The following is a 55952-nucleotide window of genomic DNA, read 5'->3' on the forward strand; positions in this document are numbered from 1 at the left end:
TTGGCCTTCTGTACGGCGTCGTACAGCGTGGGGTTTCCGGCCAAATCGCCGCCACCTTGGCGGGCCGCGACCTCGATGTTCTTGATGAGCTTGGCGAACAGCTTGCCTCGCTTGGCGTCAATGGCCGCCTTCTTGTGCTTGGTGGTCGCCCATTTGGAGTGGCCGGACACGAGGCGCTCCTTCGCTATTTCGATGACAGGTTGCCGCACAGAACCCTACCCGTGGTTGGCCGCTCGCCTCTCGCGCACCATGTCAACGAACAGTCCGTGCACGCGATAGTCGCTGCCAACCTCAGGATGAAACGCGGTAGCAAGCAGGTCTCCCTGTCGCACCGCGACGGCGCGCAACTCCCCAGCCTGCACGCGTACCTGCGCCAAAACCCCTACGCCTGGCCCGGCCGACTCGACCCAGGGCGCACGAATGAAGATGCCGCGCGTCGGACCGCCTTCCACCCCCTGAACCTCAACTTCACCTTCAAATGAATCCACTTGTCGCCCAAAGGCATTGCGCCGGACCGTCATATCGATGCCGCCAACGGTGGCCTGTCCTTCTTGCCCATCGAGGAGACGGTCAGCGAGCAGGATCATTCCGGCACAGGAACCGTAGGCGGGTAGTCCCGCGGCGATCGCAGCGCGCAACGGCTCTAGCAGATCGAAGGTGCGTAGCAGTCGGATCATGGTCGTCGACTCACCACCGGGGAGGACGATGCCGTCAACAGCAGCCAACTCGACAGGACGTCGAACGGGGATGGCATCGGCACCGGCGGCCGTGAGAGCAGTGAGGTGTTCGCGTACATCACCCTGCACAGCGAGCACGCCGATCGTCACTGGCTGGCCGCTCTCTACGCTGTGGCTGTGTCCCATGATCTCTCCATTCGCAGGCGCCGCTCGACCGACATGGCGCCTCTTGTCGCCTTGCTCGCCCGGCAGCAGCCAAGCACACGGTATCCACTGCGGTGGCCGCTGCCATTTCCGGCAGAGAACTTCGTTGCCCGTGCGAACGAGGAGCAGTCCTGGGTGGCCGAACGGGAGGGCGAGATCGTGGGCCACGTCGCGCTGACCAGCGTCCCCGAGGGACAACTCGCTGAGATCTGGTCCGCGGGCGCCCAGCGGCCACCCCATGAATTGGCCTGCGTCTCAGTGCTCTTCGTCGACGACCGGCTTGCCGGGACCGGCATCGGGGGCGCTCTGCTCGATACCGCGGTGACCGCTGCCCGCGGTGCTGGCCGTACGCCCGTGCTCGACGTGGTGCAAGCACACGGACCGGCGGTTGCGGTGTATCGCCACCGTGGCTGGGTGGAGGTCGGCACGGCCCGACCGTCCTGGCTGCCCGATGACGAACCGTCGATCCTGCTCATGATGTTGCCGAATGACCGGGCCGCCGCGGTCAGCGGAGAGTGACTCCCACATCGGCAGCCACAGCCTCAACCATCCGCGTGAGGCGACGGGTCCGATCCGGCATCGACGTCCGATAGTTCGCCAACGTCAGTAGTCCTGGGCCTGCGAACGCCCAGGCGCGGGCCCGGCGCCACGTGGCGCCGTCGACACCGGACGCCTCCCGGAAGAGGTCGCGAGCTGACTCGTCGAACAAACTCCAGGCATAGAGCAAGTCGACCGATCGGTCCCCCACGCCGAGTCCGCCGAAGTCGATCACACCCGCCAGACGCCCGCCGTCCTCGACAAGCACGTTCTCCGCCGACAGGTCGGTATGAACCCAGCAAGGCAGTTCGGACGCGGGTGGGACGTCGCGAATCAGAGTCCACGCGTGACGCGCCCGGACCGGGTCGAACATGTCGGCCAGTGCATCCGTGGCCTCCTCGACCCATCGGTCGCTGGTAGGCGTAACCGGCTCACCTGCGCGATAGCCCCACTGCCGTTCGCCTGTCTCCTGACCCCAGGTGTCGACAGCATGCAATGCCCGCACGAATTCCCCGAGTCCCCTTGCAAACGTAGCTTGTTCGCTCGCGCTCAGATTCTCCGGGAGTCTCCCTGAGACCCAGGACACGACAGTCCAGGGACGGGAGAACTCTGCGCACGGAGACCCACGAAATCGCACACTGGGAACCCCCACGGGCAATTCGGGCGCGAGCCGTGGCAACCAGATAACCTCCTTGTCGAGGTCCGCGACATAGCCGTCCTCACGCGGCAGCCGCACCGCGTAGTGGTCACCGACTCGGAACACCCAGTTACTGCTCCCTGGTGCGGCACTCGGGCGCACGTATTCGTCGGCCAAATCTGGATACTGACGACCCAAGAGACGTCGTACCAGTGGGGCGTCCGGCTCGCGCACCTCGCCTGGCATCAGTTCGGAGCGTCCAGGTCCGACTGCGTCAGGACCGACCGGACATCCATCTCGAGGTCGCGTAGCGCCTCGCCTGGCTCGAGTGAGCGATCGATGGCGCACACGACAGTGTCGACAATTGCGCCCCGTGGGCGCAGTGCCTTGACGGCATCACGAACAGCGCCACCACTGGTGATCACGTCTTCCACAATGGTGACCCGTTTGCCAGAGAAATCCGGACCTTCGGCCAATTTTGCGGTGCCATACGCCTTGGCGGCCTTCCGCACGAAGATTGCCGGCAGACCTGTCTTCGCCGACAGGATCGTCACGATGGGTATGCCTCCCAACTCGAGCCCGCCGAGCACTTCGGTCTCGACCGGAAGGAGGTCGACCATCTGCGCGACGACCCGATCCAACAACGCTGGATCAGCCTCGAAGAGGTATTTGTCGAAGTACGTGTCGCTCACCTGCCCCGAACGCAACGTGAACTCGCCCTGCAGCCGGCAGGCCGTATTGATCTCGGCTGCCAAGGCGGTGTCGGGGGTCACGGCCTCAGTGAATGCGACCGGCTTGCCCGCAGCCCGGGCATAAGCAATTTCGCGGCTGGCCGACTGGCCGACGTAGCCACCGGGGTTCACGACCAAAACTCGGTCCGCTAGGTCGATCTTGCGCAGGTGCAGGTTGCCCAGGGCGACCTTCTGTTCAGTGGAGATATCGCCGCTGACCTCCCCCGGCGCCAGCACGATGACACCAGCCATGGTGAGTTCGCGGTGCACACGTTTCATTTCGTCCATGAATCGAGCAGAGCCGCAGACACACACGATCTCTGGGCGGAGCGTCACAGGTCCACCACCCGCCGCAGTCCCTGGTCGACCGCGTCCATCAGGCTGTCCGGCAGTCCAACGCCGGTGACATCGAGGTCGGAGCGGTCGACAGTCATCGGCTGCGACACATTGACGACTGAGTCCTTCGCCAAGCCGGATGTCAACGCTGGAATGAACACATTGCCAGGGTGGCGTGCAAGCACAGTGTTGGACGTGATCGGCAGAACAACGACCGTCGAGATTCTCGAGGAGTTGTAGCGGTCCGACTGCACGATGACGGCTGGTCGCCGCTTCGCTGGAGCGCTGCCCTTGGGTTCACCGAAGTCGACCCAACAGAGCTCACCGCGCCGGATCACCACTCGTCCAGTGCCTCGACCTGCCGGATATTCGCTGTACGCCGCAGCCCGGCCGTCTCCTCGCCGGGTTGCCCCACTGCGTCGATCGCGCCGTCAATCTGTGCCGTCAGGTCCGCATCGGCCAGGTTGTCGGCGTACTGCTCGGCAGCTCGCCGGTAGAACTCCGAACGTGTCATCCCATGCCTTTGCGCAATGCGGTCGAAACGCTGTGCAGCTGAGTCGGGAAGGCTGATCGCGGTCTTCATGAATCAGACGGTATAACTTTTTCGACCCTCGATCCAGGTAGGCCGAGTTCACTCGACGAGCGTTGCGTCACCAACCGCGCTCGGCGAGCCGGTGCGGAACGGGCAGGTCGGCCACGTTGATCCCCACCATGGCCTCACCCAGACCGCGTGACACCTTCGCGAGCATGTCGGGGTCGTCGTAGAACGTCGTGGCTTTCACGATCGCAGCGGCACGCTCCGCGGGATTGCCGCTCTTGAAGATGCCCGACCCAACGAAGACGCCTTCGGCGCCCAACTGCATCATCATCGCGGCATCGGCCGGCGTCGCGATGCCGCCTGCGGTGAATAGCACCACGGGGAGCTTGCCGAGCTCGGCTACCTCGGCAACGAGTTCATACGGTGCGCGCAATTCCTTTGCAGCCGCGAACAATTCATCTTTCGGCAGGCCCGCCAACCGGGCAATCTCCGCGCGGATCGTACGCATGTGGAAGGTGGCGTTGGAGACATCGCCCGTGCCGGCCTCACCCTTCGAGCGAATCATCGCCGCGCCCTCGGAGACACGCCGCAACGCCTCGCCCAAGTTGGTCGCGCCACACACAAACGGCACGGTGAACTTCCACTTATCAATGTGGTGAGCCTCGTCGGCCGGAGTCAGCACCTCGGATTCATCGACGTAATCCACGCCCAGGCTTTGCAGCACCTGCGCCTCGACGAAGTGTCCGATTCGGGCTTTAGCCATGACCGGAATGGACACCGCCTCGACGATGCCGTCGATAAGGTCCGGGTCGCTCATGCGCGCTACCCCACCCTGCGCGCGAATGTCGGCCGGCACGCGCTCCAATGCCATGACCGCGACCGCACCAGCGTCCTCCGCAATCTTGGCCTGGTCTGCCGTGACGACATCCATGATGACCCCACCTTTGAGCATCTCGGCCATCCCACGCTTGACGGCTCCAGTGCCGGTTGCTGGTCGGTCAGTACGGCTGTCGATAGTCACGTGCGCTCCTCAAAGACGGGTTGTCTCCACCACGCTAGCCCGTCGAGCAGGCAGGTAAGTGCCACGCGGAGCCGTATGGCACTTTGTTGCCATGGCGGGAAAGTGTACGCAGCGCTGGTCAGCCGAGTGCGTCGGGCAAGCCGTCGTCGAATTCGATCGTGCGCGGCAACTCGGTGTGCCCGGCCAACCGGAACCATCGCACTAGTCGCTTGCTGCGCACCTTGCGCACGTCGCGAGCGGCGTCGTTGTAGAACCGCCGGGACAGCTGGACTCTGGTGCTTGCGTTGCGCACGATGCCGAGGCATTCAGCGCCGATGGCATCGCGAGTGCGCAATTCTGACACGACCTCACGGGACAGGACGTGCCGTAATGCCTCAGTCAATTGGTTCTCGGCGTCTTCGCGCTCAGGAGCGATGCCATGCTCTCGAACCTCGGTCGCGACGGCTTCCTCGTCGGCCAACTCCAGCGATGCGGTCGCAGCGCCACCAAGCACCAGCGCCGACACGTTGTCCAACTCCTCGCATCGCGCCAACTCCAGTGCGGCCTCCGCGCGGCGCACGAGTTGGGCATCCAGCGCCGCCACGGTTCCTTCCACTCGCCCGTGCAGGCGATCCAACCGTGCGGCGGCGTACGTCAGGCGCCACGCAATCAAGGACAGCACGGCGACGATCAGCGCGACCCAGCCAATGACCCCCATCAGTGGGCCCCTCGTCGCCGACGCGACCAGCCACCCGAGGGCGGCGCATAGCCCGCGATGGCCGTCTCGTAGACGGCCAGGATGTCTTGAGAGAGAACGCCCCAGTCAAACGTCCACGCCCGCTCGAGCGCTGCAGCACTGAGCTCAGACCGCTTGGGCTCATCGCGAATCAACCGAATCGCCTGTGCGGCAAGGTCGTTCGGGTCTTCGTTTCGGAACAACTGTCCGACCCGCCCCTCATCAAGTACTCGGCTGAAGGCACCCAGATCGCTGGCGAGAACTGGGGAGCCAGCGCTCATCGCTTCGATCAAGATGATGCCGAACGACTCGCCCCCGGTGTTCGGTGCGCAGTACACATCGACCGAGCTAAGCAGCCGAGCCTTGTCCTCATCGCTGACCGATCCCAGAACCTCCACAGCATTGCGCACGACCGCAGGCTGGCCGCGCAGCACATCGTGCGGGTCTCCCGGCCCGGCCGCAAGCAGCCGCAGCCCGGGAAACTCCTGCAGCAGTCGGGGCATCGCTTTCAACAGAACGGGTAGGCCCTTGCGCGGCTCTCCCATGCGGCCCAGGAAAGCAAGCGTCGGACGGTCCGGTGTTCCCTGCCACTCGGGTCTGGCGCTGGCCTGATGAAAGCGCTCGACAAAGACACCGTTGGGGATGATCACCGCATCGCCACCCAAGTGGGTGGTCACCGTGCGGCGGGCATCCTCGGATACCGCGATGCGGGCGCTGAGCTTCTCCAGGCTCGGCTGCAGCAAACCGCCCAGTGTCACCAGAAGTCGGGAGCGCAGTTGGGAGGTATGGAATGTCGCGACGACCGGACCCTCCACGGCAAACAACGCCAGCATCGAGACGCTTGTCGTGATCGGCTCATGCACGTGCACCACGTCGAACTGACCTTGCTCGATCCACCGGCTCACCCGCGCAGCCGTGACCGGACCGAACGTCAATCTGGACACCGAACCGTTGTAGGGCACCGGCACTGCTCGACCGGCGGACGTCACGTAGTCCGCTAGCGGGGTGTCGTCGTCCGCCGGTGCGAGTACTCCGACGTCATGGCCTTGGGCAATCAGGCTCTCGGCCAGGTCAAGGACATGCAGATTGACCCCGCCGGGCACATCGAAGGAGTAGGGGCTCACGATGCCAATCCGCATCAGCGACCCCCCGCGGTGTCGAGATCCTTCTCGAAGACACGCTGCATCATGTGCCAGTCCTCGGTGTAGGCGTGAATCTGCTCGCCTAGGTGATCCATGCACCGCTGGGTCATGTCCTGAATCTGGTCGGTACGCGTGCCCTCCCCCGGCTCAATGAGGTCTGAGAAGGTCGCCACCACATCGAAGCCCGAACCGTCCGCGCGGCGTTCGTAGCGCACACCAAGGGCATACAGCGCTGCCCCGCTGGCGAGCGCCACTGCAGCCGGACCCGCGGCCACCCGCGCGTTGTGCCCCAGAAGTTGAACAGTCACTCCGCGACTCGTCAGATCGCGGTCCGCAAGGAGCGGAATGAAGGCGCCTTGCCGTGCTGCCCGGACCAACGTGCCAAATGGGTTCTCGCCGCCGGTCAGCGGGATGATTCGCATCCCGAGCGACTCGCGAAAGGTCAAGAATTCCTCGAAGAGTTCCTCGGGCTTCAGCCGCTCCGCCACGGTGGTGACCGGCGCGAAGTACGTGGTGGCCCAGGCCCCGCATAGATCCCAGTTGCCCATATGGCCGAGGAAAACGACCAGCGAACGTCCCTCCTTGAGCACCTCTCGGGCGCCCGCATCCCCCACCAGGCGCACCCGCGGCTCAAGATCCTGCGCGGAGTAACGACTCAGGCGGAAGGCATCGCACCAATAGCGAAAGTAGGAGCGCAGCCCGTCGCCGACGAGTGCCTCCAATTCTTCGGCGTCGAGCTCTGGTCGCACCAGGGCATAGTTGCTGCGCATCCGGTCGACGCCTTTGCCACCGCGCCGGTGCACCAGCGCGGCCAGCCCATCGAACGCGGTGTATGCCGCCCGCTCCGGGAGACGCCGCACCAACGTCCAGCCCACCCGGTAGGCGGCGACGGTGACCTGATCGGCGAACTCGCTCATGATTCGGACGCCAACGCCTGCTTGCGCACGGTGAGGATGCGTTGGAACACGGTGATCAGGGACGCTACGGCCAACAACGCGAGCACCACGGTGAGCACCACCTCAGGTAAGCCGAGACCCACCAGACCAGTAGCCAGCAGGACAGCGACGAGCCGGTCAGCACGCTCGGCGATGCCCACATTGGCGGTCATTCCCAGCCCCTCGGCTCGCGCCTTGGAGTAACTCACCACACTTCCGAGGATCAGGCAGGCCAGTGAGAGCGCCGCCATCAAGGTGTTGGCACCGTCACCGGCGTAGTAGAGCACTAACCCGCCGAAGATCGCGGCGTCGCCCACTCGATCCAAGGTGGAGTCCAGATAGGCACCCCACCGGCTGGATCGGCCCGAGGCGCGCGCCATCGTGCCGTCGATCGTGTCGGAGAACACGAACACGGTGATCACCAACGTGCCGACGAGGAACTCGCCCCGCGGGTAGAAGGCCAGCGCACCGACACTGACACCGATAGTCCCCACAAGGGTCACGACATCCGGACTAATGCCCAGTTTGAGAAAGAGCCTCGCCAAGGGGGTAAAAATCCGGGTTGCCAGGGCCCGCGCGAATCGGTTCAGCATGATGCGGACAAGACTACTGAGCCGGGCCCATCAATCCGACCAGGCGGCCGCGAGCGCCTGTCGGGTGTCTTCGAGCAGCGCCGGAAGCGCCTTAGTTTGAGCGACGATCGGGAGGAAGTTTGCGTCGCCGCCCCATCGTGGGATGACATGCTGGTGCAGGTGCGCCGCCACTCCCGCGCCCGCGACCTCACCCTGGTTCATCCCGAGGTTGAATCCGTGGGGTTCCGAAGCACGCTCGATGGCGCCGATGGCCGCCTTCGTGAGCGCGGTGAACTCGGTCGTTTCCTCGTCGGTGAGGTCGACGTACAGCGACACGTGGCGGTAGGGGCAGATCAGCAGGTGGCCCGGGTTGTAGGGGAACAGGTTGAGCACCGCGTAGCAGGTCTGGCCACGGTGGACAACGAGGCCATCGGCGTCCGATTTCGCCGTAGCGGAGCAGAACGGACACCCAGCGCCCGCTTCATTGGTGGGTCGTTCGCCCTTGATGTACGCCATCCGGTGCGGGGTCCACAGCCGCTCGAAGCCGTCGTTGACGCGGGCGAAGTCTCCTTCGGGCTGGATCTGCTCACTCACCACTTGATCCTAGGGCCACCCTGTTTGGGCGATGGAGGTCCTCTTCAACTCCTGCAAGAGTCCGGCTTGCGCATCCTCTCCACTGAGATCCAGCGCAGCCTGAAACGCAAGGCTTGCGGCCTGGTGCTCACCGAGCGTACGCAACAGATGACCGCGGATGACATGAAACTGTCGGTGGCTAGCCAGCGCTTCGGCCAGGTCATCAATCCGCTCTAACGCCGTCTGCGCGCCGTCGCACTCAGCGATGGCCACGGCTTGTCCAAGCCGAACAATGGGCGTCGGCCAATGGCCTAACAACAGGTCGTACAGCTCCACGACCTCCGCCCAGTCCACCTGATCGTGACTGCGTGGATAGGCGACGGTGGTGCTGATCGCCCCATGGATGAGGTACGGCCCGCGCCCGCCCTGTGCCAGAGCCTGGCGTAGGAGAAGGTCTGCCCGCTCGATCATGGTCCAGTTCCATGCGGACCGGTCCTGTTCGGCGAGTGGCACCGGCCAGCCGCGATGATCACGGCGGGTGCCCCCTCGCGCGGACAGCACCAAAGCCTGCGCAAGAAGTCCCTGCGGTTCGGTGTGTCCTGGCAAAAGGTCGACCAGCGCCTCGAGCATCCGCAGGGCGACATCGATGAGTTCCGGCCCGGCCTTCGCCTCGGGTGATGACCTGGGATCGGGGCCCTTCTGCCCCGCGGCGAGGAGTACCGAAATCACATCGAGGACGACGTCCAGGCGGTCGCCAAGGTCCGCGTCGCCAGGAACCCGACACGGCATACGGCTGATCGCAATGCGCTTCTTGGCACGCGTCAGGCGAGCCGCCATCGTCGACTCAGATACCAGAAACGCCTCGGCGATCTGTGCCGTCGTCAGGCCACCCACCAACCGGAGGGTCAATGCGACCCGTGCGGTGGGCGCCAGTGCCGGGTGCGCGGCCAGAAAGATGAGCCGCAACTGCTCATCGAGCACGACGGGGGCGGCCTCATCGTCGATCTGTTGGTCCTGTCGGGATGCCTTGCGGTGTTCCTCCGGATCGCTATCCCACACCAGCAGCGGGAGTTTTCGACGCAGGTTGCCTTCCCGGCGCACGACATCGAGCGCTCGCCGCCTGGCCGCCGTCGCCAACCACCCGCCGGGGTTGGTTGGCACACCGTCCTGGCCCCACGCGGTGAGGGCCTGTGTGTAGGCGTCCTGGACGGCGTCTTCCGCGAGGCTGAGGTCCCGCGTCACGCCGACCGTCGCCGCCAACACCGTGCACCAGTGGGCCCGGTGCGCGGCGGCGACAGCCTGAGCAGCAGCGCTCACGGCGTGGTGGCGACCGTGTCGAGGTCGATCATCGGACGCACCTCGACCCCGCCGCCCTGCTGCACGATCGGATTGCGCCGAGCAACGGCGATCGCCGCGTCGAGATCGGACACCTCGATGACGTAGAAGCCGACGACGACCTCGTTAACCTCGACAAATGGTCCGTCGACGATGCTGTCTGCTCGGATCGAGGTCGTCGCAACGTGGTCGGCCAACGGGCTCCCGAAGACCATCACGCCTTCCTCATGCAGTTCTTGGGCATGCGACTCGTGCTCGGCCATCTCCTGGGCCAACACCTCAGAGTCAGTCGTCCAGGAGTCACTGGGGTAATACATCAACACCGTGTATCGAGCCATCGCTTCACTCCGCCTTGTTGAGTAGTCCGACTTCGACCCCTTCGGGGTCGGAAAACGGCACGAAATGCAGATTCTCGAATCCCTGGACGGCCCAGCCAGATCCGGGCGCGAGGCCCGCGTCTGCGACACGCCGGACCTCAGCATCCAGACTATCGACCGCGAAGGCGAAACTCTGACTCCCCGAGCGTGCGGGATCCAGGATCACCTGGAAGATGACGCCACCAGGCTGGTACCACTCCCGGCAGTTCGGGACCGGGGAGGCGTCCGGCTCCCGGCCAAACAGCGCGGCGTACCAATCAACGGCGGGTTGGTGCTCTGCGACATAGCGGGTGATGAAGGTGCTGTGGATGTTCATGGCTTCTCCTGATCGTTTCGGGCAGCTCGTTGTGCCGCCTCTACCAAGATGTCGAACGCGTAAGTCAAAATCGACAGCCTCATCTGTGGCACGCTCGGCGCGAAGCCGTCGGCCGAAGGGAGCACGCCGTGTCTGCCTTGTCATTCCTGGACCGAGAACACACCATCGCCCCGCCGGGATATAGCCGTTGGCTCATCCCTCCGGCCGCGTTGGCCGTACACCTCTGCATCGGTCAGGCGTACGCCACGAGCGTCTACAAGGCCCAGCTCGAGGAACATTTCGCTGCGTCCAAGACTGCGATTGGGCTGATCTTTTCGATCGCCATCGTGATGCTGGGCCTGTCTGCGGCCGTTTTTGGCACCTGGGTGGATCGGGTCGGCCCGCGCCGCACGATGTTCACCGCCGCGTGTTGTTGGGGTGCCGGGTTCCTCGTCGCCGGATGCGGTGTTGCGATCGAGCAACTGTGGGTGGTCTACCTCGGGTATGGCGTCATCGGCGGAATCGGCCTCGGTCTGGGCTATATCTCGCCGGTCTCCACCTTGATCAAATGGTTCCCGGACCGACCCGGGCTCGCGACCGGCATGGCGATCATGGGCTTCGGCGGCGGCGCGATGGTCGCCTCGCCTTTATCGACGCAACTTCTGACCTGGTTCGGCGCCGACGTCGACCCGGGCAGCGCGGTCATGAAGCTGTTCTTCACCCTGGGTGTCGGCTATTTCTGCTTCATGATGATCGGAGTCTTCCTGGTACGCGTTCCAGCGCCCGATTGGCACCCCGCCGGGTGGGATCCAGCCGAGCACCGGCCTAAGGCGTTGCAGACAACCGCCAGTGTGTCGGCGGCGAACGCCATTAAGACCCCCCAGTTCTGGTTGCTGTGGGTGGTGCTGCTGTGCAACGTGACGGCCGGCATCGGCATCCTGGAAAACGCCAAACCCATGCTGCAGGACTACTTCCGCGACAGCAGCGGAGTCAGCACGGTAAGCGTAGCGGCAGCCGGTGGATTCGTCGGGCTGCTCTCGCTCGGCAATATGGCCGGGCGATTCGTCTGGTCCAGCGTGTCGGATTATATCGGCCGCAAGATGACCTACGTCATGTACCTCGGAGTCGGCATGGTGCTTTATGCCGGAGTGGCCACGATTGCCTCCAGCTCCACCGCCCTATTCGTGACGCTGGTGTTCATTATCGTCAGTTTTTATGGCGGCGGCTTCGCCACCGTTCCGGCGTACCTGCGCGACCTATTCGGCACCTTCCAGGTCGGCGCCATCCATGGGCGGCTGCTCACCGCGTGGTCCACGGCAGGCGTCCTTGGCCCCCTGATCATCAACGGGATCCTGGACGGCACCGGCAAAAAGCCAGGCACGATGCAAGCCAGCGACTACCGCCTCGCCATGCTCATCATGGTCGCCATCCTTGGGGTGGGTTTCGTCTGCAACATCTTGATCCGTCCGGTGTCAGAACGCTTCCACGAGACCGATCGCTGACCGAAGGAGAAACCATGTCCCACGCGCCGAACGACCGACCCGCGCTGGCACAGCGACCACAGCTCATCCTTGCCTGGACGGCCGTCGCCGTGCCGTTGCTCTATGGCCTGGCCAATACGATCAAGAACACCCTGCCGCTGTTTGGCGGCTGAGCGATTTCTTGCTCTGCTGGAATCGACCGCGCCGCCAGGCTGTTGGCTCAGACGAAGGATTCTGCAGGACCCCAGACGAAAGGCAGTGACATGACATTGACCGGTGAATATGCGCAGGAGAAGACCCCGTGGGTCGCCGACCAGTTGGCCAAGATCGACGAGGCTGGCACCACCCGGGCGGTCGACGTTGCAGGTATGCGCGTAGCCGTCTTCACGATTCGTGGTCGTAAAAGCGGCCTCCTTCGACGAGTGCCCCTGATGCGCGTCGAGCACGAAGGTGTGTACGCACTCGTCGCGTCCAAGGGCGGCGCGCCCGAGCACCCCGCGTGGTACCACAACGTGCAAGCTCACCCTGAGGTTGACGTTCTGGACGGTGACCAGGTCGTGACGGGCACGGCGCGGCAGATTAGCGGTGCTGAGCGCGACGAGTGGTGGGCGCGCGCCGTCGAGGCGTTCCCGCAGTACGCGGAATACGAGAAGAAGACGGACCGCGAGATCCCCGTCTTGCTGGTCGAGCCCGCCTAGTCGGCGTGTCTCGTCAGCGTTCGTACAACGTGACGACGGCCGCACCGCCGAGCCCTATGTTGTGCTGCAACGCGAGCCGCGCGCCCTGGACCTGACGCTCCTCGGCTTCACCGCGTAGTTGCCAGACCAACTCCGTGCACTGCGCCAGCCCAGTGGCACCCAACGGGTGGCCCTTGGACAGCAGACCGCCCGAGGGGTTGGTCACCACGCGACCGCCATAGGTATTGAGTCCGTCTTGGACGAACTGCTCCGCCGTTCCGGGGGCGGTGAGGCCCAACGCTTCGTACGAAATCAGTTCGTTCGCAGTGAAGCAGTCGTGCAACTCCACGACGGGGATGTCCTCCGGGCCGACTCCAGCGCTGTCATAGACCTCGCGCGCGGCGCGGGCCGTCATGTCGTATCCGACGAGCCGGGTGAGGTCCTCGGGGTCAAAACTGGACTCCGTGTCGGTCGTCATCGACTGCGCCCGGATGGTCACGGCCCGGTCGGCGACGCCCATCCGTTCGGCGTACTCAGCAGACGCGATCACGACCGCGGCGGCTCCGCAACTCGGCGGGCAGCACTGCAGTCGAGTTAACGGCCCGAAGACGTCACCTGAGCCAAGCACCTCCTCGACCGTCACCGCATCCCGGAAGATGGCGTAGGGATTTCCGGCCGCATGCTGGCGCGCCTTCACCGAGATCTTGGCGAAGGTGTCCGGCGTGGTGCCATATCGGTCTGCGTAGTGCTGCCCCGCGCCACCGAAAAACTGCGCCGCAAGAGGGACATCCTCGTGCGTGCCCTGCGCCTCCGTGGCAACGTCGGTGAAGCGATCCAGCGGGTCTGGTCGGTCGGGCCATTGCGAGACCAGCGCGCCACGCTTCATCTGCTCGAACCCAAACGCCAGGACGCAGTCCGCAGCCCCGCTCTCCACCGCCTGTCGGGCGAGGAACAGCCCAGATGAGCCCGAGGAACAGTTGTTGTTGAGATTGATGACTGGCACACCGGTCGCACCGACGCGATAAAGCGCCCGCTGGCCACAGGTGGAGTCCCCGTAGACATAGCTGGCATAGACCTGTTGGACTGCCTCGAGCGGGACGGTGGCGTCCGTGAGCGCAGTCCGGATGGCGTCCTCGGCCATTTCGTCGTACGGGCGGGACATGCGCGGGGTGGCAAAAGGCACCATCCCGACTCCGATGACGACGGCCGACATGTCAATCTCCTCTGATGAGTGCTGCGAGAAGCAGCGGGATCTCTGAGCGCAGGAGCTCTGCGGCCTGCACACTGTCGTGGTGATGGCGGTGCAACGCGTTCTCGAAGGTTCCATCGAAGACTGCATAGGCACCGGCCGGAGAGAGCACGCACTCGGCGCGCGCGAGTTCGGCGTAGCGCTCCAGAACGCGCAGGATCATGTTCTCGAGTTGTCGATCCAGGTCACGGACGGTCTCGGCTAGATCGGTCTCGAACATCGCCTGACACCGCAGGTCGTACCACAGCCGGTGCATCGCGGTGTCTTCGCGCAAGGTGGCGACCAGGCCCTCAGCGAAAGCAGTCGCCAGGTCGGGTGCCGTTGCCGACTCGGCAACAATCTGGTCGTAGCGGCTGACGCATCCCTCCTTGTATCTCCGGACGCAGAATGTGATCAGCTCAGCCTTGTCGCGGAAGTAGTAGTGCAGCACGCCGTGGCTGAAGTCCGATTTCTGGGCGATCTCGCGCAGGCTGGTGCGGGCATACCCAAGGTCGCCCAGTGTGGCGAGCGCCGCGTCAGCCAGTTCACCGCGACGAATCTCGAATTTCGCCAGCACGGGACGGTCAAATCGATCGTCCGCTGCAGGGGTCGTCCTGTCAGTCGTTGTCGCCTGAGCCATCGCCAGCACCTCTCACCTTCACGCAGATCAGCACGTCTGCTTGTCACTTCCGGACGGAGACAGTCTAGGCAGCACCTGCGTTTGACCAATTGTCCAAATAAACCTTGACAACTGTCAAGGCTTCGGGGGAAGGTTGCGTTCAACGAGGTGATCCACCTCACACATCACGGCGCGAGGAGAACCCATGACCACGATCGACTTGACCGGACGAGTAGCACTGGTGACCGGCGGCGCACAGGGCCTTGGCGCCGGAATGGCAGAGGCGCTTGCGGCGGCTGGCGCGCGGGTCATGGTCGCCGACGTGCAGGACGCATCGGGTACGGCGGCCGCTCTCGGCGAGGGACACAGCTCTGTCGTGCTCGACGTGGCTGACGATGCTGCGTGGGAGAAGGCCATCGCCGCCACCGTTGAGCAGTTGGGTGGCCTGGACATCCTGGTCAACAACGCAGGTATTGAGATCACCTCGCTCCTATCGGACGTGTCAGCCGACGACGTGCAGAAGATGCTCAACGTCAACATCCTGGGCACCACCCTCGGGATCAAGAACGGGTTCCGTGCCATGCGTCCAGATGGGCCTGCGGGCAAGGGCGGCGTGATCATCAACATCGCCTCGGTTGCGGCGACCATCGCCTTTCCAGGCATTGGCGTCTACTCCGCCACCAAGTCCGCGGTGGATCGCCTCACTCGCGTTGCCGCGATGGAATCCGGAGCCCTGGGCTTCGGCGTCCGCGTCAACTGCGTCTACCCCGGCCTGGTGCCGACCGCCATGGGAGCTGGCCTGGCCAACGACGTGGCCGAGATCGGGCTCTTCGAATCACCCGACGCTGCCGTGGCCGCGGTCGTCGCCCAGACGCCCGGCGGGCGCCTCGGCACGGTCGAGGACATGGCCGACGCGGTCGTCTTCCTTGCCTCCGATGCCGCGAAGTTCATCACCGGCGCGGGCTTGCCCGTCGACGGTGGCATGGGCATGTAGCCCCAGTCCTTCCCGCTCGCCCCACTCAGACTTCTCGAAAGGCCTTTCATGAGTACCAAGCCCGTCATCGTCTACGGCGCCAGCGGCTACACCGGCCGCCTGGTCTGCGAATACCTGCGCGAATACAACGTGCCGTTTATCGCGGCCGGCCGCAGCGCCGAGAAGTTGCAGGACTCGATGGATTCGCACGTCGCCGGCATTGAGACCGCCGATTATGAGGTCGTCGCCGTGGAGCACACGGTTGAAGCACTCACCGAACTCTTCCAGGGCGCCAAGGTCGTGCTCAACACCGTCGGCCCGTTCTCCGAACTGGGTCCGGCGGTCGTCGAGGCGTGCCTGGCCGCTGGCTGTCACTACACCGACACCACCGGCGAGCAGGACTGGCTGATCACCTGCGACGAGAAGTACGGCGCCGAGTTCGCCGAGGCTGGCTTGCTGCTCTCCCCCGGTATCGCGCACATGTACACCACGGGTGAGATCGCAGCCCAGGTCGCGTTGGAGACGCCCGGTTTGGACACGCTGGACATCGCGGTGTTCTGGGGTGGCAGCCCGACCATCGCATCGACCCGCACCATTCTGGTCAACGCGGCGACCTCCTCGGCATACTTCCTCCAGCAGAACGAATACGCGCCCTTTGACCCGGCACAGGGTTTGGTACCTCTCGTCGTACCCGGCCAGCACGAACTCGCCCAGTCCTTGCCGTGGGGTGGCACCTCACACCCGGTGTGGTTCAAGCGCGACCCGCGAGTCGCCAACTGCAGGGCTCAGGGCGGCGTGTTCAACGCGGCACTGATGACCAATGTCCCGCAGATCGTCGCCAGCGCCCTTGAGGCCACCAAGGACATGGACGAGGAGCAGCGCAACGAGGCGCTCACCGCGACAGCTCGGCAGGTCATGGACCAGATGCCACCGCGCGAGAACCCGCGCCTGAACAAGTCGTTGGACTCGGTGCATGCATCAGGACCGTTGGGTCGAGTGCATGTTGCCCTGCACGGCAATAGCAACTACAAGCAGACGGGTCTCTTGCAGGCCTATGCCGCCTACTACCTGCTGCAGCAGCCGCCATTGCGGGTGGGTTTTGCGTCCGGGTGCCAGGCCTTTGGCCACCGCGAGTTGCTTGGCGTTCTGCAGGCCTTCGGCCTGGTGTCCGCCCCCGTCGTGACCACGCAGGTCTGAGCCCATGCGCATCGTCGACTTCTTGGACAAGGGCGCTTCGCTTAACCCGGCCGCGCCATGTCTGACTACGGATGGAGCCTCACTGTCGTACGCCGACGTGCAGGAGACGTCCTTCGAGGTCGCCGCTGCGCTCCACGCTGCAGGGGTGCGCGCGGGAAGTTCGGTGGCCATTCTGGCCTCCAACGACCCGACCGCGTTCTCCTGTGTTTTCGGGATCAGTCGGGCTGGTGCCGTGTGGTGTCCCATTAACCCGCGGAACGAGGCAGCAGAGAACCGTGAACTGCTCGACCTGTTCGACTGCGAGGTGCTGTTCTTTCAGCGCTCGTATGCCGACCTGGTCGCCGCTATCGCACCCGACCTCCCGAAAGTGCGCGTCTGGGTCTGCCTTGACGCTTCGTCCGCTGCCCTGGACGAACGTCTGCCAGACGCGCTCACCTGGTCCGACTTCCTGGCACCAGGGCGCCAGGAAGTCGGCCGGGTCGATCTTCCCGCCGTCGACGATCGGGCCATGATCGCCGGCACGGGCGGCACCACCGGCCGACCCAAAGGGGTGACGCTCAGCGGAACCAACCTAGAGACGATGACCGCCATCACCTTGATGGCGTATCCGTTCGACGGGCGTCCGGTCTACCTCGCCCTCGCCCCACTGACCCACGCCGCGGGGGTGCTGAGCTTTCCCATCCTGTGCCTTGGCGGCGAAATCGTCATCATGCGGGCGCCGGACGTCGGCGGATTCCTGGAGCACCTCGAGCACCACCAGGTGACGCATACGTTCCTGCCACCCACGTTGATCTACATGGTCCTGGGCCATGAAGCACTCGAGCGCACCGATCGTTCCTCGCTGCAGTGTTTTTGGTACGGCGCGGCGCCCATGTCGGCGACTCGCCTGGAGGAAGCACTGACTCGAATCGGGCCAGTCATGGCCCAACTCTTCGGTCAGACCGAAGCGCCCATGATGATCTCCACGATGTCCCCCGCCGACCACTTTGGACCAGATGGCGCTCCGGCGCTGGACAAACTGTCCTCGGCGGGCCGTCCTGCTCCCCTGGTCACCGTTGCCATCCTCGACGACAAAGGGAACCAGTTGCCGCGCGGAGAGCGCGGTGAGATTGGCGTTCGCTCATCCTTGGTCACCGCGGGGTATTACAAGAACCCCGAAGCCACGGCCGAAGTCAGTGCACACGGCTGGCATCACACAGGCGACATCGGCTACCTCGATGAGGACGGCTTCCTCTTCATCGTCGACCGCGCCAAAGACATGATCATCACCGGCGGCTTCAATGTGTTCTCCACCGAAGTCGAGCAAGCCCTCATGGCGCACCCGGCCGTACGCGACTGCGCCGTGATCGGTCGCCCAGACGAAAAATGGGGCGAGCGCGTTGAAGCCGTGATTCAGCCCGTCCCCGATGTCGATTTCGACGCCGGTGAACTCATGGCCTTCGTGAAGGGCCGCATCGGGTCAGTCAAGACCCCCAAGGTCATCCACGTCTGGACCGACTTGCCGCGCTCCAAGGTGGGCAAGGTGCTCAAGAACGAGATCAAAGACGGACTCGCCGCTCCATGAGCTGGGCGTCGGGGGTCTCGAAACCCATTCGGGCGTAGAGGGATCGGCCGATCGGGGCGGAGTTGAGCTGGTAGCGTTCCACGCCGGTTTGCTCGCCCCAGTCGAACATCACACGGATCAACGACTCCCCCAGTCCTTGACGACGGTGTGTGGGTGGCCCGCTCGATCGTGACCTCGCTCACAGCGGGAGTCTTGCACAGGGCCACCGGCACATCAGCCGGGTGTCGTCAACGCCGACCGGTGGCCATGCTGTCCACGCTGTAGCGGCCAGGACCGACTGCCGCCAAGGCCAACGCAAACGCGCCGAGCACCGCAACGAACTCCCAGCCACCTTCGGAGGCGAACAGACCGGCCTCACGGTGGGTGAACCAGAACGCGCCAGCCATCACGCAGGCAAACAGGACGCCCACAACGACCGTGAGAGCGCCGACAACCAACAGGACGCCACCGACTAGCTCGACGGACGCGGTGAAGTACGCCGCCACGGTGGGCAGCGGTATGCCCATCCCGTCAAAACTCTTGCTCACCGTGTCGATTCCCTGGTCAAAGAATTTCTGAGACCCGTGGGCAATCATCACGACTCCCAACAGGATTCGGGTGATCAGCAGGACGGCATCGGTGACAGCCGCGGACGGGTTGAGAAAACTCTTCATGCCTGTCAGATTAGGTTGCCCTTGGTCCCAAAAGGGGATCGCGACACGGTGACTTCACTCACCCGCAGAAGTCACCTGCGCCTTGGTCTTAATGGCCGCACAGATCTCAGCGATCGCATCGTCGATCGCGACACCATTGCGCTGGGAGCCGTCGCGGTAACGGAACGACACTGCACCCGCGTCGCGGTCCTCTCCCCCGGCGATGAGGACAAACGGCACCTTGGCCTTACTGGCATTGCGGATCTTCTTCGGGAAACGCTCTGAACCGTCATCGAGTTCGACGCGAATTCCCTTCTCCCGCATGCGGTCTAGAACATCCGACAGATACGGAGCGAACTCTTCCGCAACTGGAACCCCGAGCACCTGGACGGGCGAGAGCCACGGAGGGAACGCGCCGGCGTAGTGCTCGACCAGGACCCCGAGGAACCGCTCGATGGAGCCGAATTTCGCCGAGTGAATCATGACGGGGCGCTGCCTGGTGCCGTCGCTGGCCTGGTACTCCAACTCGAAGCGCTCGGGCTGGTTGAAGTCGTACTGGATCGTCGACATCTGCCACGAACGCCCGATCGCGTCACGGGCCTGGACTGAGATCTTCGGCCCGTAGTACGCAGCGCCGCCCGGGTCGGGAACCAGCTCCAGGCCGGAGCCCACAGCAACCTCCTCAAGGATGCGGGTGGCCTCAACCCACTCATGGTCTGAGCCGATGAACTTCGCCGACTTCTCCCCATCCTCATCGCGCGTGGACAGCTCGAGATAGAAATCATCGAGACCGAAGTCCCGCAGGAGCGACAGCACGAAGTCCAACAGGTGTTGAATCTCGCCGGGCGCCTGCTCCCGGGTGACATACGAATGGCTGTCGTCCTGGGCGAACCCGCGAACGCGAGTCAGCCCGTGCACCACACCGGATTTTTCGTTGCGGTAGACGTGGCCGAACTCGAAAAGGCGAACCGGCAACTCGCGGTAGGAACGCCCGCGCGACCGGAAGATCAGGTTGTGCATCGGGCAGTTCATGGCCTTGAGCCGGTAAGGCGTCTCATCGACATGGAATTGCTCGAACATGCCATCGGCGTAGTACGGCAGGTGTCCGGAAGTGTGGAACAACGCTTCCTTGGAGATGTGCGGAGTCCCGACGTAGTCGAAGCCTTCCTCCAGGTGACGCTGGCGGACGTAGTCCTCCATCTCCCGTTTGATGACCCCACCCTTGGGGTGGAAGACCGGGAGCCCGGAGCCGAGTTCCTCAGGGAAGGAGAACAGGTCAAGGTCGGCGCCAAGACGCCGGTGGTCACGCTTCTCCGCTTCGGCGAGGCGCTCGAGGTAGGCCCTCAGATCGTCTTTGCTAGCCCAGGCGGTCCCATAGATACGCTGCAACTGAGGATTCTTCTCTGAGCCGCGCCAGTAGGCCGCAGCCGAGCGCATCACCTTGAACGCGTTGCCGATCACCTTGGTCGACGGCACATGCGGGCCGCGGCACAGGTCGCCCCAGGCACGGCTGCCGTCCTTGCGCAGGTTGTCGTAGATCGTCAACTCGCCAGCGCCGACCTCGGCGCTCGCGCCCTCAGCGGCTTCTTCTGCTCCGCCCTTGAGGCCGATGAGCTCCAATTTGTATGGCTCGCCGGACAATTCGGCGCGTGCCTCCCCGTCGCTGACTACGCGACGCTCGAAGGTCTGCCCTTCGTTGATGATCTTCTGCATGGCCTTCTCGAGGGCCTTGAGGTCCTCGGGCTGAAACGGTTCTTCGACGTCGAAGTCGTAATAGAAGCCATCCGTAATGGGCGGGCCAATCCCCAACTTGGCGTCGGCATTGGCCTGCTGGACGGCCTGCGCCAAGACGTGCGCGGTGGAGTGCCGCAGGATCGCCAGACCGGCTGGTGAGTCGACGGTAATCGGCGCGACCTCCGAACCGTCGAGAAGTTCGCGGAAGAGATCCTGTTCCTGGCCGTTGACGGTCATGGCAACGACGGAGCGGTCCTGGCCGAAAAGGTCCGTGCCTGTCGTTCCGGCGTCCACCGATCGGCTCTCTCCATCGATGGTCACGGTGAACTGTGCGGGCACGGGGTCTCCTCGGGAACGTAAGTGGCAGCGCGCACGGTCTACGGTCGAACGCGCCCCAAGATTACCGGCCCCGGGGTGCACCTCCCGCGCCCCGGGGCCAGACCGCTTAGTCCGGACGGTCCTTTGACTCCGACTCACGCGTGGCCTCGACGTACCACTCAGTCAGGTTCGGATCGTCAGTGTCCAGCCAGGCACCGGCACCGGTGTGCTCATCGACCTGGGTCGCACCGAAGACGAAGTCGTCACCGTGCCCCTCGATACCGCGCCGCACGCCCTGCTCCACGGCGGCGTTCGCGTACTTGGCTCGCAGGATGTAGGGGTCGGTCTGCAGGTCCTTCCACCACGCAAACATGATCCCGATGATGATTATCGCGAACGGCAGTGCCGTGTCGATCATGATCGCCTGGAGGCCACCGAGCGCGTCCTCCCCACCGGCAATCAGCAGCGATATCGAGGTCAGACCCAGCAGGACACCCCAGGTGATCGTCACCCAACTCGACGGTTCAGGCTTGCCACCTTGGGACAAGGAGCCCATCACGATCGAGGCGGAGTCTGCCGATGTCACGAAGAAAATCACGATGGACAGCAGCGCCAACACCGACGTGATGGTGCTGAGGGGCAGGTTGTCGAGGACCGCGAAGAGCCTGGCCTCGGGGCTCCCGGCCCCGCTAATGCCCTTGCCCTCGGATTCCATGTGCATCGCGGTGCCGCCAAAGATCGAGAACCACACGAAGCACACGCCTGCCGGAACCACGACCACGACGGTGGTGAACTCCCGCAAGGTGCGACCACGCGAGATCTTGGCGATGAACAGTCCCACGAAGGGCGACCAGGCGACCCACCATGCCCAGTAATACGTCGTCCAGCCCGCCATGAAGTCCGAAGCGTCCTGACCTTGATTCGGGTTGCGCGACAGCATCGTGCCGAGGCTGCTCCCGAATTCGGTCAGTCCGGCTGGCATCAGGTTGAGCAAGAAGACGGTCGGTCCGGCGATAAACACGAAAACCGCAAGCAGACCAGCCAGTGCCATATTGATGTTGGACAGCGCCCGGATTCCGCGCTTGATCCCGGAGACGGCCGAGATAATAAACAGCGCGGTCAGGATGGCCATCACGGCGATGAGAAACGCGTTGCCGACCGGCCCGGCTCCGGTGACCACTTCGTAGCCACGGCCAATCTGTAGCGCACCGATGCCGAGGGAGATCGCGGTGCCGAACAGGGTCACGATGATCGCGAAAATGTCGATCGCGGCACCCAGGGGTCCGTGCGCCCGTGACCCCAGCATCGACTCGAACAGGGAGGAAAACAGTGGTGTCCGCCCGCGCCGGTAGGCGCTGTAGGCGATAGCGCCGCCGACCAGGGCGTAGAAGGCCCAGGCGATGGGGCCCCAGTGGAGGAACGTCTGGGCCATGGCCATCTGCACCGCGTCGGGCGAGCCGGCCTCGGCGTTTGCTCCGTGTGGTGGCTCCAGGAAATAGGTCAGTGGCTCGTGCGGCCCGTAAAAGAGCAGCCCGATGCCCATACCCGCGGAGAAGAGCATCGCGATCCAGGAAACCGTCGAGAACTCGGGCTTCTCGTCATCCTCCCCCAGCCTGATGCCGCCGGTACGGCCATAGCCCACCACCAGCATGAACAGCGCGATCGCGATCGCCAGGATGCCGAACATCCAGCCGAAGGTGCCGGTCACCCAGGCCAGCGAGGTCTCTCCGACGTCCTTGATGCTGTCGGGCGACGCAAAGGCCCAGATGATCACGGCGGCCACCAAGGCGCCCGCGATCACGAATACCGTCCGGTTGGTCGCAAACGTCCGACGCGTGCTTTCGACTCCGATTCCGGGGATGAGGGCCGGATGGACTAGGCCAGGTCGGGTCACCTCCTTGATCATCCGTTTCACCGGTCGTGGTGGCCGCGCTCCGGTATCGGGTTGGGGGTCTGTCGGCTCAGGCATACGGGGTCCTCAGGCTCGTGACGGTCATGGCGGTAGGGCGGTCGGTCAGGTGGCCTTCCCGTCTTCGGCGGTGGAGCGCATCATCGTGCGCAGGGCCACGATCTGAGCATCTCGCTCCGCCATCAGGTCGCTGATCGATCGGCCATCGCTGGCGTTCTCGCAGCCCGCGACGACCGAGTCGTACAAGTCGCGGGTGAGCTCAGGGGCGCTCAATCGAGTCCAGGGCGACTTCAAGGACGGCCCGAAGTGGTCAAGCATGTGGGCCATCCCGCCCTCGCCTCCGGCCAGGTGGAAGGTCAACATTGGTCCGTGGAAGGGCCAGCGCAGGCCCGGTCCGTCCCGTATCGACCGGTCAATCTGCTCGACCGTTGCCTCACCGTTGTCGACCATGTGCAGAGCCTCCCGCCACAGCGCCTCCTGAAGGCGGTTGGCGATGAATCCTGGGACCTCGCGGTCCATACGAATCACGGATTTGCCGATGGCAGAGTAGAACTCAGCAGCCCAGTCGACGACTTCAGTTGAGGTGCCCTCGCCGCCGACGACCTCCACGAGGGGGATCAAATAGGGCGGATTGAAGGGATGCCCGACGACAAAGCGCTCGGGATGCGTGGTGCGTACGGCCATCTCGGTCATGCCGTAGCCCGACGTCGAGGAACCGACCACGACGCCCGGCCCGGCGGCCGCGTCAATCCGAGCGAGCAAGTCGCGCTTGAGCTCCAGGTCCTCAGGAGCAGATTCCTGAACGAAGTCAGCTCCTTCGAGTGCTTCGGCCAGATCCGTGTGGACGCTCCAGTCGCTCTGGTTCGCGCCGGCAACCATGTCCAGTTCGGCCAGCGCTGGCCAGGCGTGCTCCAACAGCCGTGTAAAGCGCTCGGCAGCATCGGGCGCCGGATCCCAGATCCGGACGGTAAAACCCCGAGCCAAGAAGTATGCGGCCCACCCGCCGCCGATCGTTCCGGCTCCGACGCACGTGATCGTCTTGACGTCGGTGATCTCTGGTCGACCGTTCACAGGCGCACTCCTTCGGCCATAGGGGTCTGCACTCGTAGCCGCCAGATCTGCCGGGCTTCCTCGGGTGTCGCCACCTGCGCACCGAGGTCTTCAATGATCGATACCGCGCGCTCAGTGAGCGCGACATTGGTCGCTTTCACGCCCTTGGATAGGTAGAGGTTGTCCTCCAGCCCGACACGGGCATGCCCACCGGCGAGCACGGACTGGGCCACCCAGGGCAACTGGTTGCGGCCGAGCGCGAACGACGTGAATTGGGCGCCCTCCGGCAGCATGTTGACCATGGTGTGCAGGAGTTCAGGGTTCGGCGGCGCACCGTAGGGAATCCCCATACACAACTGGAACAGCGGCGGTGCCTCGATGAGTCCTTCCTCCACCAGGACGTTCGCGAACCACAGGTTTCCGGTGTCAAAGATCTCCAACTCCGGACGCACCCCAAGGGTTTGAATGCGTTTGGAGCCCTCGCGCAGCATGTCGGGAGTGGATACATAGAGGGTCGAGCCATCACCGAAGTTGAGTGACCCGCAGTCCAGCGTGCAAATCTCCGGGAGGAGTTCCTCTACATGCGGCAGCCGGTCCAACGCGTTGATGAGGTCAGTGCCGGGCATGTGCTCCGTGGGTGCCTGGGGATTCAGGATGAGATCCCCGCCCATTCCGGCCGTGAGGTTGATGACGGGGTCGACGTCGGAGGCCTTGATCTGTCGAACCACTTCGCGGTAGTACGCGACCTCCCGGGAGCTTTTCGTCGTCTCGATGTCGCGCACGTGGATATGGATCACCGATGCCCCAGCGCGAGCGGCCGCGATCGCGTCGGCGGCAATCTCATCGGGGCTCACGGGAACGTGCTCGCTCCGGCCGGCGGTGTCACCCGCCCCGGTGACGGCGCACGTCAGGACGACTTTGCGATTCATGAGGACTCCTTATCGGGAACGTGAATGAAAACTGCTCGGTCGAGGTAGGCGTCCATCTGTCGCCGCATCGCCGCCATGGAGAGGGTTCCGGTCAGCACTTTGAGGCCGTAGCCGTCCAGAACCGAGGTGATCTCATCAGCCAGGGCGTCAGGCGCCGCGGGCCGAACGCACCCTTGAGTTTGACCGTCGACCACTGCTGCACGGACGGTGCTCCACCATCGCCGATAACTCTCGATGTACTCCGGGTCCGGTGCGCGCCCCCCAACCGAATTGCGCGCCCAGGCCTGCACCCAGATCGACCACTCCTGGCGAGCGGCCGCACCGATCGGCGACTGCAACTCCAGAAGGCGGCGCAGTCGCTCCTGCGCGTCGTCGAGATCGGAAAGCCAGGCCACTTGGCGGTCGAAGGCCAGCTTCACCGAGTACTTCAGCGCCGCACCGAAGAGGTCGCGCTTGTGTGGAAAGTGATGGTGAACGGTCGCGGTCGACACCCCTGCACGGCCCGCGATGTCGAGCACGCGCACCTCGTCGAACCCACGATCCGCCACGAGTTCCCACGCGGCCTCGACGATGGCGCGTTGGCGTGGTGAATGCTCGTGGGCTTCTTGCCCAGATTCCTGGACGTCACTCCCCGACGGTGGCACCGAGACCAGAGCTTCTCCGCCCAGCAGCCACTGAACGGTCGCCCCGGTGACCGTGGCCAGGGAGAACAGTTCGGTCGCCGTCAGGCGGCGAACACCAGACAGAGATTTGGACAGTTTGGTCTCATCGAGCCCGAGATGCGCCGCAACCTCACGCTGCGATAGACCGCTGAGATGGATCGCTTGGCGTGCTCGATCGGCCATGGCGAGACGATCCAGGGCGTGAGGCATGGCTCACACCGTAGGGACTACTTGCGATTATCGCAAGGCGACGAGTTCACCCACCGGCGGCGTAATACAGAACGTCCCAGTGGGTGGCTTCTTTGGTGTAGATGTTTCCCGAGGAGGCCTTCCAGTGCGGGTATCCGTCGCCACGCACCCCCGCATAGGTGAAGTGCTCGCGGACATAGGACTCCAGACAGTCGGTGAGCCGATAGTCCAACTTCCAACCGTTCCAGTGGCTGTAGGTCGTACTGGTGGAATGCCCAGTTTCCGTCGCACCGGTCACCGTGATGGCGCAGCCGCTGTATTTCTTCAGCACGATGGCTCCACTGATGGTGTCTTGGCGGACCTGCTCAAAGGAGGTGCACCGGGGGTCATCTCGGTCCGCGCAGTCATCAGGAGATACCCAGGGAATTCCTGCGGCCGTGAGTTGCCTGGTCGCCTCGGCGTGGCTGATGCGCTCAGCATCGGCCGTGGGGACCGCTACGGATGCGGCGGGGAAGATCAGTCCCGAGGCGACCATGCTGATCGCGAGGACTCGTCGAGCGGTGCGTACTGCCATGAGGTCTCCTGCCCTAGAGGCATTCGACGTTAGGCGAAGTGTGGGTGGATGTGAAGGGACTCGAACCCCTGACCTCTCGCGTGTGAAGCGAACGCTCTAACCAGCTGAGCTACACATCCTGGTGCGACGGGAAGGATAGCCCGCCGCCAGACTGAAACCGAAATCGGACCTACCCGAGGCCCGGAAGATCCTTCAGCCAGTTCTCAATGCCATCGGGGAAGAAGCCGGGAACCCCGCTGATCGCGAAGAGCGCCCAGAAGATCGCCAGGACGACGATGAGCGTCGCCAGACCCACCAACGCCGACACCCACCAAGGCTGAGCTCGCATCCAGAGTTCCCAGGACTTGACCTTGGCCTTGGCCCAGTCGAGCACGCGCTTGGCCCATTCAAACTCGGTGGCCCAGATACCCAGTCCGGCGAAAATAATGAGCCAACCCGGCCCGGGCGCTGGCAGCGCGATGACGCCACCGATCACGACAATCAATCCGAGAATAAAAATGAAGGTGCGGTAGACCTTCGCCGTTGCCGGGTTCGAGCGGATCTTCCGTCGCCAGGCCCAATCGTCCTCTTCGGCGTCAATCAGAATGTTGTCATCTTCGTGGTGCTGGGTCATCCCGCCTCGTCCTCGTCATGGGCCGCCGCCGCAGCGAAGGCCTGCGCCATGGCCTCTGTCAGAGGACGATCGGAGGGCATTGATCGTTCCCCCACCGCGGTGATTCCCTGGATGTCCCGCGTCGAAGAAGTCAGGAAGGCCTCATCGCAGGAGTCGAGGATCGACAACTCCAGCGTCTTTTCCTGAACCGGTAGTCCCGCCGCACGTCCCCACTCCAGCGCGAGCTCGCGGGTAATTCCGGCTAGCGCACCGGACTCCAACGACGGGGTCACAATCTCGCCGTCCACGACGACAAAAATGTTAGATCCGGTGCCCTCACAGAGCTCACCGCGAGTGTTGGCCAGGATTGCCTCCGTCGCACCACGCTCACGTGCCGCGGCCAGCGCGACCGCGTTCTCGGCGTACGAGGTGGTCTTCAGCCCCGCGACGGCGCTGCGTTCGTTGCGCGTCCACGAGACGGGAATCACTGTCGTCGTCGCAGGCGGGACATCAATCGGTGTGGCCATGGCGATGTAGCTCATGGGGCTTCCAATGCGCTCTGAACCTAACGGACCGACACCAGCAGTCACCGTGTACCGCAGCCGGACCAGGCCATCGAGCCCATCAAGCACCGCGGCAATACCTTCATTGAGGAGTCCGCGGTCAGCCGTGGGCAAACCCAGCCCGGTCAAGGAACGGTCCATCCGGTCATGGTGGCGGGTACGCGCAAAAACCTTGCCGTCCACCACTTTGCACGTCTCAAACACTCCGTCGCCGACCGTCACTCCGTGATCGAGGGCACTGAGCGCGGGTTGGTCGCCAACGAGTGCACCGTTGACCCACACATTGATTGTCATGATGCGACCTTATCGAGGTGTCACCAGTCAGATCGTCAAGACGACCTTTCCCGTCGCTGCTCGTTGCTCGATGCACTGCAGCGCATCGACGGCTCGCTCCAACGGGAAGGTCGCGCCCACGATCGGGGCCAATGCCCCGCTCGCCAAGGCACTCTCCATCGCGGTCCACTCCTTCGCGACGTGCCCGGGCCGAGACAAGGCGTATGCTCCCCATCCCACACCGACGGTCGAAATGTTATTCAGGAGTAGTCGATTCACCTTCACACTCGGGATGTCACCCGCAGTGAATCCGATGACCAACAGGCGTCCGTGCTCACGCAAGGTGCGCAGCGAGTCCGTGAATCGATCGCCTCCGACGGGGTCAACCACGATGTCGACCGACTTGCCGACAGCGTCCTTAAAGCCCTCGCTCAGGACGAACTCATCGGCCCCTGCCTGTATGGCGACGGCTCCCTTCTCCTCGCTGGAGACCACCGCGATGACCTTTCCTGCACCAAAGGCTTTCGCGACCTGGATGGAACTCGTACCAATCCCGCCAGCGGCTCCGTGCACCAGGACTGTCTCGCCACCTTCCAGGTGTCCGCGCTCGATCAGCGCGAAGTACGAGGTGCCGTAGTTGAAGATGAATGAGGCACCTGCCTCGAAACTCACCTGGTCCGGAAGCTTGAAAGTGAGGTCAGGCTGCGCCAGAACGCGCTCCGCGAAACCACCCAGCCTGGTGAGGGCACACACCCGATCGCCGACGTTGAGACCGCTGGATTCTGGCGCTGACACCACGATGCCCGCCACCTCCGCCCCTGGGATGAACGGCAACTCTGGCTTGAGCTGATACAGCCCACGAGTCTGGAGCAACTCCGGAAACGCGACGCCTGCAGCTTTGACCTCGATACTCACCATCGAGTCGTCTGTTGGTACGGGAACCTCGACACATTCGACCGCCGCGGGGCCGTCCAGGCTGGTGATCTGGATCGCGCGCATGTTGTCAGTCACTCCATCTCCTCGGGCTCATCGTCATGCCTAGACCAGGCATGACGATCATCTCCTACACCGCCGCATCGGAGGGTCCCAATGCGTGTCCGGCCAAAGAAATCAATCGTCGGGCCTTCAGTTCGGTCTCCGCCCATTCGCTCGACGGGTCTGAGCCCCAAGTAATTCCGGCCCCAGTACCGAAGCGAAGAAGGCGCTGGCCGCCAGCATCACGCTCTGCCCAGAAGGTGCGGATCCCGACCGCGAGGCGCGCCTCCCCTGCGTCACTGTCCACCCACCCGATTGCTCCGCAGTATGGCCCTCGCCGGACTGGCTCCAGACTCCGGATAGCTTCTAGCGCAGACGATTTCGGCGCACCGGAGACAGACCCGGGTGGGTAGGTGGCGGCCAAGATGTCGTGCCAGCCGGTCTGGGGACGAAGTCGGGACGCGATCGTCGAGACCAGGTGCACGACGCCGGGGTGCGCCTCCTCAGCGCATAACTGCTCGACATCGACCGATCCGGGAAGACTCACGGCCGAGAGGTCGTTTCGGACCAGATCTGTGATCATGATGTTCTCGGTACGGTCTTTTTCCAGCATCTGATCTGCCGTCGGCGCGGTGCCCTTGATCGGGCCAGACACGAGACGGTCGCCTGCGCGCTCGAGAAACAGTTCAGGAGACGCACACACGACATCGAGGCGAGCAGCCGGTACGTCGATCCGCGCGGCGTACGGAGCTGGATTGCTCTGCTGGAGAACATCATTCAAACGGTCGAGGTCGAATGATTCGGAGATTCGACGAGAGAGCACGCGGCAGAGGTTGACCTGGTAGGTCTCGCCCGCGGCAATCGATCGGCGAATCCGCGAAACCCCCTCGAGGTAGGCCTCCTCAGTCAGCGACGACTCCCAGCCATCGAGGTAGTCCGCAACGGCTTGCAGCGGAGCGGCGGCCGGGCGTACCCGGTGTTCGACATGTGCCATGCGCACCGCGGTGAGTTCACCTTCGAAGGTGACTACCACCGCCCAAAAGCCGGCCCGTTCGAGCTTGGCGGGGTCGGAGGTGACGTCGAGGACCCCCGTGGCCACTCGATCCCCGAACTCGGCACGTCCCGGCGTCACCGGCACAGGGTGCCAGACTTGGTGGCGAATCGAACACCCTTTCCGTCACCTGGAGTCCTCCGTTATGAAGCACGTGGAGTTGTTAAGCGGTCTGGTGGGTCGCTGGTTTGCCGTCATCGTGATCGCCGCAGGTGTCATTGCCTTTCTGCTTCCGGACTTCTTTGCCTCCGGCGCACCCGCGGTGAATTGGCTGCTCGCGACCATCATGCTGGGAATGGGTATGACCTTGCGTGCGTCTGATTTTGCGATTGTCGCCAAGCGTCCGTGGGCGCTCATCACCGGCGTCGCGGCCCAGTTCATCGTGATGCCGTTGGCGGGCTACGGCTTGGCCGTCGCACTCGACCTCTCCCCCGCCCTTGCCGCCGGAATGGTGTTAGTCGGCGCGGCGCCGGGAGGCACCGCATCCAACGTCATCGTCTATCTAGCGCGTGGCGACACCGCCCTCTCCGTGGCGATGACGACCGTATCCACCCTTCTCGCTCCCCTCCTCACGCCCGCCATCGTCCTCCTGCTTGCCGACGAATTCATGAATGTCGACGCCGGGTCGCTCTTCACCTCCATCGCGCAGATCGTGCTCCTGCCAGTTCTACTGGGAGTCTTGTTGCGGACCTTGGCCGGCGGCCTGGTGGAGCGTGTTGTTCCGGCGCTACCACTCGTGTCCGTGTTCGGCATCGCGGTCGTCGTCGCGATCGTGATCGGTGGAAGTGCTGACACGTTGCGTACGGTCGGTCTCACGGTGGTGCTCGCGGTCATCCTGCACAACGCTCTTGGACTCAGCCTTGGCTACGCGATCGCGAAAGTATGCAGGCTGGATGTCCCGGGGCGCCGTGCGGTCAGCGTGGAGGTCGGCATGCAGAACTCGGGCCTCGCGGCCGCCTTAGCGAGCGCACACTTCAATCCCGCCGCGGCACTGCCCGCTGCGATCTTTTCGGTGTGGCACAACATCTCGGGTCCAATCCTGGCTTCCCGCTGGTCCCGACGTCCCGTTCGGTCGGAGTAGCCACACGCAAGGGGCGCCGACCACGATGGTCGGCGCCCCTTTGGGTTGTTGTCGTTGCTTAGGAAGCGGCCTTTGCCTTCTTCAGGTATCCCGCGATGGTGGTCTTGGCGTCCGGAGCCGTGAGCCCCGGAAGTGCGGCCTCGAACCGGTCCTGCAGGGTCTGGCTCGGCTGGATGGCCGTCGGGTCATCCTGATTCTGAACCTCCGCAGCGCCCCACGATGACGCTGCCTTGCGCTGGTTTGGCGTTCCGTGGTGCTCCTCGCTTTCGAATCCACAGTCGCCGATGTTAAAGGCAACGTTCTGGTAAGTCGTCAGATCCGAGGCACTCGCGCCGAGTCCCTTGCTGTGGGCGCCGGCATAGTTTCCGAACGCGTCCGCACCAAGTTCGGTAGCGCGGGTCGCCTCCGGCGACGGCGGTACATTCGCACCCGTGCCGTTCTCGAACTGAACGTGGTGGGCCATCTCATGGCTCATCACGACATCTGGACCGACGGCACCGTGGCCAGTTTCGTTCAGTGACTCAAGAATTCCGTCACCGAAGATCACCTTGTCGGCACTGTCCGGCCCGGTGTAGGCGAAGGCATTCAAAGAGAAGAGCGCATGCTTGCCGCCCTTCAGTGCCGGGTCAGACTTCACCAGGCTCTGAATATCCTTGGCGATCGAGGTGGCGTCTGCGTCGCCGACCTTGAAGAGCACTTTCAGCGTACGGGCCATGTTCGACTGCTTAGTGAAGATGTTGCGGTCCATTGACATCAACTGGATGTCGTCAAGCGGAACATCCCAGAACCCCTGGATGGTCTCGAAGCTTGAGGCGAGGCGCGGCCCCTCGGCTGCCGGCAAGTCGTGGTCACCGTCGTCCGGTGCGCCGAAGAGCAGCGCGTCATAGGTAGGCACCTCGAGTGCGCCCAGGTCCTCCAAGTAGGTCAGCGTTGTCGACTCAATCGGCGCCAGTTCCTTGTCAATCCAGTCGTTGAACGGAGTCGGACCGCACTCGTAGTCCTCAGGATTGATCACCCGCTTGCCGGCCAAGGCGGCACGACCACGGTTCTGAATCTTGGTAATTGCCATCTGCTGTTGCGGCTGATGCTCAATTCCTGCCTTGGCGTTGAACGCCTTCAACTTGGCTCGGTAGTCCTTGGGCAACTTCGTCAGAATCCGCTGGTAGATCTTCTTGGCTTCCTTGGCCTGCTTGACGTTCGCAGCCTGCTTCAGGTCAATCGGCTTGCCGTACGAGGAACCTGGTCCACTCAGGTCGACGCTCGGGGCGGCGAGTGCTGATGAGGTCCCCATACCGGTGGCGCCGATTGCGACGGCAGCGGCGAGTGACAGTGATTTGCTGGATCGCACAACTTCTCCCTCAGGTTGAGCACACAGCCGTTCCCGTGCACTCCTTCGCCTACCCTGGCGCCCAGAGCACGCTGAGGTCGAGGGTCTTGGGGTAATTCATACCCGCCCTTTACCTTCTCTTTACCTTCGGCGCCGAGCCGCAAAACAAAATCGGCCCCTGATGTACATCTCTGCACATCAGGGGCCGATCAACTGGTGGGCGATACTGGGTTTGAACCAGTGACCTCTTCCGTGTCAAGGAAGCGCGCTACCACTGCGCCAATCGCCCTCGTGGCTCCCTCAACTGAGGGAGCCAGAGCGGACAACCGGGCTCGAACCGGCGACCTCAACCTTGGCAAGGTTGCGCTCTACCAACTGAGCTATGTCCGCCTGCTACTCGGCGTGCCGAGCAACGAGTCAGAACTGTAACTGACCTCCGTCGACTTCCCCAAAACGGGGCTGTCAACGTCAGCAGACGCCACAGTTCGCACGAGGTGGAGACGGGATTTGAACCCGTGTAGACGGCTTTGCAGGCCGTTGCCTCGCCTCTCGGCCACTCCACCAGATGCCCAACATTCGGGCCTGTCCCACAAGGGGCAGAGCGGACAACCGGGCTCGAACCGGCGACCTCAACCTTGGCAAGGTTGCGCTCTACCAACTGAGCTATGTCCGCGGATGACACTGCGCCCAACTGGGCGCTTCGTGCTCGTTGACCCTAGCCGATGGGTCGTGGGTCGTCCAAGCCGGATCGCCGCTTCGACGACTGCTCCTCAGCGACACCTTCGGACGGCTCCTTCTCATCCGCGGACTCGGGCCGCAATCGTTGGACGCGACCCTCAACCCAGTCCCTGGCCCGCTGCTCAACTGCTGGCACCGTCGGGGGCCACAGACTGTGCGATGCAGCGTTCATCGCTGCGCCGATCAGGACGCCAATTCCCAGGAAATACAGCCAGATCAGCACCACGATGGCTGCAGCGAGCGGGCCATAGATTGAGGTCCCGCCGATCGAGTTACCCATCACCACGCGCAGGACGTACGACGCCCCGAGCCAGATCACCAGCGTGAGCGCGGCTCCCGGCAGATCGCGCGTCCAACTGGCGCGCTGAGGAACCGCGATGTAGTACAGGGTGGCCAGGCCAAGGATGGTGAGGCCGCCGACGAACGGCCAATAGAACGTGACGAGGAACTGCACCCGCTCGGGAAGGAGCTGCTCGAGCAACCGTGGGCCAAGCACGATCAAGGGAAACAACACCGCACCGAAGAGCACCGTGACGCAATAGATCGACAGGCTCAGGACCCGCGTCTTGACGATGCCACGGACCCCGCCCTGGCCGTACATGATGGAAATGTTGTCCATCAACACATTGAGACACCGCGAACCCGACCAGAGGCTCAGCAGAAAACCTGCCGAGATCACATCGGGACGCCCGCCGGAGAGCGCGTCGTCGATCGTCGGCATCAGAACTTCATTGAGCCCCTCATCCGTGAGGAAGCGCGAGGCGTAGTTCTTGAGTGCGAGGGTGACCTGGTCGACGACGTCTGGGCCAAGCCAACCGCCGAGGTATCCCACGGCTCCTAAGAGTCCAAAGATCAAGGGCGGCAACGACAGCAGAGCAAAGAATCCGGCTTCCGCGGCGAGTCCGGTCACGCGCCACTTCATACAGACGCGTACTGTCTCGACCGTCAGCCGTGCAAGCCCAAGGAGCCCCGGCACCTGAGCCAGCACGCCCTTGAGTCGCGTCTTCCAGGTGCTCACGGCGTCGCCGCAGCACGGTCGCTGATGGTCACAGGGACCACGGTAGCGGCGCGACCGTGCAGGTCCGTGCAGCACAATGCACACCGGGTGTCGAAGTACGTGCCTCGCAGTGAGAAGGAGAATGTGTGTCGTCGGTTGATGAGAACTGGCCGGGTATGGCTTACCCGCTTGGCGCAACGTACGACGGCTCAGGTGTCAACTTCGCACTCTTCTCAGAGGTGGCCGAGGCCGTGCACCTCTGCCTGATCGACGAGATCGACGGCGCGTACGTCGAGCGCCGGGTGGAACTGACCGAGGTCGACCATCACGTCTGGCATGCCTATCTGCCCGGCGTCCAGCCTGGACAGCGCTACGGATTCCGGGTCGATGGCCCGTACGACCCGGACAACGGCCACCGATGTGACCCATCGAAACTGTTGCTTGACCCCTATGCCAAGGCCGTCGACGGCCAGATCGATGGCGACCAGGCGCTCTTCAGCTACGAGTTCGATGACCGCACGAAGCGCAATCAGGACGACTCTCTCGGACACACGATGACGTCCGTCGTCATCAACCCCTACTTCGACTGGGGGCACGACCGCCCACCGCGGCGCGAATACCACGAGAGCGTGTTCTACGAGGCGCACGTCAAAGGCCTGACGATGACGCACCCCGATGTCCCGGATGACATCCGCGGGACGTACGCGGCCATCGCGCACCCGGCCATCATCGAGCACCTCACGACGCTGGGCATTACCGCGATCGAGTTGCTGCCGGTTCACCAGTTCGTCCAGGATTCGACGCTCGTCGACAAGGGTCTGTCCAACTATTGGGGCTACAACACCATCGGCTTCATGGCACCCCACAACGCCTACTCGGCCTCGGGCAGCCTCGGGCAGCAGGTCACCGAGTTCAAGTCGATGGTCAAGGCCCTGCACGCCGCCGACATCGAAGTGATCCTTGACGTGGTCTACAACCACACCGCCGAAGGCAACCAACTCGGGCCAACCATCTGTTTCCGGGGCATCGACAATAAGGCGTACTACCGGTTGGTCGATGACTCCCCCGCGCACTATTACGACACCACAGGCACCGGAAATAGTCTGTTGATGCGCAATCCCTATGTGCTGCAACTGATTATGGACTCGTTGCGCTACTGGGTCTCAGAGATGCATGTCGATGGTTTCCGTTTCGACCTTGCCGCGACTCTGGCGCGTCAGTTCCACGAAGTCGACAAACTGTCTGCCTTCTTCGACATCATTCAGCAGGACCCCGTCATATCCCAGGCCAAGTTGATCGCTGAGCCGTGGGACCTCGGTGACGGCGGCTACCAGGTCGGAAACTTCCCACCCCTGTGGACCGAATGGAACGGCCGCTATCGCGACACGGTGCGGGACTACTGGCGCGGCGAATCGGCGGCGCTGGGCGAGTTCGCGTCGCGGCTGACGGGCTCGAGTGACCTTTACGAGCACAGTGGCCGTCGGCCGATTGCCTCGATCAACTTCGTCACCTGTCACGACGGCTTCACGCTGCGCGACCTGGTCTCCTACAACGAGAAACACAACGAGGCGAACCTCGACGACAACGAGGACGGCGAGAATCACAACCGGTCCTGGAACTGTGGGATCGAAGGGCAGAGCGACGACGGCGAAGTACGCGCCCTGCGAGCACGACAGCAGCGAAACTTCATCGCCACGTTGCTCATGAGCCAGGGCGTGCCGATGCTTGCTCACGGCGATGAGTTGGGACGGACCCAAGGCGGCAACAACAACGGCTACTGCCAAGACAACGAAATCACCTGGATTAATTGGGAACTCGACGACGAAGAGCAGTCACTTCTGGAGTTCACACAGCAGGCCATCGCGCTCCGCCGCAAGCACCCCACTTTCCGGCGCCGGCGGTTCTTCGCTGGGGCGGCCGACCACGGCGGCGCCAGCGAGCGCGGCGACATCTACTGGTACGGCTACGCGGGCACCCGCATGAGCGAGTTGGATTGGCGCAATGGCGTCGCGCGCACCCTGACGGTCTATCTCAACGGCCAGGCCATTCTGACGCCCGATAAGCACGGGCGCCCGGTCACCGACGATGACTTCCTCATGATGTTCAACGTCGACAATGCCGACATCGACTTCACCGTTCCGGCCGATCTGCCGGGGCCGTGGCATACCGCGATTTCGACAGTGCCCGGCAGGGATGACGTCGAGACGGCCTACAACTCTGGCGATTCGATCGCGGTGCCGCAAAGGTCACTCCTGGTGCTGCGCGCGGCACACCAGGAGTGACCAGCATCGCCGGTCGAGCCTTCGCCGGTCGAGCCTTCGCCGGTCGAGCCTTCGCCGGTCGAGCTTGTCGAGACCCGGTTTAGGTCGCGGCGAGCCGCTGCTTCTCCGACTCCACGTCGTAGGTGGCCGTTGGCCATTGCGGGTCGAGTTCGCGCAGGGTGCGAAGCAACAACTGCTGCACCGCGAGGCGCGCGTACCACTTGCGGTCTGCCGGAACGACGTACCACGGCGTCTCGTCCGTCGAGGTCTTTTCGAGCACCAGCTGGTACGCCTCCTGATAGGCATCCCAGTACTGGCGCTCATCCGTGTCACCGGGGTTGAACTTCCAGTGCTTGTCCGGACGGTCGAGGCGCTCGGTCAGCCGTTCCTTCTGCTCCTCCGGAGAGACATGCAGCATGACCTTGATGATGTGAATGTCCTTGCGGCGCAGCGACCGCTCGAAAGTGTTGATCTGCGTGTAGCGGCCCTTGAGGGTCGATACCGGCGCCAAGTTGCGCACCCGGCCGATCAGCACGTCTTCATAGTGCGAGCGATCAAACACACCGATGAAGCCTGGCTCCGGGAGTGCTCGACGGATCCGCCAGAGGAACGGGTGCCGCTTCTCTTCGGTGGTCGGAGCCTTGAACGAGGTGAGCTGGACACCCTGAGGATCGACGGCGCCCACAACGTGGCGCACGATGCCGCCCTTGCCCGCGGTGTCCATCCCCTGCAGAACCAGCAGAACTGCCGGACCATCCCCATCACGACCGTTGGCATACAGGCGCTCCTGGAGGTCGGCGATCTCGTCCTCTACCGCGCTCATGGCCGCCGCTGCTGCGTCCTTATCACCCGAAAACCCTGGTGTATCACGAGAATCGAGCCCCGCAAGCTCAAACCCCGCCCCCACCCGAAGCGCTGACTCGAGGTCATCTGGGCGCACCTCGATCGGCACTGGCGCCGGCTTCGGAGCGGCCTGCGCCTCGGACTTGGCCTTGGCCTTGTCCTTGCCGGAGTCCTTATCCTTCTTCTTCGCTTTGGCCGTCTTCTCCTTGGACTTAGCCTTCAGCTTCTGGTCTTCCTTGGAGTTCTTCTTCTTGTCCGCTTTGCGTTCCTTCTTCTTAGCCACCGTCGCATCCTCCCACGCCACCCAGTTGGATGGACAGATGCGCGTACTGATCAATGACACCGTCGAAGTGCCGCCATCGGCCGATCCCGACGCGATGGTCCAAGCCGTCTACGGCAGCAACGGCCCGCTCGTGCGGTGGAACATGGTGAGCACCCTCGATGGCTCGGCAGTCGGAGCGGACGGTGGGAGCGGATCCATCAACAACGCAGCCGACTTCCGAGTTTTTGGGTTTCTCCGCGGATGGGCCGATGTCGTGGTGGTGGGGGCTGGTACGGCGCGTGCTGAGGGATATCGCCCGCTCCGGCCGAATCGCTGGTCCGCCCTGCGCGAGGGGCGCTCGGACGCCCCGTTGCTCGCCGTCGTCTCGCGCCGAGCGGAGTTGCCCGACACGCTCCAAGGCCAACCGAAGGAACGGGTGCTGCTGCTGCACGGCGCCAAACTCGGCGGCCGCGACATCGTGAACACCCTCCGCACGCTCGGTCACCAACGCATTCTGTTCGAAGGTGGCCCGCGGCTTGCGGCACAGTTCCTCGACGCGGGAATCATTGACGAACTGTGCCTCACGATTGTCCCCACGCTGGTTGGTGGCGACGGCACCCGCATCACCCAGGGCCCGGGTGTGGACCAGGGCGCGCAACTTGCGTCGCTACTCGAGGAGGATGGAACGTTGCTGTCGCGGTGGAGGCTCTAGGCTCGACCCGTGCTCTCCCGGACCCAAGCAACCCGCTACGTCACGCCCCTTCGTGAGGGTGGTTCCTTGCCCGGGGTTATGGAAGGCGCCGATCTCGGCACCTGGGTGGTCAAGTTCCGCGGCGCCGGGCAAGGACTCAAAGTCCTGGTCGCTGAGGTGATTGTCGGCGAACTCGCCCGAGCACTGGAGTTGGACGTCCCGGTCCTCACAGTCATCGACCTGCCTGAGGCCATCGCAAAGTACGAAGCGGACGAGGAAGTCCAGGATCTCTTGACCGCGAGCGTGGGCAGCAACCTTGGACTTGACCTGCTGCCTGGCGCGTTTCCCTACGACGGCTCCGCGCCGCCTCCCCCGGATGTCGCCGCACGCATCCTGTGCTTGGACGCCTTCACCGCCAACGTCGACCGGACTCCCCACAACCCCAACCTGATTCGTTGGCATGGGCGCACCTGGCTGATCGATCATGGCGCTGCGTTGTACTTCCATCACGGGTGGCCCCGAAAGGCGCCCGATCCGCAGCGCTTTGCCCGTCAGCCCTTCGACTCCAGTACCCACATCCTGCGGGGTGTGGCGGATGGCGTACCCGATGCCCTCGGTGACCTGCGGAAGCGGGCGACTGATGAGACTCTTCGCGCCGCAGTGGACTGCGTGCCCGAGGAGTGGCTGGAGACCACGTCGAGTCTCACCACAGCCGACGAAGTCCGGAACGCGTACGTCGCACACCTGATCGCGCGCCGGGATCAGCCCGAGGCATGGCAACCACGGGAGTCGGCATGACCGACGCGCCCCTGGGCTACCAGTACGTCACCATCCGCCTTGTTCCCGATGTGGCCCGCGAAGAGTTCATCAACATTGCGGTCGTGCTCTATTGCCAATCGGCCGACTTCCTCGACGCGGACTACGTCTTGGACGCACGCAGGTGGTCTGCACTGTCGGGCGCGATCGAGGCAGCCGAGGTAGAACGATCCCTCGACGTGATCCGCATGGTCTGCGCCGGCGAGCCGCTCCCTGGCCTGCCCGACCTCGGCCGACCGGGCCAACGGTTCGGCTGGATCGCCGCGCCGCGCAGCACCGTCCTGCAGCCGGGACCAGTCCACGGCGGCACCACCGATGGTCCTGCCGCCGAACTGGCCAGACTGACCGACTGCCTGGTGCGCTGAGATTCGCTCCAGCCCACGGGCTTAGCGCAGAGCCCACATCGCAACGGCAGATGCTGCCGCCACGTTGAGGGAGTCGACTCCAGCGGCCATTGGTACGCGGACGGCTAGGTCAGCCGCAGCGACCGTCGCCGGCCGCAGACCATCTCCCTCAGCGCCCAGCACCAGGGCGAGGCGATGAGGCGGCTTCGCGGCAAGCTCGTCCAGCGTGCAGCCGTGGGGATCAAGGGCGAGCGCGGCAACGGTCCAGCCAGCGTTCTGCATCGCGCGAACGCCCCCTGGCCACGGGTCAACCCGCGTCCACGGGATCTGAAAGACCGTACCCATCGAGACACGCACGCTCCGCCGGTAGAGCGGGTCGGCGCAGCGGGGCGTCACGAGCACCGCGTCGACGCCGAGTGCCGCCGCCGAACGAAACACCGCTCCGACGTTGGTGTGATCAACGATGTCCTCCAACACGACCACCCGCCGGGCATCGCGCAGCGCCTCCTCGAGGTCGGGGAGTTCGGGTCGGTGCATGGCCGCGAGCGCGCCACGGTGAAGGTGGAAGCCGGTCATTTGCTCGATGACCGGCGCCTCTGCGACATAGACCGGGACGCCGTCTCGTGCCGCCTGCTCCACGACATCCGCCAGATCGTTGAGCCAGCGCTCCCCCATGAGGAAGGACCGAGGTCGGTGTCCAGCGGCGAGCGCCCGGCGGATGACCTTCTCGCTCTCGGCCAGGTAAAGCCCCTCGGCCGGTTCCAGCACACGCCGAAGTGCGACGTCGGTCAGGGAGAAGTAGTCCTTAACGCGGTCATCGTGGGGGTCGGTGATGTGGATGACATCGGTCACGACCGAAACCGTACGTCCCGACCCTCAGGCGAGCAGAGTCGCCCGCACGATGACCGTGACTCCGGCGACTGCAGCGACCGTCAGGACGAGCGGGCGGATCTGGTCGGGGCGAACCCGCCGACGCAGTGGAATCGACAACAGCATCCCGGCGAGAACGAATGGCGTCCAGGCGAGGCCCACCACGAACTCGGTGGAGTCCAACTCACCGGCGAGGCCGAGGGCCGCGAGGGCGGTGGTCGCTCCGATGACGAAAAAGCCGGCGAGAGTTGCTCGGATCCGTGCCGGTCGCTCGTGCTGCACCACCAGTGCCAGGAACGGACCACCGATCGCTGCGGCCGTACCGCTCACTCCGGTAAGGATGCCCGCGGTCAGGGCCGGTATCCGTCCCGGCTTCACCTCGAACGCCCAGATCGATAGCGCGACGGCGATGAGGACCATCACTCCGACGACCACCGCGACGGCATTCGGCGACAGCACCGCGACCACCAGAACACCCAGCGGTGTCGTGAGGATTCTGCCTGCGAGCGCCCAGCTCAACACCGTCAGGTCGATATCACGCCACCGGCGGGCCACTTCGATCAGCGGCATCGGGAGGCTCGCGGCGAGCATGGCGCCCGGCATCAGGTCTGGGGCGAACATGACGACGAAGGGTGCCCCGACCACCGCGAGGCCGAAACCGGCGACCGACTGGGTGATCGCACCCACCACCAGGATGCATCCCAGCAGGATGACCACACCCCACGCGATCTCCACTTCAGCCGCGCAGCAGGTTGACGATCGCCACGACGCCGACCAACACGATGAAGGCGCGCAAGAGCCATGGGGGGAGCTTGCGCCCGACCTTCGCTCCGATGACTCCACCGATCAGGGCCCCGACCGCGATGAGCGCCACCACAGCCCACTCGATTTGGTCCCACGCGACGACGAGGAAGACCGCGGCAGCAACGGCATTGACGATGGTGCTCAGCAGGTTTTTCACACCGTTGAGTTGCTGCAGCGGATTGGCAAGCAACACACTCATCATGCCCATCAGCAGCACGCCCTGGGCCGCACCGAAGTAGCCGCCATACACACCAGCCGCGAAGACACCGCCCGCCAACAGAACCCGGCGCCCCAGGCTCTCGCCCTCACTCTCAGAGTCTGAGCGCGATGCCGCAGCGCGACGCTGTAGCGCGGGTCCCACAAGCACCAGCAGCACTCCGGTGGCGATCAGAACCGGCACGATCGTGCTGAACGCCTCCTCGGGAAGCACCAGCAACAACAGCGCCCCCACCACGCCGCCAGCAAACGACCAGGGCGCAAGCCGCTTCAGGAGATCCTTGAGCCCGCCCAACTCCTTGCGATAGCCCCAGGTGCCGCTCAGCCCTCCGGCCACCAAACCAACCGTGTTGGACATGTTGGCGGCCACGGGCGGGAAGCCCATCGCCAGAAGGGTCGGAAAGGTCACCAGCGTTCCCGAGCCCACGATCGTATTGATCGTCCCAGCTGCCATGCCCGCGAGCATGATGAGAACGGCTTCAATCAAAGACACCCTGGCACCCTAACGACGTGCGTCGGGTGCCGCAGATGCGGTCAAAGCGCAGACGTTGCCGCGCGGGCAGACCAACGATCGCCATGCCGGTCAAGCACCAGAGGTGTGTCAAAGGTTGCGGAAAGATTCTCCGCGGTCAGCGTGAGTTCCAACGGTCCCGCCGCAACGACCCCGCCGTCTCGGATCATGAGCACGTCGGTGAAGCCCGGAGGAATCTCTTCGACGTGATGGGTGACCAACACCATTGCGGGCGCGGCCAGGTCGGCGGCAAGCGCTCCCAGGCGACGCACCAGATCCTCGCGACCGCCCAGGTCAAGACCCGCCGCTGGCTCATCCAGCAGCATCAACTCGGGGTCGGTCATCAGCGCCCTGGCAATCTGAACGCGCTTGCGCTCACCTTCGCTCAGCGTGCCGTACGTGCGATCGATGAGATGGGTCGCGCCCAGTGCGGCGAGAAGTTCAGTCGCCCGCTCATAGTCGAGTTCGTCGTACGCCTCGCGCCAACGACCTACAACGCCGTAGGAAGCCGTCACCACCACGTCTCGGACTCGCTCCCGCGCGGGAATCCGGTCGGCGAGCACCGCTGAAGCAAGGCCAACCCGGGGCCGCAACTCAAAGACATCAACAGCGCCTAGGACTTCGCCTAGAACGCCCGCAACACCACTCGTGGGGTGCATCCGGCCGGCAGCGACCTGCAGCAAGGTGGTTTTGCCAGCCCCGTTAGGGCCTAACACAACCCAGCGTTCACCTTCTTCGATCTCCCAGGAGACCTCGTCCAGCAAACGTCGCCCGCCGCGGACGACGCTGACGCCCGCCATCGCCAGTACGTCGCTCATGAGTGGCAACCCTAGAGGTTGGCTATGCGGGGGTGTTGGCCGAGTCCTAGCATGTCGGCGATGTCGACACTTCCAGCCTCGGTCCGGCTCGCGCTCTGGGCAACCTACGCGTACGCCGGTCACGTCGACCTGAGCGAGGCAGTCCGCCGCGCGCTGCCGGATCTGGACTTCGTTGACGGCGCACTTGAGCCGTTGCAGCTGTGGGCCGATCTGGGCGAACAGGTCGTCTGCGTTGCCCTCCCCCGTCCAGGTCAGATCGCCACGATGCCACTGTCCGACGGCGAACTCACGAAGGCTGCGACCGTAGCGGGCGAATGCGTTTTTGTGCCTGCCCTCGGTGGCGCTTTGGTCCCCACGATCGACGTCTTTGGTCCCGAAGGAGACACCGGGTGGCAGGCGACGTGGCAACGATTCGACGCCGCACCAGTGCCCGTGCACCAACTCGCGGCGCTTGACGCGCGGGAAATTGACCGGTCCCTGCGCGCCCATGTCCTTGACCTCACCCAGGAGTTGAACTCCCTCGATGTCACCCCCTGGGCTGGGTCAAGCCTTCGTCAAGAAGCTGACGATCGTTCGGCGGTCACGACGTGGGGGCTACCCCCGGGCCTCCCAGCGCCATCGCTACGAGCCATCATCCTGGCCGGAACGCTCGCTGCCGCAGCTGAATTCGGCCTTGAGCAGCCGCCGAGCCTTGACGTGACCTCTCACGCCCGACGAGAACGATTGCTGCGTGACCTCCTCGCGGTCGCCGAGACCGCGCTAGCCGGCGCGGCGACGGCCGCGGCACAGAGCATCGCAGGACTGCGGCATACGCGTAGCTAGTTGCCTCGACCTGAAGACACATCAGTCGCTCCTCGCTCAAACATCCATCGCATGGCAGTCTGAGGTTTCAGCCCAGCCCATGACGGGCTACGGCAGGGAATGAGGGGACATCATGACGACACCACCGCAGGGACCACCCCAGGGACCTCCGTATGGATCACCACCAAGCGGCCCGCCGCCAGGTCCACCACAGGGCCCACCCCCAGGGCACGGAGGCCCGCCACCAGTCACTGGTGGAAGTTTCTTCAGCAAACTGTTCGACTTCTCGTTCCGGACCTACATCACCCCGAGCATCGTCAAGGTCGTCTATATCCTGACGATCGCGATCAGCGTGCTGGGTTGGCTGTCCGTTTCGCTCCTGATGTTCAACAACAGCCCCGTGCTGGGGATGCTCACCATGTTCATCATCGGACCGCTGTATGCACTCTTCATCATCGTGCTCGTGCGTATCACCCTGGAGTTCTATTCCGCCGTGATTCGCATCGCCGAAGATGTGTCCATCATGCGGGGCGGGCGTATGTAACGCGTCTACTCGCTCTCGCCGAGCACCTGCCGGTAGACAGCCTCGGTCTGGCTTCCGATGCTGGCCCAACTGAAGTGCTCGACTGCCCGAGTCCGACCCGCAACTCCACGGCGACGGCACTCCTGCGGATCCGACACCGCCTGCGACAGTGCACGGCCAAGGTCGTTGACGAACTTCTCGGGATCAACCGGGACGCCGGTGCCGTCGGTGACCTGCTCAATGGGGACTAACCAGCCGGTTGGTTCGGCGTCTGCGTCGGAGTCGACCACTACCTCAGGGATTCCACCGGTGGCAGTGGCCACCACCGCGGCTTCACATGCCATGGCTTCAAGGTTGACGATGCCGAGCGGCTCATAGACCGAGGGGCACGCAAAGACGGTGGCGGCCGAGAGCAGCGCGACAACTTCCTCGCGCGGGAGCATCTCGGCGATCCAGATCACGCCGTCGCGCTCCTTGCGCAACTCGGCAACCAACTCTTCTACCTCGCGCTCGATCTGTGGCGTATCGGGCGCGCCAGCGCACAGCACCAACTGCGCCTCCGGGGGCAGTTGTGCGGCCGCGCGCAGCAGATAGGGCAAACCCTTTTGCCGTGTCATACGACCAACAAAAACCACGCTGGGACGGTCGGGGTCGACTCCGTGCCGACGGCAGGTTTCCAGTGCCGTCTCCGACCGATCCGTCTTCCACAGCTCGCTGTCAATTCCGTTGTGCACCACGTGCACTCGGGCGGGGTCGAGGCTCGGATAGCTACGCAACACGTCCTCGCGCATCCCGTGTGAGACGGCGATGACCGCCGCGGCTGACTCGTACGCCGTCTTCTCGACATAGGACGACACGCGGTACCCACCACCCAACTGTTCGGCCTTCCACGGGCGCAACGGCTCCAGGCTATGGGCGGTGATGACATGAGGAATTCCGTGCAGCAAGGACGCCATCTGGCCGGCGAAATTGGCGTACCACGTGTGCGAGTGGACCAGATCTGCACCGGCGCAGTCGTCGGCAATCGTGAGGTCAACGGCCATCGTGCGCAACGCAGCGTTGGCCTCGGCGAGCTCCGGCAGATCGGGGTACCCAACGGTCCCAGGCTCATCGACGGGCTCACCGAAAGCCCGCACGCGGACCTCGATGCCGTCGGCGCGCAGAGCTCGTACGAGCTCCTGGACGTGAACCCCCGCCCCGCCGTAGATGTTGGGTGGGTACTCCTTGGACAGCAAGTCGACTCTCACACGCACACGCTAGTTGATTACTGGTTGAGATTCGGCCCACTCGGGGCGCAATTGCTCATAGGGTCGGTGCATGGCTGCACGCGGAGGTCCCAAGGTTCTAGCTGTCGTTCTCGCGGGTGGGGAAGGTAAGCGCCTCATGCCGCTCACCGCCGACCGCGCCAAACCGGCGGTGCCGTTCGGGGGGATCTATCGACTCATCGATTTCGCCCTGTCCAATCTGGCCAACAGCGGCTACCTCCAGATGGTCGTGCTGACGCAGTACAAGTCACACAGTCTCGACCGTCACGTCACCAAGACCTGGCGCATGTCGACTCTGCTCGGAAACTATGTTGCGCCAGTTCCTGCACAGCAGCGCGTTGGTAAGCAGTGGTTCGCCGGTTCCGCCGACGCAATCTTCCAGAGCCTGAACCTGATTCACGACGAGAAGCCTGACTACGTCGTGGTCGTCGGCGCGGACCACGTGTATCGCATGGACTTCAGCGACATGCTCGAACAGCACATCGCGAGCGGCAAGAGCGTGACCGTCGCCGCGATCCGCCAGCCGATCGGCATGGCCGACCAGTTCGGTGTGATCGACGTCGACCGTGAAGATCAGACAAAGATCTCTCAGTTCCTTGAGAAGCCCTCTGATCCGCAGGGCCTCCCTGACAGTCCCGGCGAAATCCTCGCCTCCATGGGCAACTACATTTTCACTGCTGCAGACCTGGTGGACGCGGTCACCAAAGACACCGAGATCGAAGGGTCAAAGCACGACATGGGCGGCGATATCGTGCCCTGGTTCGTGAACCAGGATTCCGCGGGAGTGTTCGACTTCAGCGCCTCCACGATCCCCGGTGCGACCGACCGCGACCGCGGCTACTGGCGCGACGTCGGAACCCTCGACTCCTACTACGACGCGCACATGGACCTGGTCTCGATTCACCCGGTCTTCAACCTCTACAACTACGAGTGGCCGATCCTCACGCAGTCGGGCTGGCTCCCACCGGCCAAGTTCGTCGTCGGTGCAAGTGAGCGGGCTGGCACGGCGATCAACTCCATCGTGTCCCCGGGATGCATCGTGTCCGGTTCGACCGTCCTGGACTCGGTCCTGTCCCCCAACGTCAATACGCACAGTTTCGCGACGATCAACGCTTCAGTCCTCATGGACAACGTCGTGATCGGCCGAAACTGCGAGATCAACCGAGCCATCATCGACAAGGACGTCACCGTTCCAGACGGGGTGTCCATTGGGATCGACCCAGAGCACGACCGGGCCAGGGGGTTCACCGTCACCGACTCCGGCCTGACGGTCCTGGGCAAGGGCACGGTCATCACGCGTTGAGCCAGGACGAACCCACCACTCTTCTCCTCACTCTGACCGGGGCTGACCGCCCAGGCGTCACCGCGGCCATCTGTGGTGTGGTGGACGACCATGGTGGCGCGACAGTTCTGGACGTCGAGCAAGTTGTCGTACGCGGCCAGCTCACCCTGGCCGTCCTACTCACCGCGCGGGAATGCGTACCTCTTCGTGATGCTGTCGTCGCCAAGGCGACTGCACTTGGGTACGCCGTGACCGCAGTGATCGGCGAGGGCGACAACGAGTCGCGGCAGGCCGGTCGAGCGCAGGTGGTCGTCCTGGGCGCCCCACTCACGGCGCGGGCGGTGGGCGCCGTCGCCGGGGCGGTGAGCGGCCATGGTGCCAACATCGACCGCATCCGCCGACTCGCCCGCAATCCCGTCACCACCCTCGAACTCGACGCCTCAGGGGCCGATGTTGAGCGCCTCCGTCGCGAGCTTTCCCTGATCGCCGCGCAGGAGAACGTTGACATCGCAGTCTCCCCTGGCGGGCTCGCTCGCCGGGGTAGGCGACTCGTCGTGATGGATGTCGACAGCACGCTGATTCAAGACGAGGTCATCGAACTCCTCGCTCGCCATGCTGACCGCGAAGCCGAAGTCGCGGCCGTCACCGAAGCCGCCATGCGCGGCGAACTCGACTTCACCCAAAGCCTGCACCAGCGGGTAGCGGCGCTCGCCGGCCTACCCGAATCAGTCATCGACGAAGTGCGCGCAGCCGTTCGGCTGACTCCCGGGGCGCGCACCCTGGTTCGTACGTTGAAGCAGTTGGGGTTCACGGTCGCGGTGGTATCCGGAGGATTTATCGAGGTCGTTGCACCACTGGCTCACGAACTCGGTATCCATCACGCGCACGCCAACGCACTCGAGATTGTCGATGGTCACCTCACCGGGCGGGTCAAGGGCCAGGTGGTGGACCGGGCCGAAAAGGCCGCTGCCCTGCGGAGATTCGCAGCGGCCGAGGGGCTACCACTGACCCGCACGGTGGCGATCGGGGACGGCGCGAACGACCTCGACATGCTGGCGATTGCCGGACTCGGTGTCGCGTTCAACGCCAAGCCGACCGTCCAGCAGCAGGCACACACGACCGTGAACGTGCCCCACCTCGACGCCGTGCTCTTCATGCTCGGCATCTCGCGAGATGAGATTGAAGCGGCGGGGTTCGCCTCGACGAACGAGTGACCTAGGTGGCTGAGGGGGTTTCGCTGAGCGCACCGGGTTCGCCTCCTAGACTCGTGCGCATGCCCGACGACACGCCGCTCTCTCGAAACCTGCTGATCATTGGAGGCGCCGAGGACAAGGTCGGCCGGGTCACGATCTTGCGGAGGTTCGTACGCCTCGCGGGCGGCCGAAAGTCCAGTCTCGTCATCATCCCAACCGCGTCGTCGGTTCCGGACGAGGTCGTTGATGTCTACGGCACGATTTTCTCTCGGCTCGGTTCAGCGACCGTGGACTCGGTCGACCCGCCGACTCGACAGGCCAGTTCGGATCCTGACCTGGTCGCGACGATCGACCGCGCGACAGGCGTATTCATCTCGGGCGGAAACCAACTCAAGTTGTCCCAGCTCATTGTGGGTACGCCACTGGGTGCCGCACTCCAGCGTGCCTACCAACGAGGCGCGGTCGTCGCGGGAACCTCGGCTGGAGCCTCGATCATGAGCACCTTCATGATCTCGATGGGTGATGAAGGCGTGACCCCTCGCCAACGGTCCAGCCAACTCACGGCCGGTCTAGGTCTCCTCCCCGGCGTCATCATCGATCAGCATTTCGACCAACGCGCTCGCTACGGCCGGCTGCTCTCCCTCGTCGCTGGCTCGCCGAACCTGCTGGGCATGGGCATCGATGAAGATACTGCCGCCGAGATTCAAGACGAACGCACGATGACCGTCGTCGGCTCGGGTGCAGTCTTCGTGGTCGATGCCCGCGCGGCCACCACCGATGCACATCTGGCCCGGCGCGACGCTCCGCTGCTCGTCAGTGGCGCCACCGTTCATACCCTCCCGCTTGGCGCGACCTTCGACCTGGAGACCGCCACGTTGACCTCCTTCGATGAGAACTACGCAGACGCCTCGATCGCCTCCTCGAGGGACCGGCACGACACCGCCACTGCGGCGGCCGCGCTCCACCACTGAACTCCATCCCTAGCACTCTGGAAGACGAGGCTCGCGTGACCACCGATCGACCCGTACCCACCCGACCGGCCGCCCCCGAACTCCGGATCGTGGAGCAGCGGGTCTACCGCGGCCCCAACGTGTGGTCTTATGCGCCCGCGATTCACCTAGTCGTCGATCTCGGCGTGTTGGAGGAGTATCCCTCCGACACCCTTCCCCACTTCACCGACCAATTGCTGGAGTTCCTGCCCGGCCTCGACGGGCACACCTGCTCGCGCGGACACCGCGGCGGGTTCATCGAGCGGCTACGCGAAGGAACCTGGCTGGGGCACGTCGCGGAGCACGTCGCGTTGCAGTTGCAGCAGGAAGTCGGCCATGACATGCGGCGGGGGAAAACCCGCGGGGTCAAGGACCGTCCCGGTGTCTACAACGTCATCTATGCCTTTACCGATGAGCGGGTGGCGCTCGCTGCAGGCGAGTTGGCAGTGCGACTGGTCAACCATTTGGTGCAACCCGAATCCGGATTCGACGTCGAGGAGGCGTTCGAGCAGTTCCAGTTGCGCGCGCAGCGGAGCACTTTTGGTCCATCGACTGCAGCCATTCTTGAGGAAGCCACCGCTCGCGATATTCCCTTCAGCCGGTTGAACGAACGCTCGCTGGTGCAGTTGGGCCAGGGTGTGCACGCCCAGCGCATCCGCGCGACGATGACCTCGCGGACCTCCGCGCTGGCCGTCGACATTGCAGGCGACAAAGACCTCACGACCCGACTTCTCAGTTCGGCGGGGTTGCCGGTTCCCAAGGCGCAGTCCGTACGCACCGCCGACGGTGCCGTCGAAGCCGCGCGACGTATCGGTTATCCGGTGGTGCTCAAACCACTGGACGGCAATCACGGGCGTGGAGTGTGCCTGGACCTCACGTCCGAGGAAGAGGTACGAGCGGCGTTTGAGATCGCCGTTTCCGAGACGAGGCGCGGCGTGGTGCAGGTCGAGTCGCACATCACCGGCAAGGACTATCGCTGCCTCATCGTCGGCGGACGCATGGTGGCTATTGCCGAGCGCGTCCCAGCCCACGTCGTCGGCGACGGGGAACACACTGTCACTGAACTCGTCGACATCACTAACGCTGATCCGCGTCGGGGATTCGGGCACGAGAAGGTCCTGACCCGAATCAAGGTTGACGACGATGCCATCGCGTTGGTGCGCGAGCAAGGCTTCGCGATGGATGAAGTGCCTCCCGTCGGCACCATGGTCAAGATGGTGCTGACCGGCAACATGTCGACGGGCGGCATTAGCGTCGACCGCACCTTCGATGCGCACCCCGACAACGTCGAAATCGCCGAAGAGGCAGCACAACTCATTGGTTTGGACGTCGCGGGTATCGACTTCATCTGCCCAGATATTGCCGTGCCCGTCCGCGAAACCGGCGGTGCGATCTGTGAGGTCAACGCGGCCCCAGGATTCCGGATGCACACCCATCCCACCGAGGGTGAACCGCAGTTCATTGCCAAGCCAGTGGTCGACTTGCTGTTCCCACCGGGGTCGCCATCGCGTGTTCCGATCGTCGCGGTGACCGGCACCAACGGCAAGACGACGACATCGCGCATGCTTGCTCACATCATGAAGGGCCTGGGCCGCAAGGTTGGCATGACCTCGACTGATGGCATCGTGATCGATGAGCGCTTGGTCATTAAGGCTGACGCGTCCGGCCCACGCTCGGCCAGGATGGTGTTGCAGAACCCGCGGGTCGACCTGGCCGTCATGGAGGTCGCGCGCGGCGGGATTCTGCGGGAGGGCTTGGGCTATGACCGCAACGATGTCGCGATCGTCACCAATGTCCAGGCCGATCACCTGGGCCAACGCGGCATCGACACTGTCGAACAACTCGCACGGGTGAAATCCGTTGTTGTTGAAGCAGTTCCACGTGATGGCTTCGCAGTTCTCAACGCTGATGACCCCCTCGTACGCGCGATGCGACGCCGCTGCTCCGGCACCGTGATCTGGTTCAGCCTGGCTGCACCCGGCAGCGATGTGCGCGAGTTCATCGACGGGCAACTCCGGCGCGGAGCGCGAGCCGTTGTCCTCGATCCGAGCGAACGCGGCGAAATGATCGTCTTGAAACAGGGCAAGCGGTCCATGCCCTTGGCCTGGACGCACCTGCTGCCCTCAACCTTTGGCGGCACGGCGCGGATGAACGTGGCGAACGCCCTAGCAGCCACTGGCGCGGCTTTTGCGCTCGACGCGCCGCTGCACGACGTGCGCCAGGGTCTACGCACCTTCGACACCACCTACTACCAGTCCCCAGGCCGCCTCAATCGCCTTGATGTCAACAACATTGAAGTGTTCGTTGACTACTGCCACAACCCACCCGGAATGGAGCGGGTCGGCGAGTTCGTTGACGGCTATGTCAAGCACCGCCAAGGCTCGACGAGTCATCGCATTTCGCGGATCGGCATGGTCGGCGCGGCGGGCGACCGGCGCGATGACGACATCCGCGAACTCGGTCGAGTCGCTGCACGATTCTTCGATGTGCTGGTTGTCCGCGAGGACGAGAATCTGCGTCGGCGCACGCCGGGCGAGGCTGCCGAGCTTCTCGCAGAGGGTGCGCGCGAATCCATGGCCGACGGTGCCCGCTGCCGCGTCCTCGACATCGTCCCTCAGGAGACCGAAGCGACCCGGCACGCGATTGTGCGGGCCAACGCCGGCGACCTAGTCATGTTGTGCGTCGACAAGCACGCGCAGGTGCTGGCGCAGTTGGAGGACTACACGCATCAAGCCACGGCCGGCAGCCGCTCTGACGAGGACCAAGTGGGCGACCCCGACCTGGACGCTGCGGACCTGCTCCCGAGATCTTGATTTGGGTCAGCGAACCCGGCGATAGTGCGGGCCGGGACATTACGCCAGTGCCGACTGCCAGAACTGCGCTTCACATCGTGTTGCGGTCGCAAACGTGCGCTCCAGTTGTGAACGGCGAGACGAGCTGAGGGGCTGATCCATCAAATCATCCAGTCGTGCCGTCGCCACGTCTGCGGAATGTTGGTACGCCTCGCCCGCGTACTCAGCAATCCATTCGCCAAACCGGTGTTCAGGGTTCGCCGCTAGCCGCGGAGCAAGCGCCTGGCCAATCTCGGCGTAGCCGATGACGCAAGGGGCAAGAGCGACATTCAGATCGAGCAGGTCGCCACTCATGCCGACATCGAGCACGAACCTCGTGTAGGCCACTGTCGCGGACTTCTCCTCCGCCATAGCGAGTTCGTCTGGCGTCAGATCCCAACGGGCACAGAGCCTTTCGTGCAGGGGTAGTTCATTAAGGATGGCGCCCAACGCCTCGTGCGCGCCCCGCAGGTCGTCCACTGACTGCGCCTTGTAACCCGATAGGGCATAGGCGCGAGCAAACTGGATCAAGAACAGGTAGTCCTGGACGAGATAGTCCTTGAAAGCGCCCTCGGGCAGGCTGCCATCGCCGAGACAACGGACGAATTCATGGTCGACATACGCCTGCCACGTCGGCGCACACGCATCGCGAAGCTCAGCGAACAGTCCCATCCTCAGCTCCCTCGTAAGCCGCTTCAAAGAACGCGAGCTCCAGATCAACCGCACGCGTGAAAAGCGTTGTCACATTTGGACTTTCCAGGCCTACGCGATCGAGCTCAGCACGCAGGAGCGAGACGATCGGCCCCAACGACGGCTCGTCATGGATCTCGATCCACTCCGCATGAACGAAGGAGGAGGGACGCCTGCTTGGACAGCGCACTGCCCAGTCCAGATAGAGCCACTCGGCGACAAGCAGCACCGTGAGCGCACTTGCGTAATCGCGGCTGTCCGCCGCCTCCTGCATGAGAGCAATGAACCCTGAGGTCGGTGGCGCATCGGGTGTCGCGCTCCGCACGTCCTCACTGATACCGAGCGCGTCGAATGCCCGGAGGAAGTAGTCGTTCTCACCTCCACACACCACGCCGAGGTAACGACCGAAAGCCAGTCTGGCGACCAGGGTGTCGGCAGTGGTGACAGCCGCTCCGAGAAGCCCGACGAATGCATCCAGAAAGCGATGATCCTGGACCAGATAACGTCCCATGACCACGTCAGGGACCGTCCCGGCCCCGAGTTCCTCAACAAAACGATGAGTCACGGCGGCTTCCCAGGTCGATGCGTTCGCATCACGAAGGTCGCCGGTAAAGCCATTGTCAGACATGAATATTCAGTCCCTAGCCGCTGATCAAGCTGTCCAGAATCTGCAGTGCGGCGTCCTGGTCCCCGAAGCGTAGGCGCCTGGCCGCCTCAGCGACCTGCTCTCGGTGGTATGCGTCCAGTTGCGTGGGTGCAACCGCGATGACGTCGTGTTCCACGGCGTGCGCAGCGACGACCTTCTGCCGGAGTGCTTCCGCGTCATCAACGCTCGCCCCGTGTTGGATCAACCAGTCGTGAACCTGCTCCTGGTGCTCGTGCACCATCACGGGCAAGACATCGCCGTCCACCGCGGTGGCCAACATTCCCTTAACTGCCGCGAGTTCGGTGTCCCACACCGCAACTGGAGCTGCGCCGGCCCGCGCGAGTCCCTCCACGAAGAAGTGCGTCAGTTCTTCACGCGTACGACCACGCAGGTACTTCTCTTTGTGCTCGATGTGCACAAGGTCGGCTCGAATGCCAGCCATCTCCCCCAGATCGCGCAGGATGTCGTCGGTTCGGTCACCACCCGTACCCAAGCCGAGCACGATCCGCTGACCGGTAGCGCGCAGACCTTCGGCCACCGTGAGCAGCGCATCCAATCCACTCTCGTTGTGCGCCATGTCGAGGACCAATGTCGCGACTTCACCGCGCGGCAGTGGAACGCTATAGACGTTCATCCGGCCCGGATTGAGTCGCGCATCCGGGGTGAAAGTGCGCAACCCGTCGATGACCGCCTCGACGGGGAGTCCAAGACCAAGCGCACCAGCGGCACCGGCCAGGGCGTTGGCGACGTTGTGCTTTGACAGACCAGCCAGCGTCATCGGGATGTCCGTGACCGGCAGCAAATGCTCGGGGTCATGGCCCGGGCGCAGCACCACAATGTCCCCGTCCATCACCGTGATTCCACGTCCGCCCGCCTGCACGGCCTCGCGCAACGACGGGGAATCTGGATCGGGAGTGAAACACCAGACACGCGACTTGGTCCCGGTACGCATCGCCCAGACGCGCGGGTCATCGCCGTTGAGGACAGTCCATCCGCCAGGCTTCGTGACGCGCGTGATGATCGCTTTGACCTCAGCGAGCTGGTCGAGCGTCTCGATGCCACCTTCGCCCAGGTGGTCGGCGCTCACATTGGTGACGACGCTGACGTCGTTGACCGACGTACCCAGGCCGCGGCGCAACATGCCGCCTCGCGCTGTTTCAAGCACAGCGATCTCAACGCCTGCGTCCAGCACGGCGCGCGCGCCGGCTGGGCCGGAGTAGTCACCCTTTTCGATGAGTTCGCCCTGCACGAGCACGCCGTCGGTCGAACTCCAGCCCGTACGCCGCCCGGCCGTCATGCTGATGTGCGCCACGAGCCGGGTCGTCGTGGTCTTCCCGTTGGTTCCAGTGATTGCAATGACCGGCACCTTCGGGACCTGCCGGCGCGGCGCTCGTTCTACCGGAACCGCCGCAAGCGAACGGGCAGCATCCTCGAAAAGCGCTGTGTCAGCGCCTGATTCAAGGATGCTGGCAAGGAGTGGGCCAAGCCCATTGCCGATCGCGGTAGCACGCGCCCTGGAGTTCCACGGGACCGCGACGACGACCTGCCCGGGCTCTGCCGTCGACCGCACCCGCACCCCCAGCCGCGTGCTGCCAGCAGCCTTAGCGACCCTTCGAACAACCCGCTCTACTAGTCGCAGCAGGAAACGCCCTCGGGTCTCGGTTCCGGCTTCACCGGGTGCAGAGCGAGGCAGTCCCAGCTGAGCCGCGATTTCCTGAAGCCGACTCTCCTCCGCATCGAGGTACCCAGTCAGGCTGAGCGATACCCGCAGGGCAGGTCGGGTGAAGTACAGATTCGGACCATCGAGAAGCCGGAGATCCGTGGTGGCCACGGACGTTCCCGGGGTGTCACGCGCTGACATAGGTCGAGCGTACTGAGTCCGGCTACTGCCCCATCGCGTGCACGCCACCATCAACATGCACGATCTCGCCTGTCGTCGCGGGGAACCAGTCCGACATCAGCGCCGCGCAGGCCCGAGCGGCTGGTTCGGGGTCGGATATATCCCACCCCAACGGCGCCCGGTCGTCCCAGATCTCCTCGAACTTGACGAAGTCGGGAATCGACCTGGCCGCGGTGGTGCGAATGGGCCCGGCTGCGACCAGGTTGCACCGAATGCCCTGCGCTCCCAGATCGCGCGCGAGATAGCGGTTGGTCGACTCGAACGCCGCCTTGGCGACGCCCATCCAGTCATAGACCGGCCAGGCGAATTTTGCATCGAAGGTCAGGCCCACCAGAGAAGCCTTGTCGGTCATCAACGGCAGCGTCGCGGTCGCTAGTGCCTTAAGCGAGTACGCCGACGTGTGGACCGCGGTGCTGACGTCTTCCCACGTGCCGGACATAAAGTCGAATGCTCCCGGCGGCGCGAAGCCGATGGAGTGCAAGACACCGTCGAGGTGGTCAACCTGCTCCCCGACGCGCTCCGCGAGCGAGTCGAGATGCTCCTGGTCGGTGACATCGAGCTCCAGGACCTCGGGCGTGCTCGGGAGCCGCTTGGCAATGGTCTTCGTGATCTTCATCGTGCGGCCAAAGGAGGTCAGCACGACCTCTGCGCCCTCTTGCTGCGCGAGTTTGGCGACGTGAAAGGCGATCGATGAGTCCATCAGGACTCCGGTCACCAGAATCTTCTTTCCTTCAAGCAAGCCCATCAATGATCTCCCGTGAGGTGTACGGATAGTTGGTTGGTTGGTTGGTCGCTCAGTGCCCCATACCCAGGCCGCCATCGACCGGGATCACCGCGCCGGAGATGTACGACGCCTCCGGGCTGGCCAGGAACCGCACCGCTGCCGCGACTTCCTCCGGCTCGGCGAGCCGCCCGGCGGGGATCTGCTTGACATAGGCCGCGCGCTGGTCATCGGTGAGCTCACGCGTCATGTCGGTGTCAATGAACCCGGGTGCCACCACGTTGGCGGTGATATTGCGGCCACCGAGCTCCCGCGTAATCGAGCGCGCAAGGCCGACTAGACCGGACTTACTCGCCGCATAGTTGGTTTGCCCAGCGGAGCCCAGGAGGCCAACCACGCTGGAGATCAAGATGATTCGGCCGCGCTTCATGCGGATCATGCCTTTGCTGGCACGTCGGGCGCATCGGAAGGCGCCCGCCAAGTTGGTGTTGACGACGGCGTCGAAGTCTTCATCGGACATGCGCAGCAGCAACGTGTCGCGGGTCACGCCCGCGTTGGCGACCACGATTTCGATCGGGCCGCCCACCAACTCCTCAGCCGCAGTGAAGGCGGCGTCAACCGAGGCGGTGTCTGCGACGTCGCACTGCACGGCTTCCAGGCCTTCGGGGGCCTCCCCGGATCGGCTCGCGACGATGACTCGATCACCTGCCTCAGACA

Annotated in this window: 59 protein-coding genes, 5 tRNA genes and 1 pseudogene (2 of these 65 cut by a window edge); 18 read left to right on the forward strand and 47 right to left on the reverse strand. The window is 64.1% G+C overall.

What is annotated here, in order from left to right; genetic code table 11:
- Nucleotides 1-170: the beginning of a YebC/PmpR family DNA-binding transcriptional regulator gene (locus F562_RS0105440; protein WP_018155924.1), read on the reverse strand. Its footprint begins 601 nt before the window's first position; only the first 170 of its 771 coding nucleotides appear in the window; the start codon lies at nt 168-170; its stop codon lies off the left edge, out of view.
- Nucleotides 171-215: 45 nt separating this feature from the next.
- Complete coding sequence (pdxT, locus tag F562_RS0105445; protein ID WP_018155925.1) at nt 216-863, reverse strand: pyridoxal 5'-phosphate synthase glutaminase subunit PdxT; 648 nt, start codon at nt 861-863, stop codon at nt 216-218.
- On the opposite strand from pdxT, the gene F562_RS18195 reads away from it, so the two are divergent.
- Nucleotides 855-1400: a GNAT family N-acetyltransferase gene (locus tag F562_RS18195; RefSeq protein ID WP_245553616.1), complete on the forward strand. Its 546-nt coding sequence runs from the start codon at nt 855-857 to the stop codon at nt 1398-1400. The genes pdxT and F562_RS18195 overlap by 9 nt on opposite strands.
- On the opposite strand, the gene F562_RS0105455 is transcribed toward F562_RS18195, so the two are convergent.
- The 13 genes from F562_RS0105455 to F562_RS18205 all read right to left on the reverse strand — a co-directional run bounded on the left by F562_RS0105455 (nt 1387) and on the right by F562_RS18205 (nt 10646).
- Complete coding sequence (locus tag F562_RS0105455; RefSeq protein ID WP_018155927.1) at nt 1387-2301, reverse strand: aminoglycoside phosphotransferase family protein; 915 nt, start codon at nt 2299-2301, stop codon at nt 1387-1389. The genes F562_RS18195 and F562_RS0105455 overlap by 14 nt on opposite strands.
- Complete coding sequence (pyrE, locus tag F562_RS0105460) at nt 2301-3074, reverse strand: orotate phosphoribosyltransferase (protein ID WP_342661915.1); 774 nt, start codon at nt 3072-3074, stop codon at nt 2301-2303. Before pyrE ends, F562_RS0105455 begins: the two co-directional genes overlap by 1 nt.
- 44 nt (nt 3075-3118) lie before the next feature.
- A complete protein-coding gene (locus F562_RS0105465; protein ID WP_026181028.1) occupies nt 3119-3463 on the reverse strand; it encodes a type II toxin-antitoxin system PemK/MazF family toxin in 345 nt (114 codons plus the stop codon).
- A complete protein-coding gene (locus tag F562_RS0105470) occupies nt 3457-3705 on the reverse strand; it encodes a CopG family ribbon-helix-helix protein (RefSeq protein ID WP_018155930.1) in 249 nt (82 codons plus the stop codon). Before F562_RS0105470 ends, F562_RS0105465 begins: the two co-directional genes overlap by 7 nt.
- Before the next feature lie 67 nt (nt 3706-3772).
- Nucleotides 3773-4681 carry a pyridoxal 5'-phosphate synthase lyase subunit PdxS gene (pdxS, locus tag F562_RS0105475; protein ID WP_018155931.1) on the reverse strand — a complete coding sequence of 303 codons (909 nt, stop codon included), beginning with the start codon at nt 4679-4681 and terminating at the stop codon, nt 3773-3775.
- Between the two features lie 118 nt (nt 4682-4799).
- Nucleotides 4800-5378: a hypothetical protein gene (locus F562_RS0105480; protein WP_018155932.1), complete on the reverse strand. Its 579-nt coding sequence runs from the start codon at nt 5376-5378 to the stop codon at nt 4800-4802.
- Entirely contained in the window at nt 5378-6520 is a 1143-nt protein-coding gene (locus tag F562_RS0105485) for a glycosyltransferase family 4 protein (RefSeq protein ID WP_342661916.1), read from the reverse strand. Before F562_RS0105485 ends, F562_RS0105480 begins: the two co-directional genes overlap by 1 nt.
- Before the next feature lie 14 nt (nt 6521-6534).
- On the reverse strand, nt 6535-7455 hold the full coding sequence (locus F562_RS0105490; protein WP_018155934.1) for a phosphatidylinositol mannoside acyltransferase: 921 nt from the start codon (nt 7453-7455) through the stop codon (nt 6535-6537).
- Nucleotides 7452-8066, reverse strand: a complete 615-nt coding sequence (pgsA, locus tag F562_RS0105495; RefSeq protein WP_018155935.1) for a phosphatidylinositol phosphate synthase — start codon at nt 8064-8066, stop codon at nt 7452-7454. The genes F562_RS0105490 and pgsA overlap by 4 nt, the downstream gene beginning before the upstream one ends.
- A 30-nt stretch (nt 8067-8096) precedes the next feature.
- Entirely contained in the window at nt 8097-8642 is a 546-nt protein-coding gene (locus F562_RS0105500; RefSeq protein WP_018155936.1) for an HIT family protein, read from the reverse strand.
- Between the two features lie 6 nt (nt 8643-8648).
- Complete coding sequence (locus tag F562_RS18200) at nt 8649-9935, reverse strand: RNA polymerase sigma factor (protein ID WP_018155937.1); 1287 nt, start codon at nt 9933-9935, stop codon at nt 8649-8651.
- Nucleotides 9932-10291 carry a YciI family protein gene (locus F562_RS0105510; RefSeq protein ID WP_018155938.1) on the reverse strand — a complete coding sequence of 120 codons (360 nt, stop codon included), beginning with the start codon at nt 10289-10291 and terminating at the stop codon, nt 9932-9934. Before F562_RS0105510 ends, F562_RS18200 begins: the two co-directional genes overlap by 4 nt.
- 4 nt (nt 10292-10295) lie before the next feature.
- A complete protein-coding gene (locus F562_RS18205) occupies nt 10296-10646 on the reverse strand; it encodes a VOC family protein (protein WP_018155939.1) in 351 nt (116 codons plus the stop codon).
- A 137-nt stretch (nt 10647-10783) separates the two neighbouring features.
- Between F562_RS18205 and F562_RS0105525 the strand changes: the two genes are divergently transcribed.
- The 3 genes from F562_RS0105525 to F562_RS0105535 all read left to right on the forward strand — a co-directional run bounded on the left by F562_RS0105525 (nt 10784) and on the right by F562_RS0105535 (nt 12804).
- Nucleotides 10784-12127 carry an L-lactate MFS transporter gene (locus F562_RS0105525; protein ID WP_211206482.1) on the forward strand — a complete coding sequence of 448 codons (1344 nt, stop codon included), beginning with the start codon at nt 10784-10786 and terminating at the stop codon, nt 12125-12127.
- 14 nt (nt 12128-12141) lie between these two features.
- Nucleotides 12142-12279 (forward strand): MFS transporter small subunit, encoded by a 138-nt coding sequence (locus F562_RS20905; RefSeq protein ID WP_018155942.1) that lies wholly within the window; start codon nt 12142-12144, stop codon nt 12277-12279.
- 90 nt (nt 12280-12369) lie between these two features.
- Nucleotides 12370-12804 (forward strand): nitroreductase family deazaflavin-dependent oxidoreductase, encoded by a 435-nt coding sequence (locus F562_RS0105535; protein ID WP_018155943.1) that lies wholly within the window; start codon nt 12370-12372, stop codon nt 12802-12804.
- 13 nt (nt 12805-12817) lie between these two features.
- Here F562_RS0105535 and F562_RS0105540 read toward each other — a convergent pair whose 3' ends face one another.
- Both F562_RS0105540 and F562_RS0105545 read right to left on the reverse strand, forming a co-directional pair.
- The gene (locus F562_RS0105540) at nt 12818-13996 is read right to left on the reverse strand and encodes a lipid-transfer protein (RefSeq protein WP_018155944.1); all 1179 of its coding nucleotides are present in this window, start codon (nt 13994-13996) and stop codon (nt 12818-12820) included.
- Between the two features lies 1 nt (nt 13997).
- Complete coding sequence (locus tag F562_RS0105545) at nt 13998-14651, reverse strand: TetR/AcrR family transcriptional regulator (RefSeq protein ID WP_026181029.1); 654 nt, start codon at nt 14649-14651, stop codon at nt 13998-14000.
- A gap of 184 nt (nt 14652-14835) precedes the next feature.
- Here F562_RS0105545 and F562_RS0105550 point away from each other — a divergent pair, with 184 nt between their 5' ends.
- Genes F562_RS0105550 through F562_RS0105560 form a run of 3 tightly spaced genes read left to right on the forward strand, consistent with a single transcriptional unit; the run spans nt 14836 to nt 18364 of the window.
- Nucleotides 14836-15624 (forward strand): SDR family NAD(P)-dependent oxidoreductase, encoded by a 789-nt coding sequence (locus F562_RS0105550; protein ID WP_018155946.1) that lies wholly within the window; start codon nt 14836-14838, stop codon nt 15622-15624.
- A gap of 48 nt (nt 15625-15672) precedes the next feature.
- The gene (locus F562_RS0105555; RefSeq protein WP_018155947.1) at nt 15673-16800 is read left to right on the forward strand and encodes a DUF5938 domain-containing protein; all 1128 of its coding nucleotides are present in this window, start codon (nt 15673-15675) and stop codon (nt 16798-16800) included.
- 4 nt (nt 16801-16804) lie between these two features.
- The gene (locus tag F562_RS0105560) at nt 16805-18364 is read left to right on the forward strand and encodes an AMP-binding protein (protein WP_018155948.1); all 1560 of its coding nucleotides are present in this window, start codon (nt 16805-16807) and stop codon (nt 18362-18364) included.
- Here F562_RS0105560 and F562_RS21360 read toward each other — a convergent pair.
- The 13 genes and pseudogenes from F562_RS21360 to F562_RS0105625 all read right to left on the reverse strand — a co-directional run.
- Nucleotides 18339-18506 (reverse strand): annotated as a pseudogene (locus tag F562_RS21360) (GNAT family N-acetyltransferase); the annotation flags it as partial. The gene F562_RS0105560 and the pseudogene F562_RS21360 overlap by 26 nt on opposite strands.
- A gap of 85 nt (nt 18507-18591) precedes the next feature.
- Nucleotides 18592-19017, reverse strand: coding sequence for a DoxX family protein (locus F562_RS0105570; protein ID WP_018155950.1), 426 nt, complete (start codon nt 19015-19017; stop codon nt 18592-18594).
- 54 nt (nt 19018-19071) lie between these two features.
- On the reverse strand, nt 19072-21069 hold the full coding sequence (gene thrS, locus F562_RS0105575) for a threonine--tRNA ligase (RefSeq protein WP_018155951.1): 1998 nt from the start codon (nt 21067-21069) through the stop codon (nt 19072-19074).
- Between the two features lie 106 nt (nt 21070-21175).
- The gene (locus F562_RS18210) at nt 21176-23017 is read right to left on the reverse strand and encodes a BCCT family transporter (protein ID WP_156822549.1); all 1842 of its coding nucleotides are present in this window, start codon (nt 23015-23017) and stop codon (nt 21176-21178) included.
- Between the two features lie 45 nt (nt 23018-23062).
- Nucleotides 23063-24028: a 3-hydroxyacyl-CoA dehydrogenase NAD-binding domain-containing protein gene (locus F562_RS0105585; protein WP_018155953.1), complete on the reverse strand. Its 966-nt coding sequence runs from the start codon at nt 24026-24028 to the stop codon at nt 23063-23065.
- Entirely contained in the window at nt 24025-24936 is a 912-nt protein-coding gene (locus tag F562_RS0105590; RefSeq protein WP_018155954.1) for a beta-keto acid cleavage family enzyme, read from the reverse strand. The genes F562_RS0105585 and F562_RS0105590 overlap by 4 nt, the downstream gene beginning before the upstream one ends.
- Nucleotides 24933-25808, reverse strand: coding sequence for a TetR family transcriptional regulator (locus tag F562_RS0105595; RefSeq protein ID WP_018155955.1), 876 nt, complete (start codon nt 25806-25808; stop codon nt 24933-24935). The genes F562_RS0105590 and F562_RS0105595 overlap by 4 nt, the downstream gene beginning before the upstream one ends.
- 46 nt (nt 25809-25854) lie before the next feature.
- Nucleotides 25855-26361 carry a hypothetical protein gene (locus tag F562_RS0105600; RefSeq protein ID WP_018155956.1) on the reverse strand — a complete coding sequence of 169 codons (507 nt, stop codon included), beginning with the start codon at nt 26359-26361 and terminating at the stop codon, nt 25855-25857.
- A gap of 45 nt (nt 26362-26406) precedes the next feature.
- Nucleotides 26407-26480 (reverse strand) — tRNA-Val (locus F562_RS0105605).
- A gap of 50 nt (nt 26481-26530) precedes the next feature.
- Nucleotides 26531-26974 (reverse strand): TIGR02611 family protein, encoded by a 444-nt coding sequence (locus F562_RS0105610; RefSeq protein ID WP_018155957.1) that lies wholly within the window; start codon nt 26972-26974, stop codon nt 26531-26533.
- Entirely contained in the window at nt 26971-27810 is an 840-nt protein-coding gene (locus F562_RS0105615; protein WP_018155958.1) for an aminotransferase class IV, read from the reverse strand. Before F562_RS0105615 ends, F562_RS0105610 begins: the two co-directional genes overlap by 4 nt.
- 27 nt (nt 27811-27837) lie before the next feature.
- Nucleotides 27838-28800 carry a zinc-binding dehydrogenase gene (locus F562_RS0105620; RefSeq protein ID WP_018155959.1) on the reverse strand — a complete coding sequence of 321 codons (963 nt, stop codon included), beginning with the start codon at nt 28798-28800 and terminating at the stop codon, nt 27838-27840.
- Between the two features lie 52 nt (nt 28801-28852).
- Nucleotides 28853-29902 (reverse strand): chorismate-binding protein, encoded by a 1050-nt coding sequence (locus tag F562_RS0105625; protein WP_018155960.1) that lies wholly within the window; start codon nt 29900-29902, stop codon nt 28853-28855.
- A gap of 58 nt (nt 29903-29960) precedes the next feature.
- On the opposite strand from F562_RS0105625, the gene F562_RS0105630 reads away from it, so the two are divergent.
- Nucleotides 29961-30896, forward strand: coding sequence for a bile acid:sodium symporter family protein (locus F562_RS0105630; protein WP_018155961.1), 936 nt, complete (start codon nt 29961-29963; stop codon nt 30894-30896).
- A gap of 58 nt (nt 30897-30954) precedes the next feature.
- Here F562_RS0105630 and F562_RS0105635 read toward each other — a convergent pair whose 3' ends face one another.
- The 6 genes from F562_RS0105635 to F562_RS0105660 all read right to left on the reverse strand — a co-directional run bounded on the left by F562_RS0105635 (nt 30955) and on the right by F562_RS0105660 (nt 33979).
- A complete protein-coding gene (locus tag F562_RS0105635) occupies nt 30955-32244 on the reverse strand; it encodes a hypothetical protein (RefSeq protein ID WP_018155962.1) in 1290 nt (429 codons plus the stop codon).
- A gap of 193 nt (nt 32245-32437) precedes the next feature.
- Nucleotides 32438-32512 (reverse strand) — tRNA-Val (locus tag F562_RS0105640).
- A gap of 28 nt (nt 32513-32540) precedes the next feature.
- Nucleotides 32541-32613 (reverse strand) — tRNA-Gly (locus tag F562_RS0105645).
- A 102-nt stretch (nt 32614-32715) separates the two neighbouring features.
- Nucleotides 32716-32786 (reverse strand) — tRNA-Cys (locus F562_RS0105650).
- 37 nt (nt 32787-32823) lie between these two features.
- Nucleotides 32824-32896, reverse strand: a tRNA-Gly gene (locus F562_RS0105655).
- A gap of 42 nt (nt 32897-32938) precedes the next feature.
- Complete coding sequence (locus tag F562_RS0105660) at nt 32939-33979, reverse strand: YihY/virulence factor BrkB family protein (protein WP_018155963.1); 1041 nt, start codon at nt 33977-33979, stop codon at nt 32939-32941.
- A 155-nt stretch (nt 33980-34134) separates the two neighbouring features.
- Here F562_RS0105660 and glgX point away from each other — a divergent pair, with 155 nt between their 5' ends.
- The gene (gene glgX, locus F562_RS18215) at nt 34135-36240 is read left to right on the forward strand and encodes a glycogen debranching protein GlgX (RefSeq protein ID WP_018155964.1); all 2106 of its coding nucleotides are present in this window, start codon (nt 34135-34137) and stop codon (nt 36238-36240) included.
- Nucleotides 36241-36319: 79 nt separating this feature from the next.
- Here the strand turns inward: glgX and F562_RS0105675 are convergent, their stop codons facing one another.
- The gene (locus tag F562_RS0105675) at nt 36320-37345 is read right to left on the reverse strand and encodes a PPK2 family polyphosphate kinase (RefSeq protein ID WP_018155965.1); all 1026 of its coding nucleotides are present in this window, start codon (nt 37343-37345) and stop codon (nt 36320-36322) included.
- A gap of 37 nt (nt 37346-37382) precedes the next feature.
- Here F562_RS0105675 and F562_RS18220 point away from each other — a divergent pair, with 37 nt between their 5' ends.
- Genes F562_RS18220 through F562_RS0105690 form a run of 3 tightly spaced genes read left to right on the forward strand, consistent with a single transcriptional unit; the run spans nt 37383 to nt 39196 of the window.
- Nucleotides 37383-38036, forward strand: a complete 654-nt coding sequence (locus F562_RS18220) for a dihydrofolate reductase family protein (protein WP_018155966.1) — start codon at nt 37383-37385, stop codon at nt 38034-38036.
- A gap of 9 nt (nt 38037-38045) precedes the next feature.
- Nucleotides 38046-38813, forward strand: a complete 768-nt coding sequence (locus F562_RS0105685; RefSeq protein WP_026181032.1) for a HipA family kinase — start codon at nt 38046-38048, stop codon at nt 38811-38813.
- Nucleotides 38810-39196, forward strand: a complete 387-nt coding sequence (locus tag F562_RS0105690; RefSeq protein ID WP_018155968.1) for a DUF3037 domain-containing protein — start codon at nt 38810-38812, stop codon at nt 39194-39196. The genes F562_RS0105685 and F562_RS0105690 overlap by 4 nt, the downstream gene beginning before the upstream one ends.
- A 21-nt stretch (nt 39197-39217) precedes the next feature.
- Here F562_RS0105690 and F562_RS0105695 read toward each other — a convergent pair whose 3' ends face one another.
- The 4 genes from F562_RS0105695 to F562_RS0105710 are packed head-to-tail and all read right to left on the reverse strand — an operon-like array spanning nt 39218 to nt 42394.
- Nucleotides 39218-40027, reverse strand: coding sequence for a TrmH family RNA methyltransferase (locus F562_RS0105695; protein ID WP_018155969.1), 810 nt, complete (start codon nt 40025-40027; stop codon nt 39218-39220).
- A 24-nt stretch (nt 40028-40051) separates the two neighbouring features.
- The gene (locus F562_RS18225) at nt 40052-40780 is read right to left on the reverse strand and encodes a sulfite exporter TauE/SafE family protein (RefSeq protein ID WP_051080152.1); all 729 of its coding nucleotides are present in this window, start codon (nt 40778-40780) and stop codon (nt 40052-40054) included.
- A gap of 1 nt (nt 40781) precedes the next feature.
- A complete protein-coding gene (locus tag F562_RS0105705; protein WP_018155971.1) occupies nt 40782-41558 on the reverse strand; it encodes a sulfite exporter TauE/SafE family protein in 777 nt (258 codons plus the stop codon).
- A gap of 41 nt (nt 41559-41599) precedes the next feature.
- Entirely contained in the window at nt 41600-42394 is a 795-nt protein-coding gene (locus tag F562_RS0105710) for an ABC transporter ATP-binding protein (RefSeq protein ID WP_026181033.1), read from the reverse strand.
- A gap of 60 nt (nt 42395-42454) precedes the next feature.
- Here F562_RS0105710 and F562_RS0105715 point away from each other — a divergent pair, with 60 nt between their 5' ends.
- Both F562_RS0105715 and F562_RS0105720 read left to right on the forward strand, forming a co-directional pair.
- A complete protein-coding gene (locus F562_RS0105715; protein WP_018155973.1) occupies nt 42455-43216 on the forward strand; it encodes a hypothetical protein in 762 nt (253 codons plus the stop codon).
- A gap of 112 nt (nt 43217-43328) precedes the next feature.
- Nucleotides 43329-43739, forward strand: coding sequence for a DUF4282 domain-containing protein (locus F562_RS0105720; protein ID WP_018155974.1), 411 nt, complete (start codon nt 43329-43331; stop codon nt 43737-43739).
- 5 nt (nt 43740-43744) lie between these two features.
- On the opposite strand, the gene glgA is transcribed toward F562_RS0105720, so the two are convergent.
- Nucleotides 43745-44965: a glycogen synthase gene (gene glgA, locus F562_RS0105725; RefSeq protein ID WP_026181035.1), complete on the reverse strand. Its 1221-nt coding sequence runs from the start codon at nt 44963-44965 to the stop codon at nt 43745-43747.
- A gap of 70 nt (nt 44966-45035) precedes the next feature.
- Here glgA and glgC point away from each other — a divergent pair, with 70 nt between their 5' ends.
- The 4 genes from glgC to cphA are packed head-to-tail and all read left to right on the forward strand — an operon-like array spanning nt 45036 to nt 51260.
- Nucleotides 45036-46286, forward strand: a complete 1251-nt coding sequence (gene glgC, locus F562_RS0105730) for a glucose-1-phosphate adenylyltransferase (protein WP_026181036.1) — start codon at nt 45036-45038, stop codon at nt 46284-46286.
- Nucleotides 46283-47479 (forward strand): phosphoserine phosphatase SerB, encoded by a 1197-nt coding sequence (gene serB, locus F562_RS0105735; protein ID WP_018155977.1) that lies wholly within the window; start codon nt 46283-46285, stop codon nt 47477-47479. Before glgC ends, serB begins: the two co-directional genes overlap by 4 nt.
- 59 nt (nt 47480-47538) lie before the next feature.
- A complete protein-coding gene (locus tag F562_RS0105740; protein WP_018155978.1) occupies nt 47539-48429 on the forward strand; it encodes a cyanophycinase in 891 nt (296 codons plus the stop codon).
- A 35-nt stretch (nt 48430-48464) separates the two neighbouring features.
- Nucleotides 48465-51260, forward strand: coding sequence for a cyanophycin synthetase (gene cphA / locus F562_RS0105745; RefSeq protein ID WP_018155979.1), 2796 nt, complete (start codon nt 48465-48467; stop codon nt 51258-51260).
- Between the two features lie 39 nt (nt 51261-51299).
- On the opposite strand, the gene tenA is transcribed toward cphA, so the two are convergent.
- The 5 genes in view from tenA to F562_RS0105770 are tightly spaced (at most 49 nt apart) and all read right to left on the reverse strand, a layout consistent with a single transcriptional unit that may run on beyond the window.
- Nucleotides 51300-51950, reverse strand: coding sequence for a thiaminase II (gene tenA, locus F562_RS0105750; protein WP_018155980.1), 651 nt, complete (start codon nt 51948-51950; stop codon nt 51300-51302).
- Nucleotides 51934-52596, reverse strand: a complete 663-nt coding sequence (locus tag F562_RS0105755) for a TenA family protein (protein WP_018155981.1) — start codon at nt 52594-52596, stop codon at nt 51934-51936. Before F562_RS0105755 ends, tenA begins: the two co-directional genes overlap by 17 nt.
- Nucleotides 52597-52609: 13 nt before the next feature.
- The gene (locus F562_RS0105760) at nt 52610-54475 is read right to left on the reverse strand and encodes a Mur ligase family protein (protein ID WP_018155982.1); all 1866 of its coding nucleotides are present in this window, start codon (nt 54473-54475) and stop codon (nt 52610-52612) included.
- Between the two features lie 22 nt (nt 54476-54497).
- Nucleotides 54498-55259, reverse strand: a complete 762-nt coding sequence (fabI, locus tag F562_RS0105765; RefSeq protein ID WP_018155983.1) for an enoyl-ACP reductase FabI — start codon at nt 55257-55259, stop codon at nt 54498-54500.
- A gap of 49 nt (nt 55260-55308) precedes the next feature.
- Nucleotides 55309-55952: the 3' portion of a beta-ketoacyl-ACP reductase gene (locus F562_RS0105770; protein WP_051080189.1), read on the reverse strand. It continues 154 nt past the right edge of the window; only the last 644 of its 798 coding nucleotides appear in the window; the start codon falls outside the window, past its right edge; it ends in the stop codon at nt 55309-55311.

It is taken from the genome of Demetria terragena DSM 11295, from assembly GCF_000376825.1.
GTDB classification, from domain to species: domain Bacteria; phylum Actinomycetota; class Actinomycetes; order Actinomycetales; family Dermatophilaceae; genus Demetria; species Demetria terragena.

What these genes read in the sequence shown, in the direction of transcription:
- pdxT (WP_018155925.1), bottom strand. Translation starts at nt 863, where the DNA reads ATGGGACACAGCCACAGCGTAGAGAGCGGCCAGCCAGTGACGATCGGC.
- F562_RS0105455 (WP_018155927.1), bottom strand. Translation starts at nt 2,301, where the DNA reads ATGCCAGGCGAGGTGCGCGAGCCGGACGCCCCACTGGTACGACGTCTC.
- pyrE (WP_342661915.1), bottom strand. Translation starts at nt 3,074, where the DNA reads ATGGACGAAATGAAACGTGTGCACCGCGAACTCACCATGGCTGGTGTC.
- F562_RS0105470 (WP_018155930.1), bottom strand. Translation starts at nt 3,705, where the DNA reads ATGAAGACCGCGATCAGCCTTCCCGACTCAGCTGCACAGCGTTTCGAC.
- F562_RS0105480 (WP_018155932.1), bottom strand. Translation starts at nt 5,378, where the DNA reads ATGGGGGTCATTGGCTGGGTCGCGCTGATCGTCGCCGTGCTGTCCTTG.
- F562_RS0105490 (WP_018155934.1), bottom strand. Translation starts at nt 7,455, where the DNA reads ATGAGCGAGTTCGCCGATCAGGTCACCGTCGCCGCCTACCGGGTGGGC.
- pgsA (WP_018155935.1), bottom strand. Translation starts at nt 8,066, where the DNA reads ATGCTGAACCGATTCGCGCGGGCCCTGGCAACCCGGATTTTTACCCCC.
- F562_RS0105510 (WP_018155938.1), bottom strand. Translation starts at nt 10,291, where the DNA reads ATGGCTCGATACACGGTGTTGATGTATTACCCCAGTGACTCCTGGACG.
- F562_RS18205 (WP_018155939.1), bottom strand. Translation starts at nt 10,646, where the DNA reads ATGAACATCCACAGCACCTTCATCACCCGCTATGTCGCAGAGCACCAA.
- F562_RS20905 (WP_018155942.1), top strand. Translation starts at nt 12,142, where the DNA reads ATGTCCCACGCGCCGAACGACCGACCCGCGCTGGCACAGCGACCACAG.
- F562_RS0105535 (WP_018155943.1), top strand. Translation starts at nt 12,370, where the DNA reads ATGACATTGACCGGTGAATATGCGCAGGAGAAGACCCCGTGGGTCGCC.
- F562_RS0105540 (WP_018155944.1), bottom strand. Translation starts at nt 13,996, where the DNA reads ATGTCGGCCGTCGTCATCGGAGTCGGGATGGTGCCTTTTGCCACCCCG.
- F562_RS0105545 (WP_026181029.1), bottom strand. Translation starts at nt 14,651, where the DNA reads ATGGCTCAGGCGACAACGACTGACAGGACGACCCCTGCAGCGGACGAT.
- F562_RS0105550 (WP_018155946.1), top strand. Translation starts at nt 14,836, where the DNA reads ATGACCACGATCGACTTGACCGGACGAGTAGCACTGGTGACCGGCGGC.
- F562_RS0105555 (WP_018155947.1), top strand. Translation starts at nt 15,673, where the DNA reads ATGAGTACCAAGCCCGTCATCGTCTACGGCGCCAGCGGCTACACCGGC.
- F562_RS0105560 (WP_018155948.1), top strand. Translation starts at nt 16,805, where the DNA reads ATGCGCATCGTCGACTTCTTGGACAAGGGCGCTTCGCTTAACCCGGCC.
- F562_RS0105570 (WP_018155950.1), bottom strand. Translation starts at nt 19,017, where the DNA reads ATGAAGAGTTTTCTCAACCCGTCCGCGGCTGTCACCGATGCCGTCCTG.
- F562_RS18210 (WP_156822549.1), bottom strand. Translation starts at nt 23,017, where the DNA reads ATGCCTGAGCCGACAGACCCCCAACCCGATACCGGAGCGCGGCCACCA.
- F562_RS0105590 (WP_018155954.1), bottom strand. Translation starts at nt 24,936, where the DNA reads ATGAATCGCAAAGTCGTCCTGACGTGCGCCGTCACCGGGGCGGGTGAC.
- F562_RS0105595 (WP_018155955.1), bottom strand. Translation starts at nt 25,808, where the DNA reads ATGCCTCACGCCCTGGATCGTCTCGCCATGGCCGATCGAGCACGCCAA.
- F562_RS0105600 (WP_018155956.1), bottom strand. Translation starts at nt 26,361, where the DNA reads ATGGCAGTACGCACCGCTCGACGAGTCCTCGCGATCAGCATGGTCGCC.
- F562_RS0105610 (WP_018155957.1), bottom strand. Translation starts at nt 26,974, where the DNA reads ATGACCCAGCACCACGAAGATGACAACATTCTGATTGACGCCGAAGAG.
- F562_RS0105615 (WP_018155958.1), bottom strand. Translation starts at nt 27,810, where the DNA reads ATGACAATCAATGTGTGGGTCAACGGTGCACTCGTTGGCGACCAACCC.
- F562_RS0105630 (WP_018155961.1), top strand. Translation starts at nt 29,961, where the DNA reads ATGAAGCACGTGGAGTTGTTAAGCGGTCTGGTGGGTCGCTGGTTTGCC.
- glgX (WP_018155964.1), top strand. Translation starts at nt 34,135, where the DNA reads ATGGCTTACCCGCTTGGCGCAACGTACGACGGCTCAGGTGTCAACTTC.
- F562_RS18220 (WP_018155966.1), top strand. Translation starts at nt 37,383, where the DNA reads ATGCGCGTACTGATCAATGACACCGTCGAAGTGCCGCCATCGGCCGAT.
- F562_RS0105690 (WP_018155968.1), top strand. Translation starts at nt 38,810, where the DNA reads ATGACCGACGCGCCCCTGGGCTACCAGTACGTCACCATCCGCCTTGTT.
- F562_RS0105710 (WP_026181033.1), bottom strand. Translation starts at nt 42,394, where the DNA reads ATGAGCGACGTACTGGCGATGGCGGGCGTCAGCGTCGTCCGCGGCGGG.
- F562_RS0105715 (WP_018155973.1), top strand. Translation starts at nt 42,455, where the DNA reads ATGTCGACACTTCCAGCCTCGGTCCGGCTCGCGCTCTGGGCAACCTAC.
- F562_RS0105720 (WP_018155974.1), top strand. Translation starts at nt 43,329, where the DNA reads ATGACGACACCACCGCAGGGACCACCCCAGGGACCTCCGTATGGATCA.
- glgC (WP_026181036.1), top strand. Translation starts at nt 45,036, where the DNA reads ATGGCTGCACGCGGAGGTCCCAAGGTTCTAGCTGTCGTTCTCGCGGGT.
- F562_RS0105740 (WP_018155978.1), top strand. Translation starts at nt 47,539, where the DNA reads ATGCCCGACGACACGCCGCTCTCTCGAAACCTGCTGATCATTGGAGGC.
- tenA (WP_018155980.1), bottom strand. Translation starts at nt 51,950, where the DNA reads ATGGGACTGTTCGCTGAGCTTCGCGATGCGTGTGCGCCGACGTGGCAG.
- F562_RS0105755 (WP_018155981.1), bottom strand. Translation starts at nt 52,596, where the DNA reads ATGTCTGACAATGGCTTTACCGGCGACCTTCGTGATGCGAACGCATCG.
- F562_RS0105760 (WP_018155982.1), bottom strand. Translation starts at nt 54,475, where the DNA reads ATGTCAGCGCGTGACACCCCGGGAACGTCCGTGGCCACCACGGATCTC.
- fabI (WP_018155983.1), bottom strand. Translation starts at nt 55,259, where the DNA reads ATGGGCTTGCTTGAAGGAAAGAAGATTCTGGTGACCGGAGTCCTGATG.